Genomic DNA, 57,423 nt, shown 5'->3' with positions numbered 1-57,423 from the left:
TTTCTTAGCTTGATAGCGATGGGATAGAACCACATCGCCATTAAGCGGAAGTTTTATAATACTCCAGAACAAAATTTCGTGCTAACTTGTAACAAAAAAACATGTGAAATTGCCCATAGATAACTATCTTATAGTAATTACATAAACTAGTGTGTGATATAATAATATAAAGATATTACATTTAAAGGGGGATTCAAATTGGTTAAAAACTTACCTTTACTAATAGTGATTTTACTACTTGGTATAAGTTCTTCTACGTTAAGTACGAATGGATACTTTTCTCCAGTTATAGAAGGGTCTTTAATGATTATAAGTATTATTTTAAACATTGCTGCAGTGATAGGTTTATCACTACACGTTCTTGTATACCAACCTATGAAAAGATATGAAACAAATTTAAAAGAGACATTTAAATAAAATAATTATATTCGAGGTAACAACCCATCGTTATTGAGCTAAAAAATGTATCCATAAAAAGAAAAAATACGCTATTCTTTCTGTAGAATCATAGGAAAGGATGGCGTTTTTTAAATTTTATAGATACTTTGTGGTAGCCTCAAGTAGGAGGATTTAGCACAGGCAAACAATAATATCTTTTGTCTAGAAAGGAGAATGTTTTTTGAAATACACATTAAGAAAAAAATTAAGGGTGTTTTTTATAGGATTACTAGTACTAGTAATAATCGCTTCTATTTTTGTTTATTACAAGTTTTTAACACCTTCAGCAGATATTCAACAATACAAGGAGTATTATGCTCCAAAAACAACACAAAAAGTATTGAATCAAGGTGAGGTAAAGGTCACATTTTTAGGAACATCATCTTTACTATTTGATGATGGAAATACACAATTAATGATTGATGGTTTTATTTCTAGGCCATCCTTACCAAAAATGTTGTTCAGCAATATAAAAACAGATGAAGATACTGTGGATAAAGCTTTTAATCAAATAGGGGTTGATAATAATAAACTTAAGGGATTATTTATTGCACATACACATTATGATCATGCGTTTGATTTAGCTTATATAGCTAAACGAACTGGAACACATGTATATGGTTCAGAATCAGCAATTAACATAGGTATTGGTGGTGATATAAATAAGAACCAGATGTCTGTATATGAAGTAAATAAGGCTATGAAGTTTGGTGATTTTACTGTTACTGTCCTTCCATCGAAACATTCACCAACCTTTGATGAAGGAGAAAAAATAAAAAAGCCACTTAAACAACCTGCTAAAGCCCTAGATTATCATGAAGACTCTTCTTATGATTACTTGATTACACATAATAATAAAACTTTCCTTGTTAAACCAAGTGCTAACTATATAGAAGGAGTATTAGATGATATTCGAGCTGATGTCTTGTTTTTAGGAATAGGGGTATTAGGAAAGCAGGAAAGTACTTTCCAAAATACGTATTACAAGCAAACTGTACGAAAAGTACAACCGAAGCTTGTTATTCCAATACATTGGGACGATTTCAACAAACCATTGACAGATACTCTTGAAGCCATGCCTAAATATGCGGACAATACCAAAAATGGATTAGATTTTATAATTCAAAGGACAAAAGCAGATAAAATTGATTTTCAAATACTTCAAGGTTTTAGAAGTATTTACTTCTAAAAAAGGGATCCACCACACCTCTATCAAGTTAAGGAACATAAAAAACGATAATAATGAACTTCTGCGCTAAAAAAGACACAAAATTTTCGTTTAGGGGGTAATCTGTTCTGTTAGCTTGATGGATGTGTGGCGGTACCCTATCACTATCGATTTAAAAGAATGACTGCCACGTTTTATGCAAATATTAATTTGTTTTGATTGAAAATAGATTATAAAATTAATATTTAAATATAAAGAATTTGAATATTAATATGTTATCATTTAAATAATTCAAATATGTAGTACAAAGTCAATATTTGTAGCTGAGTTCGTTTATACATATGAAAGAATTAAATTATGAAAAGGCGGTATTTATTATGAAAGCAATTAAATTAGCAGGTTTAACAATTGCAGCAGGTTTATTATTGGCAGCGTGTGGTACTGAAGAAGCGAAAATAGAGCAAGATGTGAAGAAAGAGGAACAAAAAGAAAAAGTTAAAGCATTTCAGGCAGAAAAGCAGCAAGAAGATAGGAAAGTAACTGTGCAACAATCGACGGATACTTCAAAACAGCATGAAAATGTAGTAAAAGAAACAGTTAAAGAAGAACAAAAAGCAGAGTCAACGCCTGTTGAACAACCGAAAGTCAGCGGGTTAAATGAGGCACAAGCAAAAGAAAAAGTGGAACAATCGATGACAGCACAAGGCCAGGGAGCGCGTAATAAAGATGTGAAATTAAGCCAATTAGGCATCGAAACAGCAAAGGATGGAATAAAGGTGGCTGCACAGGCGCAAGACGTCCATATTGAAGCAAAAGACAATCTAACTCGAATTGTTGTTATAGTTCCAGCTGGAACAACGAAAGAACGAGCGCAACAAGTAGGCGACATAGCAGCGCGCCAGGTGGCAAGTTTTGGGGCAATGGGATTAAATGTAGATTTGAAAGTACCATCAAAAGATTATTTAGGGGAATATTGGGAAAATTTCTCTGGTGATATCGGTATCTATGACAGTAACAAAAAACAATTAGTACGTGGATATATTTCCAAGCTAAATCCAACAAAAATTAAATGGTAAGAAAAACAAGGTCCCTACACAATGTGTGGGGATTTTTCCATAAAAAAAACTTAAGGGGTCTTCCGACGATTCGAATTGTCGTATAGTAATGCATGGTAATTAATAAAATTAACTATACAAATAATATATTATACTTTCATGTATTCTAGCTGATATAATGTGTAAGGGAATTATTGGTTAATTAGTAATACATATATGTTATATTAGGGGGATACATAAGTAATGTTAGATGCTATTTTTGCAGTTGTAGAAATACTCTTAGGTTTTTTCGCATTTATAATAGCTTTGTTTGCTTATCTCTTTTCAACAGGAGAAGAAAAGCGACAAGCAAAAGAGGATTTAAAGGAGCTTTCTAAAACTGCTCTCATCCCATTTGTAGTGTTTGTAATCGTAATATTATTTTTTGTTATTAAGGTAATTGATCATGATAATAAAGTTGAACAAGAACAACAAAGGCTACATGAAGAGAACTATCAACGTTACCATAATAATGGTAATTCTAATCTTGATAAAAGCCTGGAACAAGATAATAAATAATATAGATAAGAACCTCGCCATTTCCATAAGATGGCGAGGTTCTTACGCATAAAGAAAAGACACCCTAAGGTGCCTTTTCTAATAGTTTTTTAGCAGAAGCAACTGCATCCGATAATGATTAATAGTATAAAGAGTACAACGAGTAAAGCAAAGCCTCCAGCAAAACCGCAGCCTTCGCCGCAACTACCACCATATCCCATAATAATAGTTCCTCCTTTAGATAAGAGGGTAAAACTAGGGGGTATTCCATGTGTTTTAATGGGTTCAATTTACCTTATGTTTTTATGTGTGAATTGAGCAGGTCCTTTTGAAAATAAGGGAAGATAAATTAATGTGTTTCCCTTGAACGTTGATAAATTACACATTTCCAGGAAAACAAACTACTTAATTATATAAATGATAGGATTTTTTAATGTAATGTATTAATCCTAGCAGAAGGGAGGATTAGCCATGCAATTAGTTTGTTTTAAAGTAGTAAATGGACAATACTTTTTAGTTGTAGAAGGTATCGAGATTCCTGCGCCAATTCCAGCGTTTGCTGCAGCTTTATTAATTGGTTTAGGAGTAATCCCACTTTGTTCTTAATTTAAAGAATTTCAAACAGCTCTATCTTTCAATCGATAACCCCTTAAGTATATGAATGCTTGAGGGGTTTTTATAATAAAGAAAGAAAAGACGCCATAAGGCGTCCCCGCAATTAGGTAGATAAGACTTTAGTTTTCCAATCTAAAGAAATTTTGTATCAGTTCTTTGAAAAAATATCATAATATCCAATTGAGTTATTATACATTATTACATTCTTCTCTCAAACCTTCTAGATTCTATTTGATAAAATAGAATCCTAATATTACTAAAAATCAAATAAATGTTTCTAAAAACCCTAAATATTTATAAGGGTAACAAAAGTGATACATTTAAGGTGCAAATTATAAAAAATATAAAAGGAGGGTGAATAAAGCGGTATTTAAAAAGGGCTATTATAAACGGTGAGCAGTTATACAGTATATGAAACTGAATCTTGTTAAAAAATGATACTCATTTGAGTGTACTTTCTGATTTGAACCAACTTAATTAAAATAATGAAGAATCATCATTTGTTTATTCTGATTTCTGGAAAAGTTTTAATAGTTTCATGCTGAACAAACATACTTTTTAGAAAGAGGAGAGATTATTGATGGATAATCAATTACTATATCAACAGCAAAAAAGAGAAAATGCACTTGTGATTGGAGCTGGTATTGCAGGATTGCTTACTGCACGCGTGCTTTCCAGTTATTTTGAGACAGTGATAGTTGTTGAAAAAGATGAGTTACCTCAAAAACCATCTGAACGTCCAGGTACACCCCAAGACTTTCATCCTCATCGTGTATTACCACGCGGAGAAATAATTATGAACCGTTTCTTTCCTGGATATGTTGATGATTTATTAAATCTAGGGGCCCATAATGTCAAGAATGATAAAATGATTCGATTTTCTCCGTATGGGGCACTGGAACTAGTTATAGAACGAAAAGGTGCAGCAAGCAGTCGAGCATTGTTAGAATGGACAATCCGCCAACGTGTGCAAGAAATTCCTAATGTACATTTTTATTCAAAGCAAGCGGTGACAGGCCTTTTAGCTTCGTCTGATCACAAGCGTGTTATTGGAATTAATATTCAAGAACGAGACGAATTAAAAACAAAGCGAACTGTGTTAACCGATTTGGTAGTTGACACATGTGGTCGTCAATCTAAACTCAATAAATGGCTTACATCTATGGGATATGATGTTCCAGAACCAGAACGTTTAAAGGTGAATTTTGGATATAGCACGAGATATTATAAAGTACCTTCACATATCAAAGAGAAATTGAGTGCAATTTCTGAAGGAGATCCTGCTAAAAACGTTGGTGCTGTAGGGCTATTATATATTGAAGATAACATAGCTCAAGCGCTACTATTTGTTGCTGGAGGTACGCACTATCCACCAACCAATTCAAAAGAATATGAAAAAGAACTGGATTCTTTAGTTACTCCTATGATGAGAGAGTTAATTAAAGAGTTAGAACCAATTAGTGTCCCAAGAGGATTTAGAGCGCAGGAGTCAACTCGTCAACATTTTGAACAAATGGAAAATTGGCCATCTGGATTATTAGTGTTAGGTGATGCTTTTTGTAACTTTGATCCCATTTATGGACAGGGGATGACCGTAGCTGCTATTGAAGCTGAAATGTTAGATACTTGTTTAAAAGAACATTCTACTCATAAACCTGGATTCGAACGCAAGGTGCTGCAACGTATGCAACAAGCTATTGAGCCGGCATGGTGGCTGAGTTCAATTGCGGATTTACGTTGGAAAGGTGTTGAACATGTAGGAGCTGTTCCACTAAAAGGTGTGAAATTTGCACAGAAATATTTTGATTTATATCTTAAACAAGCTGTAAAGCAAGCGAATGAGGGTAATTCATCCAAGCTCCAAAAATATATAATGATGAATGGGCTAGTTCATTCGCCTCATGAGATCATTAACTCAGATATGTTAAGGATGTTAATCAATGGAGATGAGTCTTCAGAAGAGAATGAACTTTTGAACGAACTTGGAGAAGTAAATAAGAAATCAATGCAAGAAAGAATACATGAACTCATCCCTTCCTTTACGTTAGCTTTTGAGAATAGCGTTCCAAATCTGTTCTCATCCATTTCAATTTCTAATGTCAAATGAGGAAAAGAAACATTGCTCTAATTAGGGCAATGTTTCTTTTATTAGATAAGCAGTATTTAATCAACTACTTTTTCAATTGTTGGCATTATAGCGATTGGTGGTAAAGAGTACGTCCAAGCAGCAGCGTATACGTTTAATTTTTCACCTAATTTGTAGTTTTCACCATTGGATACAGGTACTCTTAAAATTTTATTTTGGGAAACTAGCTCCCACCAATTATTCTGATAATAAAGTGCTTCTTCTTTCGTAAAAGTATCAGCAACAATTAAGTAATTATCGTCTGCTGAAATAATATAGCCCGTGAAAGGTATTTGTATTCGTACCTGTTCCTCCTTAATTGGAGAAGTGTTATTGGCTGTATCCGCAGAAGCAGGTGTTAAGCCAAAAGTAAATCCGCACCCTAATGTTAATGTTGTAACTACTGTTAATAATTTTTGTTTTTTTGAAAACATAATAGAAAGCCTCCTTAAATTTTATTACCACACCAACACCTTTCTATTCATTTAGATATAAAGCCTTTCTGCATTCAAATATTTAACAATTTTGTCATAAATAAAACAAAATTGTATGTGATATGTATTTTTTAGAGTGATTTATGATATAATTCACTAGGTAAAGTATTTTCGTGGTTCATCTCTATATAGTTTTTTACCCTACTTACTCTGTAAAATATTATTGGTGAAGAGAGAATGTTTTCTCTCTTCTTTTTTTATTTGACATTAATAATATCGTTAATAAAGTATGTTTAATATTTTTTAGGCTATTTTGTTGTTGGTAATTAGTTTTGGTACGTATAATAAAATATGGTTTGATTAAGAGATTTAGTCTTGACGTACAGAATTTGCAAAATGTTGGTGTTCCGTCTTTATTTACATCAAATGTTAAATGTATTCTAATTTTAAATGAATTCAACATAATATTTTGTATCTATAATCCCAAAGGAAACTTTACATGGAAATGAAATTTTTCCTGCAGAAGCAGCCTGCATACAAGAAATTACCCAAGATTCCAATTCTAAAGGCAAGCGGTATACTTGAATATTACCATCACTGTTTTTTACAGTTACAATCGGTGTATTTACTCTGGTTGTAGCAAAATCGTCCGTTGTTATCATTCTTACTGCATTATTAGTGTGAAAACCAGTGTTTATAACTTCATAAATCTGTCCATCTTTCTCTTTAATAACCATAGGTATATTTAAATAGGGATAGTTTTTAATATCATTATGAATAATTGCTCCTACTGCATTCTTTCTTATTTGAACCTCTTGCATTCTTTTATGCTCCTTTATAATGATTTAAACATGTTTACGTAAATTTATTTTATTTTACATCTATATCTAAAGCTATTTTGCTCATTAAAGGGTTAGGGTCAATTCCTATTGTGCATTCGATCTGTGTTTTTGCATATATTTCACGTTTAAATTTCAACGCAAATTCATAGGGATCGTTAGTAAATAAATGAATGCTATCCGTAATATCCATGAAGAACTCGTCGATGGAATATTGGTGAAAATCCTCAATAGGAACGTACTGCAAAGCTAACTTTGTTATGTAATTAGAGCATTTAATGTATGTTCCCATAATCGGATTTATAATAAGAATGTCTTTTCTTCAAGGAATCTCGTATAATCTGGCCATCTTCTTTACTCCCAATTCTTTTAATGGGGGAGTGGCAGCTAATACGAAAGAACCGTTTCTATTTACATCACCGACTACTGCCAATTGTGTATACATAGGATCTAACCCCATTTTGATGCAACTTATAGAAGCGTAAAAGCTACGTAAATCAACACATAAGATGATTCTATTCGGTAAGATAGAATAGTCATACACTGTTATTCCTTCCTAAACAAAAGAACGTTTGTTCTTATTATATACGAGCTTGTGTTCTTTTATAAAGAGGTTTTGTTTTAAAATAATTTTTTCAGATATTCTTCTTGTGGGAGCAGCAGTTCTAACAACAATCAGTAATAGGGGGCGTGACATATGTCCATCAAGCTAAAATTTTAACATACCCACAAAAAGAAAATTTTTATCTCTCTACACCAATTTATGACAAATCATTTTTTTCATTTTTAGGATAATGAATTTCTTAACTTGATGGCAATGACCTAACATTAAAGTGTATGGGTGATTTCTATTAATTAATATATCAAATTTAATAAATGTAAAATTAAAGCATAGGTGTATGATAAACGTATGTAATATCCTTCATTATGTCCATAAATGTGCCCTGGATTTATTAGTATTTTTTTGCTAAAACCATACTAAATAAAGGCCGCAATAAAAATAAAGGTAAAATGAACAGAATATTTAAAATTATATATATCAACTTATTTAAAGGTTAATCTAATGTAATACCATGATACCATGGTTTTACATTAGATATAGATAATTTTGGAAAAGGGGAAGATTCTATGAATGTTCAACTAGAAAATGAACAAATAACAAAATTATTAAACGACTGGTATCAATCCATGTTAAAACACCAATTAGTTAAAGCAAAACAATTAAAAGAGTATATAGAAAATGAAATTAACAATGTCAAGGAAAATCAAAACGTACTCTTATATTATTCTTTATTAGATTTTAGATACAAAGCATTAACAGATTGGATAAGTATTAACGAAAGCAGTTTTGATGAAATGGATAATTTCACAACTCCAGCAGATGACTTCCTAGCTTATTATTATCACTTCTTTAAAGCATTCCATTCTACTTTAACATCCAATTACACTGAAGCAAGTGAACACTATGAAAAAGCTAAAGAACTATTAATACACATTCCTGATCCAATAGAACATGCTGAATTTAATTATCGAATGGGGTATTTTTATTATCAAATCTATAAACAAGTAATAGCTCTTGATTATATAAAATTAGCTAAAGAAGAGTTTTTAAAACATGAAGGTTATGAAATAAATGTAGCACTATGTGACAATTTTATAGGTCTGTGTTGTATTGATTTAAAACATTTCGAATTAGCTGAGGAGTCATTTAATAAGGCACTAGACACATTCCAAAAAAATAACCATAAAAATTCTATCCTTATGGTAAGACATAATTTAGCTTGGTTATATTCAAAACAAAATTTATCTAAACTCGCGATTCGTCATGTATCTGAAGTAACAAAGAACAATCCAAACCATTTCAAAGCATTTTTCGTAGAAGCATATGAATACTATAAGATAAATGACCATAATTACAGCGATCAACTAATTCAAAAAGGATTAAAACTTAGTAACGATTTTAACAATCAAGAATTCCAACATCGTTTTAAAATTTTAAGAGCCCTCAACAACAATGTCCCTACATTAACTTTAGAAATATTTATTTCAGAAGGTATTACTTATTTCAAACAAGAAAAACTATGGGAATGCGTAAAAGAATATGCTGATATCTTAGCTCTAAAGTTTTATGAAGAAAATAACCATAACAAAGCAAGTCAATATTTTTATATGAGCAATACAGCTCAAAAAAATGAATTAGAAAAAGGAGCGTTAAAATAATGAAAAAAATCTATCTAACTATACTTGGAATATCTTTAATTAGTATCCTATCGTTAGGGTTAAACGACTCTTTTAAAAATCAAGCTGTAAATATAGGAGACGGTGGAGGTGCACCAGCAAGACCAGATTATTTATTACAAACACACGCTGACTTATAAGAAAAAAACACCTTCATTCTTGAAGGTGTTTTTTTATAATCTGATTTTTAAATAAATGAAAAACGGAATATATCAAAGTTCTCTAAGCTAACAGCATATTCCAATTATTAGAAAAATATTAAAAATTTTCATTTTTTGTTCTATTATGGAGGTGAGGAGAAATTATACTTATAAGGGAGCTGTATTAGTTTGAAAAAATTTTTAGGATTAGTTTTTGTCGTAGTTATATTAGCTTTTGGAGTTTTTCAACCATACTCACTAAATTTAGAAAAAGTTTTTGCACAAGATAATACTAGTAACAATATTAATAATAATACCAAAGAAAAAAAGATCGATTGTGTACCTTGTAAAAAACCAGAAAATCTTTCGAAAAATGAAACAAATAAATTTGCTGACGAACAAATTTTGGACAAAGTAAAAAAACAATTAACTGATCTTAAACAAAACAAATTAAGTATTTATTCCACAGCAGATTTTGAATGGAAAGAAGCTGTTAAAGTCGATTATAAAGAGAATAAAACATCGGCTATCATAATTCCTTCAAAAGAAAACCCTAAATCTAATGATACAAAACAATATCTAACTGTAGGATTTAACGAATCTGAAAGTAAGTTTGCAGACCCTACATTTTTAGAGTTGAAAACACCAAATAATGGTGATACGATTCTTTTAACAGTAAAAACATTAGATGGTGAAAATGTAGGGACTTTAGACCTAAATTCAAAAGATGGAAAACTTAATCAGATGAAATTATTCACTGATGGAAAAAGTGAATCAATCTTAAAAGAAAACAATGCAAAAGCAGGTTACTGGGAAGATGTTCAACGTTGTATTAAAAACAACTGGAAAACTATGCCTCAATGGGCTAAATGGGCTTGCGAAGGTGCATGTGGAGGATGTTTATTTGCTAGTCCATATGCATGTGGTGGTTGTCTTGGATGTCTAGCTGGTTACGCAATAGGTTGCGCTGCTAGTCAAATATAAAAAGAAGGGTGTGATTCCTCAAATGGAAATGTCTAAAGGAATACTGTTTTATAGACTAACATTGATTATTGCTTGTTTCGCAGTAGTTGCCTTCACATATCCATCTGAATTCTCTAAATTCGCATTGATCGCAGGTATTGTTGGTATTTTTATTACACTAGATAAAATAATAGCAAAAGATAACAAAAAAAGAGTTTATCTCCTCGTATCATTACTCTTTTTAATCGGATTTGCTATAACCTTCTACTACACATTCTTATAAAAATACTTTACAATAGGCGATACTTCAAAAAAAAGAATCCTGATTTTTAAAGGATTCTTTTTTTTGCTCTCCTTCTCTTTTCCCCCCTTAACAAACCAGATTAGCTAGCCAAAACAGGATATGCGAAGGGTAGGGGGCAAAGCTGGGGTGTGGAAAGCCTTTTGACTATGTGTAATTATTTCACTGCCTCTTTAAATTCTTTTCCAGCTTTAAAAGCAGGTGCTTTTGAAGCCGCGATTTGCATTTCTTCACCTGTTTGTGGGTTACGTCCTGTACGTGCAGATCTTTCACGTACTTCAAATGTACCAAAACCAAGAATCTGTACTTTCTCTCCAGTTGCTAACGCATTTGTTATTGTATCTAATAATGCTTGTGTTGCTGCTGCAGCATCTTTTTGTGTAAGTTCAGCTTTTTCTGCTACTACTTTTGTTAATTCAGTTTTATTCATTTTCTGCACCTCTTAATATGTAATTAGGTGACTATTATAACGTGTGTGTATTCATGACGCAATTATACTGTACTTAGAAAAGGCCATAGCAAGAGCAAGAGGACAATGTCTGTGTAAAAGGCATAAGGAGGATATTAATTATCGCTTTAAACTCTGTTCATATTTCTTTACATCTTCCAGAGTTTTAAATGTTAACACATCAAAAACTCCTTTTTCATTCCCACATACAACAACAAAACCATCTGTTGCTTCCAAAACTCTACCGACGCCACCATCTGTAAGTGTAATACTGGTGATATGTTTTACGTTCAGTTTATCTTCTTTTTGAATGTAAGTAGTTATGGGGGTTCCTACAGGAAATGCGTCTGTGATTTCTTTTGTTGTATATGCGCCATCATCTACTGATTGAGTTTTAGTTGTAATAGAATCAGTTTGAGTGGCACATCCTGTTGAACATATTAAAAGAATGCCAGTAATCATACTTACACATGCTGTTTTTACCATTCACAAAATCCTCCTATAACTGTTCGTATTGTCAACCCATTTAGGGTAACAAATTATATATACGAAGTTTGTTGGATTATATGAGTCGTAATTCAAAAAAGATACAGGTATTTTGGCAGAATGTGTTTCAAACAAAAAAAAGACACCCTAAGGTGCCTTTCTGCGACTTGAACCAACGTAATATGGTATTGGATGCCAATCCAATTATTATTTTACCACATTAAGTAATTTTGGTTGTTGAGAAATATAATTCAAATCTATATGTTGTTTATTTTTGCTTCGTTAGCTTTTTTGTAATGGATTCTTCAACCTGTTCAGATTTACTTTTAATTTCATCGGTAATTGCTATCTTGCTACCCTGGTGCACACAATAAAGGTATTTGTTGCACCAGAACCAAAAAAGTAATTAAATGTAAAAAAGTTAAAAATCGAAACGTATGTTATTATTATATTGAGAATTATAAATTAAAGGTGGCATCTGTAAGGGAATAGTTATAAATGAAAAAAATAAAGGGGAAGTTATCTTTTAGCATTGATATTATAGGTTGTATCCTTTGCATTATAATGTTTATTATAAGTCTTGTTAATTTTAGAACATGGGTACACCCATTTTTATTCCTTATCTTCGGACTAATTTTCTTCATTAATATAGTAAATACCCGTAAGAGAAAAGGGTGTAATTCAAATTAAAATAAAAATGTATCCGTATAACCAAAAAACGCTATTCTTTTTGTAGAAATATACAGAGAGGATGGCATTTTTTATAAATTTTTTGTTTCAAGATGAATTCCAATGATTTGCTAAGGGATTATATCAATATTTTCCTCCTTCACTTTTAGAATAGCTGGCTAGAGAGGGAGATTTTGTTTAAAGAAAGGGAGATTTTGCGATGTTACCTGATTATATAAAGATAGCTCATGAGATAGCCAAAAAAGCCCATGCTGGACAAGTAGATAAAGCAGGTATGGATTATATCAAACACCCTGAGGCGGTTGCTAGCTTTGTAAATACGAACGAAGAGAAGGCCACTGCTTATTTGCATGATGTTCTGGAAGATACAGAGATAACTGCTAATGATCTGTTAAGTGCTGGTATACCTCATAACGTAGTTGAGGCAGTGCAGGTACTGACAAAAGAGAAATACACACCTTATTTTGAGTATTTGTGCAGAGTGAAAGAAAATTCTCTTGCCCGTACAGTTAAACTTGCAGACTTAAAACATAATTCTGATCGCTCAAGACTTGCTAGGATAACAGATAAAGACCTAAAACGATTGGAGAAGTATCGCAAAGCGATTCAGTATTTAGGGGAATAAAAGAAACAGCAACTTTTAAGTGACAATTTCTTATAATACTAGTTGTTTAAAGAAACTCCTTCTTGCAATGTTTTAAGGCATGTAAGAACAATTCTCTGGTTGTTATAAAATAAAAAAATAAGAGACGATATTCTAAAGGAGTCTAGAATATCGTCTCTTATTATAAGCCTTAAAACGTTAATTCAGGAATATGTAAATGGTTTTTTAATAAGTTCCAAGTCTCATCTAGAATGGGTTTTGGTGGTATGTAAATAATTGTTCCATCCCGACCTCTTGTTAAAATAACTCTATATGCATTGAGTTTAATTTGGAATGGATCTTCAACACCCCATTGATAGTGTTGCCCCTTCCAATTCCCATTTTGTAGATATAGATCATCATCCCAATGAACAAGCGTCATATCTAGTTCAAGACCCTGTGTTTGGAATTCAGTTGAGCTGTAGTTGAGCGCTCTACAATAGTATTGGGATTCGGCATAGTTAAAGTATTGAGCGATCTTACTAGGGCGTTCATATCGTTCATCTCTTGGTAGAACAGGGACTTCTTTTTGATGATCAGCGCCACCAGCACAGACAACGCCAACTGTTTTTGTATCATCCTGATAAAGCTGATGTAAAGTGTGTTTGGCTTTGGCTAAATCACGCGTAATAAAAAGTTGATAATGTTCTTTTGGTAGCTTATGAATAAGCTGTTTTGTTTGTTCAAAATTAGCATCTAATAAGGTATTAATAATTTTATAGTATTTTAAAGCTGCATGAGCACGGAAAGATGAGTTTAAATGTAGCTGAGAATGAGTTCTATAATGTGCTGCATTTGTAAATAAAGAATTAGGATGTTTAGAGTGAACAGTCACGTTTTTTCCAGCGATCGCAGTATTCCATAGAGCGAGACCGCCTTCTTCACCAGAATAGATCTCTTGTCCGTCACCAATTAAACCAATTGTTACACTCCACGGCTTATTATTTGTTGTGACATTCATTATAATATCCGGTTCGCTTAAGTTTTGAGGTTCTCGATTTCTTCGAGTGAGTGATTGGTCGACTTTTTTTGCATCCCATGCTCGTTGGGCCTCATCAAAAATGATTATTTGTTCTTTTGGAATCATTCTCTTTTCAAGGAAATCCATTTTATATCCATATAGACCTTGTACGAAGGTTCTATTTTTCAGCGTGTCTTGTAATACGTCTACTAATGGTCCATTACCAGATAAATAAACTGTATTTTTCATCTCGTGTGCAATAGTTAAACCTAAATATGTTTTACCTGCTCCCGGCTCACCAGATACTAAAATGAGATGATGGGTATTTGTACGTTGAGCTTCTTCAATAATTGAGCGTACAGTTTGTTGTACTTCTGGAAAGTTACTGCTTGATACAGCTTTAATGTCTGGTAGCGGTTCATTATTTAAAATGGATCGAGCGGCTTCTAGCATAGAAGGTGAGGGTTCATAGACACCATCGATTATTTCCTCTAGCGTCAAAGTTGGTACTTTTGTTTTATTGATGATTCGTTTAAGAATGCTTTCCAATCCATCAACAGTGGAGAGGGTTACTTGATATTCTTTTTGGAAAACCCAGCGTTCACCTTCATAGTTTGTAAGCAGCAAAACACCTATGACTTGCATGTTAGATTGTTGAATAGCTGAGTGATAATGTTCAAGATCACGCATATAAAGAGATGTTTGGATATATTCAGAAGGTGAAACGCTATTATAACTTTTACATTCGAGGACTATCAGATAACCATTGATCAGTAAAAGTACATCTGGGCGACGACCGCCTCCGCGTAAAATCTCATATTCAAAAATAAGTGATGCATCTAAATTAGAAAATCGATTAAATAAATCTTGTAGTTTATTATAACTATCAATCCATGCTCTCTTTTGAGAATCTATTTTTGGATCATTTGTATTGGTTTTATAAACATGATCTAACAATTGTTTAATAAAAAACTGTACATCTAATTGCTTAAATTGTTCAATAGTTCCAGCCCAGCCATAGTTCAAGATAAAGGCCCCCCTGAAGTGTAGTAGGATATATGTATATTTCTATTATACGAAATGAAATAACTAGTTTGGAATAAGAAAAGAGTTCAGTTGTATTTTTTCTGGGGAATTTTGTGGTAATAAAAGATTTTCTTTATATGTTGAGGGCTATTGATAACAAAAGAATTGATTTAGATGAAGATATTTTATGTTTAAATATAGTTTCTTAGCTAGCGCACGAAATCATATTATTAACAAATTATCACTTTTAAATAAAGTCACTATGTTTTGAAAAAGATGCAATAAAATATAAAAAGGAAATGGACCATTTGTTAAAATAGATCAATTTCCTTTTTACGATTTAAATATGTTTAAATTTTATTATGAAGGAACCTAAATCATAGCCTGTTTTTATAATAGCTATAGCTGAAATGATAGCTAATGGGTATTTAATAAACGGTTCGTTGAGGAATTTCTTTATGTTTTTCATGTTGTAGACCTCCATTGTATTAAGTGTATTATTATATATAGTATCACAAATGTAATGGTTAACAGTCGCTATATTTATCTTTATTAGTGAAGAAGGATACTTAAATTTACGGAGAACTAAACAAAATAAAAGTTAACAAAACGATCAAATTTTTTATAAAAATCGCATACTAGTTTACAAAGAAAGAATCCATTTTGAATAAGCTTATGTCAGATTCTTCTTATTTGTCATATAATATGTGTGGGTGTTACTATTCCTATATAATAAAGTTGTATTTTTTTTGAATAGACATATCGTTTATAAAAATTTTGCTGTTTTCAGTCCTTTTTATTTTGAAGTTAATGTGATATATTCATAACATAAAGAGCGAAATATATCACATGGAGGTTTTTATGAAAAATAAATTGTCTTATTTAGGATTTCTTGGTTTTTTGGGTTTTTTAGGTCCATTTACACTTTTAGGCAATATTTCATGGGCATATTATTTTTTCGGTTTCTTTTTCTTTTTCGCATATGCAAAAGTAGTACCAGATGAGCTTTTTATGCTACATGTGCGCATCGCTGCTACAAGGGCTTTTTTCGTAGCGATAGTATTAGGTAGTCTACTGCTATTAAGTGTTTTTATTTTTGAAAGTTTACATATAATTCGGTTCTTCGTTATAATTTCAGTGTTCTTTCCTTTAGGAACATTTCTAATCAATTTAGAAATATTTGAGCGTAGAGAAAAGAAAGGGATGCAAGATGCCACTTAAGACTCGAATGAAAGAATATAGAGTAAAGCTAAATATGTCGCAAGAAGATTTAGCCAAGGAGGTTGGTGTTAGAAGGGAAACAATTGGCAATCTCGAAAATGGAAAATATAACCCTTCCTTCAAACTTACTTATGATATTGCGAAGGTTTTAAAAGCACCTCTTGAAGTTTTGTTTTGGTTTGAAGAATAGTTCATGTATGAGTAAATGATTATGATAGATATGTTCATGAGTTTTGAACAATCTTTTTTATAAAAACTAAATGCAGATTTCTAACAAAAGACTCCATTTTGATTAAACCTTTTTCAAAGTGGAGTCTTTTTGTTTACCATTAATTATGGGTTTGTGGTTTTTTGTTTAAATTTCATTACAAATCAACATCAATTTGCGAATACCTGGTTTGTAGATAAAAGAGAGCCGCAAACATCTGTATGCAATATATAAAAGGTGCCAATTCTATTGTTAATAATGGAGATTGATAGCTCCTCTACGTTCACTTTTATAGAAGAGGGGAGATGAAATAAGCTAAGATACAGCTGTTTTAGTAGATTTGCTTTCTTTTTCAATTAATTTGAACGCAGGTGATAATTTGTTAAATACACTATGTTGTTCATTTCCTTCTTGGTTCATACCTGCTTGATAAGATGAAAATCCTTTATATGTTTTTCTTTTCCATTGCCATAAGCCATTACTTTGATCGAATTCACCATAGTAATGATTGTAATCAAGCTTGTTTCCTGTGTTTTTATTAAAATTATTGCTAATAAAAATACGGCTATTACTTGCATAGATTTGGTTATTGGTAATTACATTGTTCCGGGTATCGTAATTTAATTCGATTTGGCCACTCTCTTGATCTTTTGTATCATTTTTATAAATTACATTGTTCGTAATTGTGTTATTTTCAGCATATCCTTGCTGACTGTCATACCCACCAATTGCAATGCCGCTCATGATATTATTGGATATCGTATTGTTTCTAACCGTAATTTGGCTTGCACTTTTTCCTGCATGTTCGCTAGCTACTTCAATACCAAGGTCGTTTTCATAGCTTTGATTTTGATCAATGATAATTTCTTTCCCGCCATCTACGTAAATACCATCAGCTGAATATTCATTATAACTAGTATTATTGATGGATGAATTGTGATGGACAATGTTATTACGAACAACTCCATTCCGTGCTTGATCTAAAGCAGCTACTGGAGATACGCCTTCATGTCCAATAAGAACAATTCCAATGTTGTTGTTATCATGCACTTTGTTATTGGTAACTTCAAAGGAATCTACATTCCCATTCATAGCAATTGCTTCACTCAGTCCTAACTTCAAATTTGCTACTTCATTATGATCGATGACAATATGATTTAAATTATTTTGAGCACTAGATGAAGTACCGTATACAGCAATACCGTGTGCATTTCCATCCTTAACATTTGCTTCAATGTGGTGAATATAATTATTTCTAATATCAATGTAACTTCCTGTTCCAGTGATATAAATACCAATAGGGGTTTCGTTAACTTTCGTTGACTTTAAGTTACGAAATTCTAATCCTTTTACTTGAATATAGTTTTTGTCTTCTATTGTAAATAACCCATCATCTTCTAACTTGACCTTAGAACCATCGAGAATGACTTTTTCATCCTGGTAATTTTGAAAAGTAATGGGTGCGCCTGAGGCACCAGAATGAGCGACACGAACCTTTTGGTTATAAACTCCGCCTCTTATGTAGATTGTACTTCCTTCTTTGGCGACGTTAGCAGCTTTTTGAATGGTAGCGAAAGGTTGATCTAATGTACCAGGATTGAGGTCATTTCCTGTTGGAGATACATAGTAATTTGTAACAGAAATTACATTGTCATTGGATTGTGCAAAGGTAGAGACAGGGAGTGTGAAAATTAACATACTGAAAGAAAGTATAAAGATAAAAAGCAATTTTTTTAATGAGGGAAATATTGTTTGATATTTCATCATGATCCTCCTTCTTTTTTTAGCATTCCTTCTCAACTATATAGTTAAAACTGACGATTTATATCTTGTATCAATAAAAATATCTAATTAAAATATTGGAGGGGATGTTACAAACAAATGGAATTCATAATTAGAATATTTACTGTAACATATTGAATATGAATTTAATAATTTAAAAATATTCTATATAACAAGTAGGCAGAATAGTGGATGTAAAAGTTTATTTTTCTGATTTTTTTGAATTAGAGCCAAAAGTACTTGAGGAGTATGATGCATCCGATATATCACTTATAAATGACCTTCCTGTATTTATTGTCCCTTTTTTTCTATTATTCTCTCAAATATAAAATGGCTAATGGATGTTGATTATTATCTTTAATAAAACCATCTTCCTATGCCTGAGGAGCGACTAGAGTTATATCTTGAAGATGTTTCATGTCTAAATTGTATTTTATAGTTAAATTTTGAATATATCCAACCCGATTATTCATGATCTTGTAGAAATAATAGGTGACATTCATTTCTATATATTTCCTTATTGATATCACAATAGATTTTTTGTCACAAGTTACAGTTTCTATATTTTCAACAAGGATATTATTTTTATTTAGTCTGAACTTTCTATTTTGTTAAACTGGAAAAATTATTATTATAAGGTGTATAATGTAAGGGAATCAAAATGTTTAGTGAGGTGATTTTATTGAGTAGTCGTTTAGAAACCATCCTTATTCTTATTGGGTTCGTGGCCATCATTAGTTCAGTTACTATCTTCAAAGATTTTAATTACAAACATTATTTTCAATTTGCAGGTGTGATTTTAATGGGGATAGGTTTTATGTATGGTAGGGATAACGACAAAGTTAAAAAGAAGGACTAGAGTCTTTAATACAATAATGGTCAAAGATTACTTATTATTGTAAGAGTTGCAACAGTTTATATTATGATTAGGTAGTTTATAAGTCTATTTGTAAATCATTTAGTATTTTTCTATGTATCTATTATTAGTTCTTACAGGTAGGAAGCAATTTGTATATCCTTTTGTGAAGGATATACCTTTTAAATTTAGCAATTATGGAGCTCTTAACACTTTATTTTTATAATACTTGAGATAATAAGTCCTTGTTTCTATATTTAGGTTTGTTAGGAAATGTTATACATATATTAATAATTGGTTTTGGTAATATATGCGAAAGAAAAACACATAAATGTTCAAATACTTCTTTGGATCACATACCCTATTGAAATTCGCTTATCCGCTACTTCTATTACTGTAATTGCAGATTTTTTTGTACGGAGATTACCAAATTTCTTTCTTAAAAACTTTTTGGATTGAATTTACTTTTTTATGATTGCTTCACTTCTAAAAAGAAAGGACGGAAATATTGAGAAGGTTATCTTCTTAGACAACTTTTACTTATTTGGTTACAAGATTAGGACTAAGTCCGTAACATCTTGTAACCAAATTTTTATTGTATTTTTTTGTAGTCTTTCCCTTCTCTATTGTCAAAAAACTTAAAACTACTTTTTTTCAGCGCAAGAGTCTTCCCATTGTATATAAAGTACTCTCAGTATTCAATAATAGGTTGAATAGGGAATAGACTTAATTCTAAATATTTCTTTGCTTACTCATTTTACATTTTTAAGCGAATTGACTGCGTTTATTTCTCCATACCCAAATTCGTTATCAAATCCATTAACTCCACGATCTATGGCTCCCTTTTTTAAAAGATTCTTTATGAGAGAAGAAGGAGGGCTTTTTTTGTACTTCTCTTCATATTCAGCAATTAATAATGCTGCTAATGCAGAAACTTTAGGAGCTGCTAAACTTGAACCAACCTCTAATTCATATCCTTTAGGTAGCCCTAAGTTTATACTGAGAGGTGTTTGAGGAAGATTAGTTGGATAAGTTACAAGTATCCAGGAAGTTATATCATATTCTTTTAATTCATTAAAAGATGGACCATAATCTCCTCCTGGAGCAGCAAAGGTAATCTCTCCATAATTGGAGTATGATGCTAAGGTGTTCTCTTTACTTGTCGATGAGACTGTTATGACTTCATTGCTACCGCCGGGGAGATGTAATTGGTAATCCCCAGGATATCCTCTTCTTTCAGCAATTTCCTTTGGATTTTTTAAATTAAGGGCATCATTACCCGCTGAAGCTACGACAATACTGCCTCTATGCTTTGCGTAGTGAAGAGCATTTTGATATGCCCTTATTAAAACTTTGTCTTGTTTGCTAGTTTTAGACAAGTATGCACTAAGACTTAAGTTTATTACATCCATGTCATCCTTTGCTGCTTGGATAATAGCTTGTATAATCCAACTAGATTCTGCCTTCTCGTTTTGGAAAACTTTGTATGGAATAATTCCTAATTCAGGACCAATTCCAACTAAGTTTCCGTTTGCAGCAATTGTTCCAGCCACCATGGTACCGTGACCAAGGTAATCCTGAGTATCATTAATACCGGGAACAAACGACCTCCCCTTGCCAATAATATTTTCTTTTAAATCAGGATGATTGAAGTCAATACCACTGTCTATAATCGCGACTTTAATGTTGTGATTCCCCTTTTGTAAGTTATAACTCTCACCGTTGTTTGTTACTGCATTAATGTCCCACTGAAAGCTATGAAATTTATTTCTTTCACTTTGTAGCATGCCAAACTTAGAAAGTGTACCAGTTGATGGGGGGATAGAATATAGTATATTGTTTCTTTGTTGTTCTTTTATTTGATTATTGTTTTTTACATCAATGTTTCTTTCATAGCCTACATCTTGTATAAGATTTTCATATGAATGTTTTAAATCCTGTAATAGCTTCTTAGAAGACAAACTATTCGTTAAAGTTACCTTTAGCAAATTAGCTTCCTCAATTTTTTCTATACTAATAATACAGTCTTTATAATGTGTGTTGATTAATTGCTCTAGTTCAACCACACTTGCTTGATCCTTAACTACAATTAAAATGGAATTTTGTACAATATTATCTATCTGTTTTTCGGAGGCAACAGACTTATTAATAAATAAATTACCTTGAAAAAGTGTAAAAAAGACAAGGAAAGTTAGGGTAATGGTGCAAAGAATTCGTCCTATTTTTTTAATCGGCATAGTGAATAACTCCTTTTTTATCATTAATCTAATAGGGCAGTTTCTAAGATGGAATAAGGGATTTGTAGACATGTAGGCAAGATGGGAATATAGGTAGCTATCACCTCCAAATAAACTTTTAAAAAGAAGTCTTTTTGTATTGGCTTGGTATGTACGATATAAATATCAAAATTCCTATCTGTTCATACTTAAGCAAGGGGGATACATGAGAAATATTAACATAAATATGTTAAAATATATATAACTATGTAAAAAATGTATATTAAAATCTGTGTTTGTAGGTTATAAAGTCTCTTATTCTATCTTTAGGGAAGAACATGTTGTCAATGAATCATATGTTTTATTTTATAGGGGGAATGATGAATGTTTTGGCGCAAAAATGATGTGAAAAAAGAAAATAACTGGTTACATGATAAGGTGAAACATATTGATTTAGGTGGATTAGAAGATTATTCAGAACTTGATTTTCTAAAGCCTTTGTTACATAACAAAAAAATAGTTCTTTTAGGCGAGAATGGTCATGGTGTTAGAGAACATACAGAGATTAAGATAAAACTTATAAAATATCTATACCACGAGTTAAATTTTCGAGTTCTGGCATTTGAGAGTAGTCTAGGAGACTGTAGCTTTACTTCTAAGCATCAAATGGATGTAAATGCGGTTCAGCTTATGAAACAATCCCTTTTTAAAGTTTGGCACACTGAAGAAATGGCAGAATTTTTCACATGGATAAAAGGTACGCATTCATACAATTCTCCTCTTATTTTTACAGGTATTGATATTCAGCCTTCTTTCCAAGAAAGTATAATGAGTAAGGAACTTATTTCCATATTTTCTTGTGTTGGGGAAAACTATGGAAAACAAGTAGAGGAGTTAGAAAAAGAAATGCTGTATCAGTATATACATTCTCGTAGTAGTACATTGAACAAAAAAGAGCGGAAAGCAAAGTATAAAGAACTGCAAAAAAGTTACAAACAACTTTTACTCCTACTAAAACAAAATCATACTCATTTGCAAAAGAGTTTTAATCAAAAAACACTATTACTTATCGAAAGAGTCCTGAAAAATCGAGAGAGGCTCATAGAAATGATGGCTTCTAATTTTATGAAAGCTTTAAAGATTCGTAACAAAATAATGGCTGATAACATTGTTTGGTTGAGTGAAGAGATGTTTAAAGAGGAAAAAATTATAATCTGGGCCCATAATAACCATATTGCTAAGAGGATGCAAGGATTGATTGGATTTAAATCGACATTTTCATATGTACCGTCATATTTAAAACAAAGCTCTTATTCAATTGGAATGTTCATGTACAGCGGATGTGCTGCAGAAAATACTCGTAATGTATATGAAGTACTTAGGCCTGAGCAAGACAGTATAGAATTTAGGATGCAGAAAACAGGACACAATATTAGTTTTTTAGATATTTCCGGGCAAAAGAAAGTACCGGAAAACGCATGGCTCTTTAACTATACGTATACAATGAATGAAGGTAAAGATCTAAGTCTAATTAGACCTAGTGTCTGCTATGATGGCCTTATCACCTGCTCTAAAGCGAATGCTCCCAAGTATTTAGATATCTAAAAGGCATAAATAAAACAATTTTATACAAAATTTTCTTTTTATCTGAAAATTTTGTATAAAATTTGTTGAAAAAAACTGAATAATGTAATAAAATAAAAATCGTTGAAAGATTAATCTTTCCAATTATAGTATTTTAATGAATAATTAGAAATTTTTAACTTTCAACAATTGTTTTATATACATATTGAAAGGGGGGAACAAACATGGCTACAGCAACAACAAACATGTTTGATTTAGAAGTTAAGGTGAATCATGGTAGCGTAAATCATGCGGAACCCGATACAAGACGTACAATTTTAACATGTATCACATGCAAATCTACTTGCACTTGTGTTTGTACATCTTATTGCACAATTTCTTGTTTCTAATAAGTTTATCAATCTCAGAAGGGGGTGCTCTCGTTGGCAGATATGTTTGATTTAGAAGTTAAAGTAAGTCAAGTTAGCCAGAATGGAAGTGTAGAGCCTGACACAAGGAGGACTATCATTTCTTGTGTTACTTGCAAGTCTACTTGTACTTGTGCTTGTACTTTTAATTGTACAATGTTGATTTGTTAGTGAAAGATAGTTGTATAGTGACATCTTAATTACTCTAGTTCTCTGTAAAATGTAATAGTTACAGAGAACTAGAGTTACTAATTTTAAGAATCAAAGGGGAATCTTTAAATGCAAACGACAAAAGAAAGAGTAGTTGATCAAACTCGGTATAGTTCTGACGTGTCACCTTATCAAGCTCTTGATTTTTTTATGTTACGAACCCCAGTTTTTCCATTGGAAAATTATATGGCGTTTTCCTCAATTGGTACTAAGAAGGGGAGTAATAAACAAGAGATTTTTAAGGAGTTTAAAGAATATATAACGGCTGCCATAGATAATCCTATTTTCAGAGAAGCTATAGCAGTTGCGAGCCTGCCTTTATATCAATCACTGGACAAATTGCAAAAAGGAAGCTCTAAAAAATCTGAACAAATTCTTTTTAGCTTGCTTAGCTATTATATTCGTATGTCTGTACGTCCCACACCTTTTGGTCTGTTTTCTGGTGTTACAATGGGAACATTTAAAGAGAATACAGAAGTTATCCTAAATAAACATTTTGAAAAAAGAAGTAGACCAGATATGCAATGGTTATGCAACGTTGTCAAGCTTTTTGAACAAGATTATACTTTGCTATCAAACCTTCTTGTCCAAAAAAATCATTTGCTCTATAGACACGGGGATGTGTTAATTCTCCCTTATCTATCTAGTCACGGAGTTAAAGAGGATTCTACTATAGACAATGCTAGCTTTAAAATTACTCCAGTTATTGAGGATGTATTAAATTTTGCAAGTTCTCCAATTACATTTAAAGATTTAATCAGTAAAATTCATAATAAATATCAGGACGTGCCACAAGAAAAAATCGCTCTATACTTAAATAGTATGGTTGAGAAGGAATTTCTTATCACGGAATTAAGACCACCATTTCTAGGAACTTCTCCTTTTGAATATGTTCTACAAAAAGTAGAATCCTTACATCCAAATCCGATGCAAAGCCAACTCTATCAACAAGTAAATTCCATTTATCAAACTATTAAAGAATATAATTGTTCAGAGTTGGGACAGGGAGAAGATCAATACATAAGTCTAACAGAAGAAATGATGAATGTGGTTAAAACAAAGTATGCACTGCAAGTTGACCTTAAGATAAACACTGAAAAAGCTCAATTAAATAAGTCTGTTAAGCAGGATATTGAACGGGCTGCAGAAATTTTAGTTAAGATTTCTTCAAGAACAAGAGGTTCAGAGCATATTCAAATGTACTACGATGAATTTGTAGAGATGTATGGTTACTACAGTGAGGTTCCGGTTTTAGAATTACTTGATAATGGGTTGGGAATTGGTGCACCTCCAACATACGCTAACCCTCCAAGTCTAAAAACATTTAATTCAAATAATAAGAATACTAAGAAGGATTTTATATTTTTGTCTTGGGTTACAGATTGCTTAGCATCAGGTAAGAATACCCTACAACTTACAGATCAAATGATCAAAGAATTAGAGGGTGAAACAAAAGATTTAATAGATGCTCCAGATTCTTTTGATATTTATTTTACAATTGCTTCTAAATCTCAGAAAGCCATTGATTGTAAGGAATATACATTAGTCATTGGACCAAATGGAGGATCCTTTGGGGCAGGTAAAACTTTTGGAAGATTTGTCAATATGCTAGGTAATGAAAATGTAGAAAAACTAAAAGATATACATATTTTAGAACAAGAATTAAACCCTGATGCTATATTCGCTGAAGTTTCCTATTTATCGAGCCCCAGTAGAGTTGCAAATGTAATGTTGGCTCCTTCAATTCGAGAATATGAAATACCAATTGGTACAAATTCCTCGAAAGATGTTTCTCATACTTTAGATATGTCAGATCTTGTCGTGGGAGCCTCCTCTAACCGATTATATTTAAAATCAAAGTCTCTTGGTAAAGAAGTAATTCCAGTGACAGGTCACATGGTCAATCATATGAATGGGGTGCCAAATATTTATCGTTTTCTAATGGATATTGGGTTTGAACGACAGCGTATATGGGAGCCATTTAATTGGGGAGAAGCAGATCAACTGCCATTCTTACCCCGTGTCCAATATGAAAATATCGTCCTATATCCTGCTACTTGGCGGTTTAACAAGCTTGTTAGTCCATTTTCCAAGGTGTGTAATGAAAAGGATTGGGGAAATGCTTTGAAAGAATGGAAAGAAACATATAACGTACCACGTTATATTAATCTTACTGATTTTGATAATAGAATACTTTTGGATTTAGATAATAAGATTCATCAAGAATTTATATTCCGAAAATTCTCGAAGTTAAGGGAAGGTAATTTCCTAATATTTACCGAGTTAGGTTTTTCTTTGGATGAAAATTGGGTAACCTCCAAGAATAACGAGAATGAAATGTTTCTAATGGAAGGAATTTTCCCAATAGTAAAGAGTTCTAGTTATCAAGAAAAAGAAGTAAAAAGAACATTAGTATTACCTAATACAAGGAAGAACTATATTCCTAAAATAGATCGTTTTAAAAATATAGGTAGTGACTGGTTGTACTTAAAACTATATGGACCTTCTGATAGAATTGATGAACTTATATATAACGAAATAAGAAGTTTTTGTAGTTCGATACAAGCAGAAGGAATAGTTAAGCGTAGTTTCTTTATGAGATATGCCGATCCACAGTCTCATATTCGACTGCGTTTTCAAGGAGATCCTCAGGTTCTTTTGAATAGTCTACTCCCCCTTATCCATAACTGGGTAAATGCATTGATGAAAAAGGGATTGGTAGATGAAATGAAGCTAGATCCTTATAATCCAGAAATTGAGAGGTATGGTGGATCAGACTTTATAGGGATTGCTGAGGAGTTATTCTCTGTTGACAGTAGAGTAGCCGCAGAGCTTCTTTTATGGAAAGAATTTGAGGGTGTAAATTTTAATAAGAATTTATTGGCTGTAATGAGTATAGTACACATTCTTGAAGCCAGTGGATTATCTATGGAAAGACAACTAGCTTGGTTAAATATGATTGTTCCTAATCAGAAACATCCTAAGGAGTTTAGGGAAAATAAACAACTTTTTGTACAACTTTGCGACACTGGAAATGAATGGAGTAATTTAAAAGAACATGAAAATTTAGTTAAGCTTCACAATATTTTTTCTCTACGTGAGGCCACTATAAGTAATTATTTTAAAACCGTGTATAGCACCAATATAGACGATTTAACAAATCATCCTGATGATATATTGGCTAGTGTAATTCACTTACATCTTAATAGACTTGGCATTCATTCAACGGATGAAGAACATATCATGAAACTTACTAAACATACTGTTCAAAGCTTATTCTTTACAAAAAAATAATCTAAATATAGTTCGAAAATATTAGGATACAAGATTGCATATTAGCTATCTAAAAATAGCCGGCATTATATTCTGGTTTCTTAAAAATAAAGATAAGTACTAGATAATTGTGCCTATGAAATTTTTAGATGCGCTAAATTAGCGATCTTTGTAAATAGTATGTATCTTCTTATTTTTAAATGTAACTAGAATGCTTATAGAATGTATGTTAAATGAGAGGAAGAATGAAAAATGGATGTGTCATTAGAAAAAAAAGAACTACTCAGTCATTTAGAGGAGACGGTAAAAGTATTAGCAGATAGGCTAAGAGATCCTAAGCAAGTTGAATCAACTGTTATAAATAAAATATCAACGCATGACATAGAGGAGATCGCATATTATTATGGTTGGTCCGGAAGTGATCTTGGAAACGGTTTTTCTGGAATCTGTTGTTTAATTGCGGAATTAGACAAAATGTATCCAAACGAAGAGTGGGACATAATTGGACACACATATCTTCTAGAAATTAAAAGTCACATAGAATCTAAAGGGATACACTCATTATCTCTTTGGGGTGGTTTGACAGGTATCTGTTTTGCTACATTAGCTCTTTCAAAAAATGGTACAAGATACCAAAACTTTTTGGAGCAATTACATCATTATTTATTACAAAACCTTCCTGGTGAAATTAATCGTTGTATGGAGCAGCTATCAAAAGGGGTTGAGATGACAGATTATGATGTGATTGGTGGACTAGCCGGTATAGGACGTTACTTAGTGTACCATAAACATCAATCTGATATGAGAGCGTTACTTGATTGCATCCTACAATATCTAGTTATTCTTACAGAAGATAAAGAAGTGAACGGAGTAAAAGTACCTGGCTGGTACATCTCAAGTGAAAACCAGTTCTTAGAATCGGAGAAAATTCAATATCCTAATGGAAACTTTAATCTAGGATTTGCACATGGTATAACGGGTTGTCTGTCACTTCTTTCCATTGCTAAGCTGCAAGGTTGTGAAGTTGAAAAGCAAGACAAGGCCATAAGTACAATTGCTAATTGGTTAGTAAAATGGTCACAAGAAGATGATTTTGGACCATTATGGCCAAAGAGGATCAGCTGGCAAGAGCATGCTCTTAATAAATCTCAAAATAAAGCATCTATATATGAGGCTTGGTGTTATGGAGAAGTTGGAATAGCAAGATCTCTTTGGTTAGCTGGCATGGCTTTAGAGAACGAAGAATGGAAAAATCTATCCTTAAAAACTTTTACGGGAATGTATCATCGTTCAAAAAGGCAGTATACTCTTATCTCACCAACTTATTGTCATGGAATTGCTGGAACCCTTCACTCAGTACAACTTATGCTTCAGGAATGCCCAACAGCAGACATCTTAGCATACAGAGAATTTCTATTAAATCTGCTATTACAGCATATCGACATAGATACTCCTTTTGGAGCTAAAGATATTGAAATAGTAAAAGGAGAACAATATTCATTTGATAAACCTGGACTTTTAAGTGGATCTGCGGGTATTGCAATGGTTCTGCTCCAAGCGATAAGTAAAAGTGAATTAGAGTGGGATAGTGTATTTCTAGTAAAATAGGAGTTGGAAAACGTGGAACAAGGAATTAGCTTCAATAAAATACGTCAATCTATAAGTCATGCCCTAAAGATTACTCGTATACTTTGGCAAATTAACAAAGTGATGTTTATAGCAATTATCGTCTTAACAGTTCTACAGGGACTAAGTCCTGTAGTGATGCTCTATATTACACAAGAGCTTATAAACAGTGTAGTTATATCTTGGGAAAGCGGTTTTAAATATGTAATTCAAATGTTTATTATTTTTTCCTTGTTTTCAGTAGTAAATGAGTTAGTAAATACCATTCACACTTATTTAACTGGTCTATATGAAACGAAAATATCGAACGAAGTAACCTTGTCTATAGTGAATAAAGCTAAGACTTTAGAACTGGAGGACTTTGAAAATGCAGAGTTACAGGATCAGTTAAAAAGAGCACAGGAAGAGGCAGCATATCGTCCATATGCTACCTTTCAAATCATATTAGGGATGGGAACGAACCTTATTACACTTTGTGCAGCTGCAGCTTACCTCATCACTTGGAAATGGTGGGTAGCGCTATTGTTAATGGTTATTCCATTCACCTCTTTTATTTCTTTTATCAAATTGAGTCAAGCAGAATTTGAAATCAATTGGAATAGAGCTTCAAAGTTTCGTCTAGCATGGTATTATAAATATTTGCAGACAAATGATAAGACTTTTAAAGAAGTAAAGCTATACAATATAGGTGGATACCTATTCCAAAAACTTAAGAAAATTCTTGATTCATTTTATGCCGAAGACCGTTTTATTGCAAAAAGAAAACTAAAATTAACTCTTCTTTTTGAAATAATCAATCTAACAGTAATTCTTTCTCTTACATTTCTTATTTTAAAAGGGGCTTATTCAAAAGAATTTCTAATCGGAAATATAATTGGTTACATACAAGCTATCAGGCAAACGCACTCTACCTCAAAATCAACAATCTTAGGTATTATAAGCTTTGTCCAGAATGCAATGTATTTAGAAGTCCTATTTGATTTTTTAAATTGGAACAATAAGAAAAAGAATTCAACTATGTTACTTACAAATAAAGTTGAAGATAATCTTGAAGAAATAAAATCTGTAGAGTTTAAAAATGTATCGTTCACTTATCCTGGAATGGATACGCCTAGCTTAAAGAATGTCTCCTTTAAAATTGAACAAGGGGATACGCTTGCTGTTGTAGGAAAAAATGGATCAGGGAAAAGTACAATCGTCAAACTTTTAACGAAGATGTATCATGAATATGAAGGAGACATCCTTATTAATAATATTCCAATCCAGAATATTAAAGAGGAGATATTATATAAGGAAATTAGTACAGTGTTTCAAGACTTTGAAAAATATGAAATGCCAGTAAGAAACAATATAGGATTTGGTAATATCAGTAATATGCAAGATGATCAACAACTTTCCATAGCTGCAGAGAAAGCAGGAATAAAAGATGTTATTGAATCTATGCCACAAAAGCTAGATAATCAGCTAGGGCGTTGGTTTGCTGAAGGTTACCAATTATCTGGAGGGCAATGGCAGCGTATTGCAATTGCGCGTGCTTTTATGAGAAATGCTACTCTATGTATATTGGATGAACCGAGTGCAGCATTGGATCCTATTTCAGAAAAAGAAGTATTTGAAACATTTAAGCATTTGATGGAGCAAAAAATTGGGATTTTCATTTCACATCGGTATTCCTCAGTGCGCTTTGCAGATAAAATATTGGTGTTAGAAAATGGTTATGCTGTAGAGTTTGGTAATCATGAACAGTTACTTAATGAAAAAGGAGTGTATGCTGAATTATATGATACACAAGTTGCAGCAATTTTAAATAGGTAGGTTACTACATAAAGAAAATGTGAATTTTATGTACGTAGCAACTTTTAAAAAGAAAAAAGTCGATTTAATTGAACTGCACCTTTAATTGTTTAACTCTGATTAACAATTAAAGGTGTAGTTTTTATGGTTATAAGTTTAAAATAAGTCTAACCATTTGTAATAAAGTTGCACTGTCTATAAGAAAATTATATCGTTTTGTTTTTTGATTAAAGGATTCTAAATGAGTGAGTTTCTTCTATTATCAATGTAACTTCCTGTTCCGGTGATATAAATACCAATAGGGGTTTCAATAATTTTGGTAGATTTTAAATTGTAAAATTCTAATCTTTTTACTTAGATTTAACTTTTGTCTTCTATTTTGTTTTTAGAACCAGCGAGAATGACATTTTCGTCAGGGTAATTTTGAAAAGTAATTGGTGCCCCTGAGGCACCAGAATGATTTACATGTTAGCAGCTTTTTGAAAGGTAGCGAAAGGTTGATCTAATGTGCCGGGATTGAGGTCATTTCCTGTTGGAGATACATAGTAATTTGTAACAGAAATTACATTGTTATTGGATTGTGCAAAGGTAGAGACAGGGAGTGTGAAAATTAACATACTGAAAGAAAGGATAAAGATAAAAAGTAATTTTTTTAATGAGGGAAATATTGTTTGATATTTCATCATGATCCTCCTTCTTTTTTTAGCATTCCTTCTCAACTATATAGTTAAAACTGACGATTTATATCTTGTATCAATAAAAAAACAGGAATGTATTGCGGGTTAAGGGATATCAACTCCTATGGTCTACGTCTTCTATCTGAAACTAAATTTTTAATAATTTATGGTTTTTCGTATAAAATCAAATCATATATACGTGTACTTAAAGAAATATGGATATTAAAATCGGTAGACGAGGGAATGAGAGATACTGATACTAATTTTAAGGAAAGTTATTCAAAATATGTTTTCTATTCAATTAAAGCTTCCCTGTGTATCATGTTAACTGTTGTACTAATTTGATTGGTAAGATTAACAGATAATTTTTTAAAGTGGGGGTAGTTCAATAAATCTGAAATTAACATTGTTTAATATGAGTGTTCGAAAAATTTTATCAAGTTTTAATATTCGAAAAATCATTTATATAAACAAGTATGTTATGGTAATCTTTAATAAAAGGGGGTAGCGTATATGAATGTTGAAATTATTTCTAAAGAAGAAATCACAAAATTATTAAACGACTGGTATCAAGCTATAATTTCACAACGTGTATTACAGTCTAATAAAATAAAAGAAGAGATTGCAGATAAAATCAATAATATTAAGGAAGACCAAACAATATTAGTCTACTATGCTTTAATGAATGCGCGGTATAATCTGCTAATTCGTGATATGGATAGTTCAAAAGATATTTTGGATAAAATTGAGCCATTACAAGAGCCTACAGAAACATTTTTAGAGTACTATCATCATTTATTTAAAGCAATTTATGCTACTAATACAGCAAACCATAGTGAAGCAAGAATGCAATTTGAAGAAGCTGAAAAGTATTTAGAGTACATGCATGATGAAATCGAAAAAGCTGAATTTAATTATTGGCTTGCAGTTCATTACTATCACATATTGAAACCAATCCTAGCAGTTCAATTTGCTACGAAGGCAAATGAAGTATTTTCAATTAGTCCAGGGTATGAATTAAAAACTGCTGCTTGTTTGAATACTTTAGGGATGGCACACACTCGCTTAAGTGATTTCGAAAGTGCAGAAGAATATTTACTTTCAGCATTGGGTACTTTCCAAAAATCTCATGACGAAAGTCTTACTAAACGTGTAAAGCACAATTTAGGACTTTTATATGCAAGTCAAAACATGTCAGAGTTAGCAATTAAGCATTTAGAGGAATCACTAGAAAACAACGCTAAAACGATGTTTCTTTTAGCAAGAGAACATTTTAAGTTAGGTCATAATCATAATGCTAATGAATATATTGAGAATGGCTATAAGATTAGTGACTTATGTTATCGTCATCATTTTCAAATTTTAAAAGCAGTACATAACTATGCACCACAAGAAGAATTAGAAAAGGTGGTCATGGAAGGTATTTCGTATTTTGAAAAAGAAGAATTATATGATTGGGTAAAAGAATATGCTTATCTTTTAGGTAATATATTCTATGGTTCAGAAAATCACGAAAAAGCCAGCAAGTATTTACACATCGCTTTAGATGCAGACAAAAAGAGTATAGAAAGAAGGGCGCTAAAATGAAAAAAGCAATCTTATTAATGATGATGTTATCCGCTGTTTTTACTTTTGGTCTTACTAATGTAAAAGACGTATCACAAAATGAAACTATTGAAGTGTTTATGGATCATGGAGAGCATATTTAATTATCTAAAAAAAGAGGGAGCTGCGAGCACCCTCTTTTTTAATTATGAACATATTAATTTAGAAATAACATAAGTAGCAGTAGGAATGGAAAATATAAGGGATAATGTTCCATAGTACCAAATATAGTCTGATTTACATTCTTCTTTACACCCAATGCTTTTAAGGGGGGAGTTGCGGATAGAACAATTGAACCGCTTCTATTTACATCACCGACTACTGCTAACTTTGTATGCATAGGGTCTAATCCCATTTTGATGCAACTTACTGAAGCGTAAAAACTTCATAGAACTACACATAAGATGATTTTATTCGTTAGGATTGAATAGTCATACACTGTGATTGCCCCTCTTCATAGAAGAGCGATGGAAAGAACACCTTAATAAATAGCCTTTAAAAAAAGGTCCTCTTAACGAGGGCCTTTTTATTTTCGTGTGTTTTTAGAATTATTCTGTTATTAAAAGATATTGTAATAATATAGGTAAATATATAGTAATATATAACCAAAGTAGAGTATATGTGGTAAAATTTTATTAGAGTCTTGATTTTTTATTTATTACAATAGAGGTGCACCTATGAAACTCATTACATATAATCATCATTTGGGAAAACAAGCTATTAAAGATGAAATAGTACAATCTCTAATAGATTCATTGGAGGCTGTTGAATTTAAATTAAAAAAAGGCTGCGCACGTAACTTGCGTCAAACAATTGAGCGGTTAATGCAACTACAAGGCTGGTCGGGCAAAATAAAAATTGATAAATCAAGGGGCATTACCATTACATCTATGAAAGAAAATATTGGTTTATGTCTTCAAACCGGTAATGTAGGAAGATTTTATGCTGATATGCTTAAACTTCAAACGATGTATTTAAATGGAAAAGTAGATGCGGGTATTTATATTCTTCCAACAAAGCAAGCCGCTCTTATTATGGGCGATAATATAGCAAATTATGATCGTTTTGTTGAAGAATTAGATTTATATAAAAAAATCATTACTATACCGATTCATGTAATAGGAATCGATATCTAAAGGAGAGATGGAGAATGGAACTAGGTTGGGCATACCCAAAGAGGAGAGAACTAATTGATCGATTAGTTAGTAATGTATCTGCTAATCAACATAAGCACCCAATTAATTTTCAAAATGAAAGAACATTTTTTCCGATTTTTAAAGTTGAAATTGGGATGCCAAAATATCGTTTATCAAACGGACGTACACAAGATGCCCAAGAGCAATATTATACGAAACAAAATTTATCAGAAGATTATTTTGAAAGAGACCTAGAACTAGAAGAAGTTCACGAAGCACAGCATGGTATTCTAAAACAACAGTTAAAGTCCAGCGGAATTGATTTGCTTGATTATTTCACTAAGAACAAGCAGGAAGAACCCTTGATTTTAGACAATAATGGTTTTGTGGTGAATGGTAACCGTCGTTTATGTACTATGAGAGAATTACGCCAAAAAGACATAGCAGCTGGAAAGCAATCACCTAGATTTTCTCATATTGAAGTAATTATACTCCCACCTTGTTCTGAAGAAGATATCCTTGCTCTTGAAGGGAAATTGCAAATTACTCAAGACATTAAAGCGGATTATGTTTGGACAGCAGAAGGATGCATGTACCGATCACTTAGGGATAAAAAGGGATTTACTACAGAAAAAATTGCTAGTTTATATGAGGGAAAGAAAAAAGAGGATGTAGAAGAGCTTATTTTATTATTGACCTACGTGGATCAATATCTGGCGTCTCGTAATACTCCAAAACAATATCATGATATTCAGGAAGATCAATTGGCATTTGAAGCAATTGTAAAAGGAAGAAAAAAATTAAATGATGAAGATAAGAAAGATATCTTCCAAACCATAGCCTTTTCAGTTATTGAGAAACCATTAACTGGCATGGGAAGGTTGTATAGTTTCTTACCAAAAATTGTAGATAATATCGATGCTATTATTGAACGAGCTCAGCAAGAGTTTCCTCCAGAGGAGCAAATGTCGATTGATGATGAAGATTTTGATGGTGGCTTGCTCGGTGGAAGTGATTTCGAAGTAAATCTAATCAATTTAGCTCAAACACTAGATAAAGAAGAAAACAGAGAAAATGTGGTGCATATCACAAAAGATGTTATTGATGCAGAAGACGATCGACAACAAAGATTTACTGTAATTCAAAAAATTCAGCGTGCCAATAGTTTTTTGCAAGATGCAGTAAACATGTTTGATGATGATACAGAAGTTGAAGGTATACAATCTCAATTAGAAGCCATCGAAACTCATATTGAAGAATTAAAGGGGAAACTGCTAAATGTTGCACATTGAGTACTTAGCAGATAAACATGCTGCTCATATTATAACAGAAGATCAGAAGCATATCGGTTGGCATGAAATATGTAGAACTTGTAAAGAAACAGGTCAAGAGGTATCTTTAAATACAACAAATACACTGACAATGCCCTGGTGGGCTTTTTTATCAATTCGTCCTTTAATTAATAGAATTATAAAAAAACATCGGTTAAAGCTTACTGCTGATGAAGAAGCAACAAGGTTATTAAGATTATCTCTTTCAAGGGAAAATACATATAATCTTGCAAAAGAAGGCTATGAAGAATACACTGAGGATGATGTAAGCCGCTTACTAGCTGAAAAAAATTTTCAGCGTCAGCTCACGCCTCAACAACTTCGTAATGTAGCAAGGCTAGCGTCACTTCCATCAGGTGCAACTTTTTCTGTCCCTGGTGCTGGCAAAACAACTGAAGCACTTGCTTTATTTTGCTTAAAGAAAGCAAAAAACACAAGATTACTTATTGTATCGCCTAAGAATGCTTTTGCAGCTTGGGAAGAAACTTTAAGTGTCTGCATGCCGGAAAGTCCACCAGTTGTTAGATTACGTGGTAGCTCGAAAATTAGTCAGTTGTTACGATGTAACCCAGAAATTATGGTGATTAACTATCAGCAGCTGCCCAATGTATTAACAGAAATAGCGTCGTATTTGAGTACAGTTCCGTTTTTTATGTTCTTAGATGAAAGCCATCGGATTAAACGTGGAAACAGTGGAGTATATGGGCGAGCTGTCCTAAGTTTATCACATCTACCAGAACAGAAATTAATTATGTCAGGAACACCACTTCCTAATTCTACAGAGGATCTTGTTTCACAATTTAATTTTTTATATCCAGAAGTTAGAGTGGATAAAAACTCTGTTGTGGATTACATTCGTCCGGTGTATGTACGGACAACAAAAAACGAGCTCGGATTGCCAACACCTATTTATCATGTGGTTTCTGTGCAAATGAGCCCAGCACAACGTAGGCTTTATAACTTAATGAGAGATGAAGAATTAAGACAAATTGAGCTCTCTCAAGCGCGTGATCGGAATAAATTACGGTCTATGGGTAAATGTGTTATGAAGTTACTGCAAGTAACTTCAAACCCATCATTATTAGCGAAAACTGATTTTAAACATCACGAGTTACTAAAGGATGTGTTGATGGAAGGAGACAGTCCAAAAATTAATTATGTTTGTGCTCGTGCAAGACAATTAGCTAGTCAAGGGAAAAAAGTTATTATCTGGTCAACTTTTGTAGAGAGTATTGAACAAATATCGAATCGCTTAAGTGATTTAGGCGCCGATTATATTCATGGTCAAGTTGACTCTGGAAATGAAGAAGATAGTGAGACAAGGGAAGCGAAAATTAAACGTTTTCATGACGATCCTAATTGCTTTGTGTTAGTAGCAAATCCTGCAGCAGCTGGGGAAGGGATTAGTTTGCATACGGTTTGTCACGAAGCTATTTATTTAGATCGTAGCTACAATGCAGCGCACTTTTTACAATCAGTGGATCGTATTCACCGTTTAGGCTTGTCTCAAGATATTGATACAAATGTTGAATTGGTAGTTACACCCGATAGCATTGATCAATCAGTAGAACGAAGGCTAACCTCTAAAATTACTAGAATGTCACAAGTATTGAACGATCCATCAATTATGATTGAACCTGAATACGCTGATGAAGAAATTGCAAGTGAGTTAAGCGAGCAAGATATTCTTGATTTTATTAATCATTTACGAGGCGAATAGATTATGGAGTTTTCAGTAGGTATTCTCTATTCTACTCAAACGTTTTTGGAATTTATCAATAAAACAACAATAAAAGCCACTGAGTTTTCATCATTGTTTAAAAGGTTTGAAACAACTTCTTCACAATTGGTACTAGAAGTGGCGGATGGTTGTAACTGGATTACTTTAGATTTGGAAGGTAATATAAGGTTATCTGAACAAGGAAAAGAGATACTGACACAAAACAATATGAGGGACGCGTTACGAGTTCAGTTGAAATATTTGATTGAAGAGTTTAAGCCGTCGTGGTCTTATCTCATCCACAAGGGCAGAAAAGAAGCTATCCAATATTTTCCTGAAAACGTAAAACAATGTTTTAAAGAAGCAGAACTGATCAATTCTATTGATCCAGATGTAATTAAATGGTGGGATATTCTTGCATCAATTGCAAGAGGAAAGCAACAGGACACTCAGCTTGAGGTAGGTAGGATAGGCGAAAAATTATCTTTAGAATATGAGAGAAATAGGATTGGAAAAAACCCGGTATGGCAGTCTGTTGAATCTAATTTATCTGGGTTTGATATTCTCTCTTGCGTTAGTTCAATAGATATGACGCCCCTTAAAATAGAGGTAAAAACAACTACTATTTCTTCCGAGTTATTTACTTTTTACGTAACAAGAAATGAGTGGAATGTAGCAGAATTATCACAACATTATTATTTCCATTTGTGGATATTAGGGAACGAACCAGAATTATTTATTATTGATAAAGTGGATTTAGTAGATCATATCCCACTTAATCAGGGGTGTGGGTATTGGGAGAATATTAAGGTGATTTTGGATATAAAGACATTGCAAATTATAAATAAAAAGGAATGATTAATAACAATCATTCCTTTTTATTATACTTCTCAGGTAGTATTTCTTCATAATCAGATAGTTTAATGCCTATATTACTAAAAATAGGGGGGGATTGCTTGTAATTAAGCTTAGAGTTTGTTTTTCTGTTCTGGATTAGATCAATTATTTCATTGATACTTATTTTCTTATTTAAGTTATTGACAATACCATTACTGTATAAATACAAATTATTTTGATAGGACTTAAATAAATCAATAGCATCTTCAACTGTAATTAAATGAACTTGTGTCTTCAATCCGTATTTCGAGAATGGTGCTTTTATATTAAGATCTTTTAACATAAGGTGAATTTCTTTTGTATTATTAAAATTATTATTTAATACAAAATAATAACTAGCCTTACCTATTTTGTATTTTTCTTCTTCTCCATTTTCCATATTTTCTTCAATTGCAAAAGCAGCGACAAATGGGGGAACTACATTTTCTTTATTTGGATCAGATAATTTAATTATTTTTTTGATCATTGATTTTGGGAATTTTAAAATCCGTAATTTATAAATTGCATTAGTTAAAAGTATTTTTAAATTTTTCTGCTGCTCATAATATTTATTGATTTCCTTTATTTGTTCTGTAATAAGTGGTTGTGTTACATGTTCAAATATTTGTTTATATTCTGGATTGGTATCAAATCCTAAATATCTTCTATTCAATAGCTCGGCTGTAGCAAGTAAAACACCTGTACCTGCGTATGGATCAAAGATCATATCACCTTCATCTGATGAAAGTTTAATTATTCTTGCCATCATTTCAGGAGGGAAAGGACATGCGTGTTTAAATTCTTTCTCACCAAAATCTTTCTTAGTTCCCCAACTACCTTGTGTAGGAATAATGAATTCCCAAATATTATCTGGAACTTTTCCTTCAGGACTATATCTTTCGGGATAATCAACCCACCATTCCTTTAATTCATCTACTGTTTTAATGCGTTCAATATAGTATTTATAGCTTTTCGATTTCGTAAACATGTGTATATATTCAAAAGTATTCCTCATCTGGCCTTTTCGAGACCATGGAAGGGTTTTTCCTTTGTCCCATATAATTACATCTTGATGGATCCAACCAACATTTTCTAGTCTTTTTGCTATGTCATCTGGTAATCGTATAAGTTGCCCATTGCGTTTTAAAGTATCACTATTTACATAGAGGGTTGCTGTATTTTTGGAAAGTTTATATAGTGTATCAAATGTACTTTCAATATCATCTAAGTACTCTTCATAAGTTTGTTTAAATCCTGTTTGTTGAACATCTCCGTATTGTTTCATATCCCAATATGGAGGAGATGTAACAATTAAGTCGATAAATGGTTCTATATTCTCTGGTAAAAAAGAAAGAATATCCGTTGAATTACCTGTAATGTACTGATTAAATTGGTTTATATTTATAAATTCTTTGTTGATATTTGCCATCTTGTAAATCCTTCCCCTAACTTATTATATAAAATATTATATCAACTTTATGCAGAAAGATCTATAGTTGTTAATTACTTTCTTTATACATTAAGAAAGTAATTATTAATATGAAATATAATAGTTCGATGAATTATTATATCTAAAAAATATTTAAGTTTCAAATATTTTAAAGCTAGATATGGAATTTATTGTTTTTGTAATATATATTAATGTGGATTTTTATAAAATTAATATGATCTGAAAACTAAAAGTGCCCCATCTTGTTTTGTTTATAACAAGGCTATAATTGATTTAGCTACATAACATTGGTTCTGGAAATTTCATAGTATTATGGAGTGATGATATCTTTATTAAATTTAAGCTCATATAGAAGGGGAATTTAAACATAATGTGTGTAGCATTATTTTAAATTAACTGAGGAAGAACTTTAATTACGGGATATATGCTGCAATAACCGAAAAGCTGGATGGAAAAATAATAAATATATTATATAAAATTTAAGCACAATATAAGATTTTGTTGGATGTTTAAATTAATAAACTGAGGACATGTCAATTTAACATAAATTAGATAGGGTAAGAGGAAATATTGAAGTGTTATTTACAGCTTCTTTTTATAGTTAGTAGAGAAAAATGTTTATTGTGTTTTGTAACTAGCAAATTGTAAAATTTTTAACAAAAGTTGACTTGTAAATTGATACTTAATAGCATCGATGGGGTTTTCTGCAAAACTTTAAGAGGAATGTATAGTTACATTTTCATCTTTATATTGAATGTGAAGAGAAAAAAGCAAGAAATAACCAATGATTTTTAGTATTGGCTATTTCTTGATAGATACAAGAATAAATTTGTAAATTAAAATTACATTTCTAAGAAAAACCATGAAACTGTGAATAATAAAAGATAACCAAAGTGCAAAAAATACAAAGGCTATAAGTTTCTTGACGAATATATTTAATTCTTTTAAGTAATTTAAACCAAAAAGACCGTCTAATATAACATTATAAAAAACACCAAAAATAAGAATACCAGTTTGAATAAAGACACAGTATGCAAATGATGATATTAATTGTTTTAAAACGGAGTCTTTTTCGTTTTCTTGAACTTTAGAAAAGGTATTCTTATCTTTGTTAAAAGATGTAATTAAGGATAAACAAGTCATGTTGAAACCAGTTTGAATAGCCACCATAGGAGCTATTTGGGAATTAATTTCCTTAATTTTTAAAAGTATTGCTGTAACAATAATATTCGATTGGATTAATACAAAAATTGCTAATAAAGAAAAGATTATTGGTAGTATAAATTCTGAAAAAATTCTTTTCTTATTAAAACCCTCAGAATATGATTGGAATATTAGGTATGAATCATGAGGTTTTGTGTTGGCCGGTTTGATCTTGATTCCTTTGTAAGATTTCTTTTTCCATGGCCGCTTCAACATCTTTATCTTCACCTACCATTGTCAGATTCGGTGTTGCAATCTTATTTTTAATGGGGTTTTTCTTAAGGATAATTGTAGACATTCCATTAAAAACTTCCTCCATTGAAGGCTCACCATTAGAATTGACTTTTACATTAATATAAAAGTCTCTAGTTATAGTGTCTGGAGTTATTTTCTTTGATCTCCCATTCGTTAATACCCCTTCAATCGCATAAGAATCGTATTTTTGTTGTTCTATGATTGATGTAAAGTACTTTTCAAAAATTCTAACTGTGGATCTTCCAGTTTTATTTTTTATTTTTATTTCTAAATCATAACCTTTTATTCCGTTTTCTTCTAATTCCGAATCCAGAACTTCACTTACATCTCTTTTTTCTGTAGTACTATCTAAAGTTAATATTGCAGTTTTTACTTTTGTAAATTCTTTTAATTTGTCAAAAAAGTCCACAGGAGGTAAAGTTGTTAGTCTATAGCAAGATCTTTTGTGAATCATGAGTTTATTATCTTTATTTTTATCATTAAATTTATCAATATAAGGATAAATTAATTTTTTGTGTGAATGTAGAAAAGTAGATAATAATTTTCTAGAGAAAACTTTATTAAAATCATCTTGTACCAAGAGTAAACCAGTTCTTCGATCAATCATAAAATATACGTTATTTTCTACACCATGTGTTTTTTCAATTGTTCCAATTTCTTCTTGAGTTTCAATATCAATATGATTTCTTTTAATTCCGTGTTTTGCAGTAATGAAGTAGCCTTCAACTATATTAGGATCATTAGATTGTCTAAAATCTCCTAAGTTAATTGAAACTGTTTCGTCTTTATACTTTCTTTGGGATTTATTTAATCTAAGTATAGCATTAAATAATATGTCAATAAGTTCATAATCATATACATGCTCATATTGAATGTCTCCACCGAATTTCGGTGTACTAAATTCATAAGCTTTTATTACTGTATTTTTTACTTTCATTAATTCCAACTCCTTTTCCGCTCTATATATTAGTATGAAAATAAAATTATCATACTAATATAATATAGCAATTTATTGTGAGAGTAAATGAATGTTAAATTCTGCACTTTATATTTATGTATGTTTATACATATGGATATTTATAGGGGGATAACTTCAATTATCTTTCATCTTATCATTACATCATTTTTATTAAAGAATCCATCCGTACTGGTTAATATAATAAATATCATTGTGTTAGATATTTCAGACCTTTATATTTTTAATATGTATGTCTAATGGCAAATTATATAGATTTATATCAATTTATATAATGTTAAAGAAGTATTAGATGTAGTGTAGTACTGTATATAGAAAAGTGAATGGAATGTTACAAGAATTTAGTAAGTGATAATAAATTTATAATTGATATTTGGATGAAAGGGATAGTTTATAAAAATACTATCCCTTTTGAGCACAATCATAATAAAATGTATGATTTAAAAATAATGGAACTTTGTAGAAGGTAGGAATATCAATGCATAAATACTTGATAGTTATATAATACTGTTTTTCGGTATTAAATGTCTGATTTATCAGTATTCGTATTGGACGTAACATATTTCTTATTAGTGATTCTATTAAAATCTATCATATATTTATTGGAATCTAGCTGATTAGGATTGAATTTTACTATAAATTCTTCTGCCGAAGAGAGTCTATAAATACAGTCTTCATTAAAATCGTAATACCTATCTATATAATTACCATAAGCGTTGATAGTTGGTATAAAGGCGTAATTCCACTCTTCTTCTTCGAAGTTAGGGAAAAGTTGAATTATTCCAAGGCTGTCATTAGGAATTTTATTATCTTCAATTAAATTGAAAGTGTGTGTGAATGCTAATGGTAATTTACTTAATAAAATTGGAGTCATTTCATAGTGATTTATCACAGCAAAAATACATGTATTATTATAGTATTCTTTTATTACTATCGCCTGTTTTTTATCTTTATAATTACTTACTATTTTAGTATATAGTTTAGATAATTTATTTGATAAATTATCTCGTACTTTTTCACCTAATTGGTTAAAGTATTCTTTATTTATTAGCCCTTCTACAAATCCATCCGTTATTTTAGTTACCATTTTTGTTGCAAAAAGAATTCCAAAAAGTTCAATACTTGTTATTAAATCTAAAGCACCTTTTCTATTACCATATGTTTCTATTTTTATGGTATCACCATTGGTTTTCATAATACTTTCTAAAGTTTTAAGTGTTTCAAAGTCAACTTCATTATCATAATAAATTTTCATTCGTTAACCCCCAAATATAAGAATATAATTTTATATGGTTATAATTTTATTATATAAATAATTAAATTACAAATATAAGGAATTAGATAGACTGAAAATTCCCTGAATTTAATTGGCGATAAAGAGAATCAGATTAGTTACTTCAAGAAAATCAAATGAAATATAGATGTGTATATTAAAAGAGACGAAATATTATTAGTATAATTTATATAATATAATTCATTAGAAATAGTTATTTAAAGTACTAAACTTTTCAATGTTTTCTACTAGTGTAGCATAATAAATTTGGATTATTAGTTATTATAAAGCTAAAATATAAGGTAAAGCGTAGGACTTTAAGGGGGGGTTACAATGAATAAAAACATCAAAAAATAAGAATAAAGGGAAAGTAATAGTATATTACAGACATTAGATTATCGGCGTAATCAGAATTCTATAATTAAGGATATCTCTTTTGGCTATATTGAAGAAGATACTTAGACTTATTTTTGGATATTTCTGTAGAGGGGAAATAGAGACACCTCCTTTTTTTTATTACAATTAGTGATATATAGTTGAATAAATTGTAAGGAGGAGAACATAAATGATATTGGATATTGGAATTACAGAAGTAGAAAAATCCAATGAATTTTTAAGAAGTCTATGGGCAGAGGTGGCTAAAGAATTTGGGAAATGTGCTTGGTATTATACCCTATATAAAATCAAACAGGCAAAAACAATAACATTTGGTTTTATGGACATTGGAGAGTCTGTTTTAATAGCTGGAGTTACTTATAAAAACAAAGGTTCAATTATAAAATTGTTTTTTGAATACAGTTAAGATATCTACGGTTACGGATACATAGAGGGACAAAAAGATAAGTTGAAAAAGGAATCTCAATTAGGGAAAAGGCTAGAAAAGGTTGTGAAAAAGGCACGAAAAAGTATGGGGAAATATAAAAATTACAGTGCTTCTCCAATCATTAAATCTTTACTTCCATTGTCTAATTATGAGGGACATAATTTTAAAGTGGAATATATTGGTGATAATAAAACAAGAATCTATTTTCCAATGGCTGCTTATGATAAAAATCAAGTTAAAGGTAAAATTATTCAGAAGACAGACCAAATTATAGACTTTTTATCGGTAGAAACTAATGCACCTTTTTGGAGTGCCTCAACTACTTATAAAGAAGATAAGGAGAAAACAGAATTAATTGAAGAATTATATCAAGAACCCGATTTTATTGATGGTTTATCTGTTAAGAATGGTTATTTAACGATTTCTGAAGAGGCAAAAGAGTTTTTTAGAATATTTAATCAAAAGTAATGGAGAGACAAGGGAATTACAAATATTTCTAAATACCTGTTATCATTTCCACACTGCAAGAAAGTATGATGCGCAAATTCATGACCATCAGGGATATATTAGACATCCATTTGAAGATGGTTCTGGTGTAAAGATGGAGGTTTACACAAAAAAACAAGATTTAAGGACAGCGCTTGATATAGGTAGTTTACAGACTGAGATAGCAACAATACTTTACATGTCAGCGTTGGAAGTTGTTACACTGATCGGTTTTCATAGTGAGAAGTGTGGGGTGTGCAATCAGGAGAAGTATGGTATTGCTAGCAGAGTAAGGAAGTTAGTAAAAGAGAAATTAAATTCAAATATAGCTAGTCAACTTAATAATTATTACGATAAGAGATTAAAGTACTTACATAGAGGTTACATGCTGACAGACGATGCGCCGACAAATAGTCTAATTCCTTTACTTGATATTGATGGTGAAAATGGATGTGATTTTCCTGTACAAGTATCATTAATTAATCTTAGGGAATACACAAGTTATATTTTAAGGGCATTTTATAAGGAGTATTTTCTTAACAAAGAAAATGTAAAAAAACAAATTTTTTTGAATAATATATAGATGGAGATTACTCTTGGAAAGAAGTATGGATTAGTTCATCCACACACCCTTTCAGTTCTCTTCCTTATTAAATGTCATAGAAAAAACGCCTCCTATTTTGTTTTTGAAAACGAGATGAGAGACGTATATCTACCTGTTGCAGTCGACCGCCATCGTGTTTGGAAGGCAACCGCCACCCTGCGTCAAGTCAACGGAAAATAAAAAAGCGCTCTCTCCGTTGATAGAACGCCATTTTACCGTACTGTATACCCCCGGAGAGGCTCGAACTCACGACCTCCATTCTGTCAAGGTGGAGGTTTTTTAAATAATCTAGTCTTTTCTTTGTATTATAAACTCCCAAAACTTTTTTAATTCCTCACGCTTTTGAGGAGTCGCATTTTTTATATCTTCAAACCATTGATAAAGCTCAGGATCTTGTACGTCTGTAATTTGTCTTATTTCAGTTGTACCAAGGAGGTAATCAATAGATACTTCAAAAAAGGTGGCTAATTTTATCAATGTATTATAATCAGGTTCTCGATTTCCTTGTTCATACATTGCATATGTAGTTCGAGCAATCCCTAGTTGTTTTGCCATGTCTTCTTGACGCAGTTTGCGTTCTTTTCGAAGAGTGTGTAGTCTAGTCCCAAACATATACTACCTCCTTTTAGGTGTTTTCTAAATCAATTATAACGTCACAATATGTAACATTTAATAAAGTACACGAAATGTGTAAAAAATATTGATTTTAAACTTGTTATTATGTAATATAATCATTAGTTACACATTTTGTGACAATGAAAGAGGGGGAATAATGAGGTTTTGGTTATTGGAAAAACGTAAAAATAAAGAGAAAACACAAGATTATATTGCATATAAGGCAAGAATATCTAGAAGTATGTATGCAATGATTGAAAGTGGTGAAAGAAATCCAAGTGTTCCTGTCGCAAAGAATATAGCTAAGGTACTAAATTTTGATTGGACTCTTTTTTTTGAAGATTAATGTCACGATTCGTGTAATTAGAGGCGTGATAAGTTATGTTTCTATATTGTTGTCCTACAACGAAATAAATTATTAATTATTTTTAAGAAAATATTAGATAAGGGAAGTGTTTAAATATGAACATGAAAACATTTGAAATGCGTGAAAAACGATTAGCAGAACTATTAGGTGCAAAAGTACTATGGGAATTTATAAGTGCTGTGACAGAGGAAATTGAAAAACAAGAATTAGAGTCTACACCAGGTTTGTTAGAAGATCTATTCATACATGTAAAAGAAACGATTCAAATTCAAAATATGAATCAACGCACAACAAAAGCCCCTGTAAAAACAGAGGCTGATGGTATAAATAAAGATACATTATTTATGGAAACATATGTAGAATTAATTAATCATAAGTTTATTATTTCTGAATTAGTTGTAGAGCTTTCATCTGTTCTAAAAGAATTAAATTGTTTTGCTCAATCATCTTTGCCACAGCTTCAAAATAAGCTTGACTCTCATGAATCTCAACCTGCTTCTATTTAAGGGATTTTATTTATGCTCAAATATGTTATTTCCGGATTGTCGGATTAATTTATTATCTATGCACAACGTATTGTAGAATATGTTTTATTTTAAATTATATATGTGTGATATAATTTATAAATCATTTTTGGGGAGGAATTATTTATGAAGTGCAATAAATATAATTGGGTACATTTAAAGAGGGAAAGCGTATCAATGACCCTATAAACTACGTCTACCCTTATTATTGGAGGGTAAGGTGTGAATTCATCTCATTCACATTCAATATTACGCCATAATCAAATTTTATTATGGCTTTGTGTTCTTTCTTTTTTCAGTGTTTTAAACGAAATGGTTTTGAATGTTTCATTACCTGATATCGCTAGTGATTTTAATAAGGAGCCAGCAAGTATAAACTGGATAAACACAGCGTTCATATTAACTTTTTCTATAGGAACAGCTGTATATGGAAAACTATCAGATCAGTTAGGCATCAAAAAGCTACTCTTATTTGGAATTATAGTGAATTGCTTCGGATCAGTTATCGGGTTTGTTGGACATTCGTTCTTTTCTGTACTTATTATGGTTCGGTTTATTCAGGGAGCTGGCGCAGCTGCATTTCCAGCACTTGTAATGGTTGTTGTTGCGCGCTATATTCCAAAAAAAAATAGCGGTAAAGCATTTGGGCTTATTGGGTCCATTGTAGCAATGGGAGAAGGTGTCGGACCATCTGTTGGTGGAGTAATTGCCGAATATGCTCATTGGTCTTATATACTACTTTTGCCTGTTGTAACGATTATCACTGTTCCCTTCCTTGCAAAACTATTGAAACAGGAAGATGTAATAAAAGGAAGTATTGATGTTAAAGGAATAATATATATGTCCGTAGGTATTGTATTTTTTATAATGTTTACGACATCTTATAGCGTTTCCTTTCTAGTCGTGAGCATTATATGTTTCTTGATATTTGTTAAACATATTAGGAAAGTGTCTAATCCTTTTGTTAATCCTTCACTAGGAAAAAATATATCATTTATGATTGGAATCATTTGTGGAGGACTTATATTAGGAACTGTAGCAGGATTTCTTTCTATGGTTCCTTATATGATGAGAGATGTCTACCAATTAAGTACTGCCACAATTGGAAGTGGGATTATTTTTCCTGGAGCAATGAGTGTTATTGTTTTCGGCTATATTGGGGGAGTGCTTGTTGATAAGAAGGGTTCTTTATTTGTATTAACAACTGGAGTTGCATTTCTTTCTATAAGCTTTTTAGTAGCAGCCCTTTTTATAGAAACAACGCCTTGGCTCATAACAATTATAGTAATTTTTGTTTTTGGCGGGCTTTCGTTTACGAAAACAGTTATCTCTACCATCGTTTCAAGTAGTTTGGAACAAAAGGAAACAGGTGCTGGAATGAGTTTGCTTAATTTTACAAGCTTTCTATCAGAAGGAATGGGTATTGCGATTGTAGGTGGATTATTATCGATACATTTGCTAAATCGAAAATTATTACCTATAAATGCTGATCTGTCTACTCATTTGTATAGTAATTTGCTATTAATTTTTGCAGGAATCACAATTACTAGCTGGTTAGTTACAATGAAAATGTATAAACGTTCAAGAAGAAATATATAAAGAGCCAAAGAATTCATTTTTAAACGAATTTATTGTTATATTTTTTGGTAGTGAATATCCTACATCAAAAATTAAACGATTTTAAGTATAACCTCGTCCTAATTATAGAACGGGGCTATACTTGTTTAAACTTTTAAACGTAAATAACTCCATTGTAGCTTTAGAGGGAGAGAAATACTTCAAGGGAAAAGCAACTGATGGAAAAGGTGGAAAAGAAGTAGATCGGCTCATTAAACATATTGTGGGTTCGGGGCATATTTCAACACTAGAGCATCTAACATATACCTTTGCAGTAGAAGGAGTTAGCAGAGCATTACTCTCTCAGTTAACGCGTCACCATGTAGGATTCAGTTATTCAGTCCAGTCTCAAAGATATGTACGCATGGGAAGTGACGATAAGATAGGTGGGTTTGATTATGTAGTGCCTGAAACGGTTAAAGCTAAAGGAGAACAAGTAGTTAAAGCTTACAACGAAATGATGTACAAACTACAAAGTGATTATGATCTGCTTAGAACATTAGGAATTCCTGCTGAGGATGCCCGTAGCGTACTTCCAAACGAGTTATAACTAACCTAGTCTAAACAGTCAATTTACAGGGACTTTTAGATTTCTATAATAAGCGTCGAAAAGGGAAAGGTGCTCAAGCTGAAATCGCAGAGTTGGCAGAACAATTAAGGCAAGAAGTTGTAAAAGTTGAAAAGTGGGTAGACGAGTTCTTCGGAAGTGGAAAGTAACAGAAGCCTAGCAAGATTACAAATAAAAGAGCAGCTAGCAAAGGCTAACTGCTCGCGTAAGAAAATCGGAGAAAAGATCACCGTGTCATTTGTAGTATTGGTGGAATATTGAGTTTTATTCATAAAGAACTACGATTAACTTAATGCATAGCCCACAATCAAAGTTAGTGTTAAAAACACTGATAATAACAATGTTATTAAGACTGTTGCTATGCTTCTAAGCATCGCAACCCAATTATTCATCTTAGAAAATCCATTAATGCCAGCAATAAAAGTTCCTATTGTTAAAACTAGTAAAATAAATAAAGGATGAATGTGTAGTGAAACCGTAAAAAATTTGAATATTCCAGATGGGATTTCAAAATATAAACGAAATAAACCAATACAAATTAAGGAACAAATAAAGGACCATAGATTGATGTTATGTTTCATAGCCTTCTCCTATGTTATCAAAATCTTTTTCTATAATTTTAATGGAAAATACAAGGAAAAGATAGCGGTTATAAATTGGAATAAAGTTCTTAACAAAATAATCCTTTTAAAGAAATGGAGATTTATAAATGGGAAAAGTCAAAGAGATAAAGGAATGAGACGTGAAAGAGAATTTGCTAGTTTGATAGGTGATGCTCGTGTACCGCTCTCTGGTGCGATGGACGGGTATTCAAACGATGTAAAGGGTTTTAAGGTCTTGAATGGGAAGTGAAAGCGAGGAAAGAAGGATTCAAGACGTTATATAACTGGTTGGAGGATGAATGTGGACAGCCAGATGCATTAGCGATTAAGGCTGATAGAAAACCGTGGTTGGTAGTAATGCCGTTGGATACATTTTTGAAAATGGTGAAGGAGTGAGAGTATGTTGGATATTGCCCTACCTGTTCTTAACAAAGAGCAGACGAAAAAGAATGTGCTTCAAGCTTTGAAAAAGTATCACCTATTTTTATTAAGTATAGATGAAAGGGATATAGAGCGTGTACAAGATGGTAAGGTAATCCGCATGAGTAAAACAGCTTTAGAATGAATCAACTATATTCAAGAAATAAGAAAAGGCGTAGAGAAATTGAATGCATGGGATAAGCAGCTTATTGAATTATAGCTTATCTAGGGAAAGAGAAGCCTAGCTGGGTAAAGATGTGTAGGATAGTGAATATGTCTCAGCCAGATTATTATAGGGAGAGAAATAAGGCTTTGTGTGAGCTTGCTTATAAGTTGGGAATAGAGGTAGAAGGATGAGAACCGCTTGTTGTAGCGGTTTTTATTTATTATTTATATAATGTAAATTCTTTCTTAATTTAGTTCCGCATATTAATAAAGAAATAGAATTTTACGAGGGGGAATGAGAAGCAAATGTGGACATTTTTTATTATTTTGGGATTAGGTGTAGCATGTATCATATTATTCTTAATGATGAGCAATCATGATATGAATAAATTAGATGTATTTAAGAAAGAAAATCCTGAGATGTATGAAAAATATAAGGGTGCTTTCGATTCTCAACCAGGAGATTTTTCAATGGTAAAATTGTCTGTTGAATCAGTTGAATCCCGACTATTACCTGAGGAAACAATTTGTTATTCATTCGCCCAACCAAGGTATCAAAATAAGGACATGAACGTTTACGTTTTGACAGACAAACGATACATATATTACGGTATTAGATTAACTAAAAAGGCTTTTAAATCCATCCCTTATAATAAAATAGAGAGTGTTGATGTTAAAGAAAAGGCATTAGTTACAGAATTAGAAGTGAAATCTAAAGAAGAGAAAATTGATGTGTTTTTTGGATCCTATCATAAGAAATATTTTGATGAGTTCTATATATTTTTAACAGAGAAACAGTTAAATCCTAATCTAGGAAGTTAATTGTTAATAATATGTTACTGATTGTAAATAAAGCAAGAAAAAGAATACACAATTTGTGGTCTATTTTGTTAGGAGTTAGTAGTGAATTATACCTTCTTATTCATTGTTTGTTATATTTTCTGTAAGTTTCTTTGTGCTTTACGGAATGGTTAATTCCTCTCCCTCTAGTTTAAAGGAATCGAAAAAATTTTAATTAGTACAATGTTCAAAAAACAATCAGAATATTATATTTAATATAAAAAATTTCAAAGGAGAATTTTCAAAAAATGAATGGATTCCTAAGACACCCATATGAATTTGGTGGAGAAACTGATTGGACGAAAATTTGGGGACCTGTACGAAATGTTTACATGGGACGAAAGTTAGGGATTAACAATATTGATACAACAATCTTTGCTACTCATCCAATTAATGGCGATATTTATAAGTATAACTCCCCGAACAATTGGACAAAAATTGGTGGTCCCGGGAGTATGTTTTCTGCTGGCGAAGATACCCTTTACGGGGTATCACCTGACAAAAGTGGTGTATACCAATGGATGGGGACTTCAGCTAATCCAAATCAATGGATACAGATTGGTGGTCTAGCAGATAAAATTTTTGCGAATGGTAATACAGTTTACGCTACCAATCCAACGACTGGTGACATTTATCGATATAACGGAGTCCCTTTGAGCTGGACAAAAATTGGCGGTCCTGGTAGTACATTTGCAACTACAGCTAATCCAAATCTAATAATTGGCTTATCACCTGATAAAAGTGGTGTACACCAATGGACAGGGACTTTAGATCATCCAAATCAATGGAAATCGATTGGTGGTCCAGCAGGGAGTATCTATGCTGGTGACACCTTTTATGCCACAAATCCGACTAATGGCGATATTTATCGATATAACGGAGTCCCTTTGAGCTGGACAAAAATTGGTGGTCCTGGGAGTATGTTTGCTACTAGTGATTCCACTTTGGGGGTAATATATGGTTTATCACCTGATAAAAGTGGTGTATACCAATGGACAGGAACTTCAGTTAATCCGAATCAATGGATACAGATTGGTGGTCCAGCAGGGAGTATCTATGCTGGTGGAACTAACTTATGTGCTACAGACCTTCGCACAGGAGATCTATATTGTAAATTTTCTTTTCTTCGACCACATCTACATTAACATGTGGTTCAACCGAGATACGCGTATAAAGTATCTGTATCAACAAAAGAGCAAATCTCCAAGAGATTTGCTCTTTTGTTAGTAGTTTAAACATTCTTCAATTAATTGAGTTGGTCTAACTTTTAATGCTCTAGCTAAGGGAAATAGAGTATTTATTATAGGCTTCTTTCTCCTCTTTCTAATAAGACTTATATATGTCCTATCTAATCTAGATTGAAATGCTAATTTTTCTTGACTTAATTGTAAATTAGTTCGGCGCCTACGCAATACAATTCCAAATGCTTGCTCAACTTTCAAGTGATCACTCTCCAATTAGTACTAAACTAATTTTGAATAAGTTTCCCATTCTTTCTTTAATAGGTACCTTTTCATAAAAAACTCCACATATATTATGTAAGGAGATTATCCCATGGTTTCTTTACAAATAGTAGGTGGGGAATATTTGATCCCTACATATAAAGTTCAAATAATAAAACGAAAAGATGTTTTGTATACGACGGAAGTCTATAGGTGGATGGAGGATTGTGGATATGAGTTTTGGAGTTCTATTAATCAAGGGTTTTCTTTGATAGATAGTGAAGGTCATGCACAGAAGATAGCTCTTGAACAGCTGAAGGGGTATTCGAGAGAAAATCTTAATATAACTGTTTTGAATAATTAAATGCATAAATATATATGTGTTGTATAAGTGTTAATGATATGTTGGAGTGGGGAAAAGGGTGGAAAGAATTTGAGGTTATTCGTGGAAAAGAGGAGTCTGTGACTCAAATTGCCACTGTTAAAGAAGAGGATAAAAAAGTGGCTTGTATGATTAAGTTAGTTAACCGTTACATTCAGGAAGGAACGAATTTAATAGATACATTAGGAACTATATTTGATTATGATCACTTTTGTAGACAGTATAGCAATGAGAATGAAAAGAAATGGGGAGCTTATGAATTAGTTAAGCAATTAAAGGTTGAGGTATGTCCATACTGTAATAGGCAATTTATCACTGTATCTGAGCCAAATGAAGAAGAAAAAGGTAGAACAAGACCACAATTAGATCATTTTTATAGTCAGTCTAGATTTCCTTTTTTAGCAGTTTCTTTTTTTAATCTTATACCTTGTTGTCATGTTTGTAATTCTAATTTAAAAGGAAATCAAGAATTTTCAATAGACACTCATATACATCCATATGAAAAGGGGTTTGGAGATTTGGTTCAATTTACTCTCCAATTTAAAGGAGGAAATGGGCAATTAGATTATTTAAAAGCCTGGTACTCAAATCCTGATATATTTTCTATTGGGTTTAAAGTGAACGAAATTGAAAAACAAAAGTATGATGATAAGGAAATTGAGTTGTTACTTAAAAGAATAGGCAATAATAAAAAAACATTTAAATTAAATTCATTATATAACTCTCACACAGATTATGTAGGAGAGATACTTTTGAAATCTTTAAAATACAATGACGCTAAAATTGATTCATTATGTCATGAATTCCCTAATCTGTTTCCTTCAAAACATGATGTAGTAAGAGTAGTATATTCTAATTATGTTGATACTGCACAATTAGATAAAAGAGTTTTATCCAAATTAACAAGAGACATTACTCAAGAATTCGGAATAAAATATACCTAATAAGTTAGTAATACCGCTCCTTAATCCATAAGAAGCGGTATTAGGCTTTTATAGATATGTTTTCTTTAATAATAGTTTTAATTCTTCGATACTTAACCATGGTTTACGTCTATGTAACATTCTATGACAATTAGAGCAAACCATTATAATATCCTCAAGTCTAGTCTTTTCTCCTTTTTTTAGTTGAGATACAGGTATTATATGGTGTCCTTCAATATAATCTTTTCCTAATTCACCATATGTTTTATAGAAGTCAAAGCCACAAATTTCACAGAAGAGTTTCCCTCCATTTTGCTGTTTAAAGTGCTCTTTTGCCAATGGAATGACTTGGTTATTACGTTCATAGGACAGGTGAGTTCTAAGTATTTGTTTACCTTCAGAAAAACCCTCCTCAAGATCGATTAAATCCCAATCATTATTGTTATCGAAGTCCCTTAATCCCCAACATCCATTTCCTTTACCATTTACAGCGTAAAATAAGTCCTGTTCCCCTTTATAAATATCGCATTCACTAGAATGATAATAGATGGTCTTTCTAATTTGTGCACTTATTGATTTTTCATGCTGATATTTACTTAGGTCTATTTTATTACGTTCCATAACTTTGGTTTTAATTTGACTTAGTGTTCCATCTCCACCTAACTCTGTTAATATTTCTATGATTTCATTCAACCAAGGGTTGTTATTTGTCATGGGTATTCCTCCGGGTAATGCATATTTGATTAGAATTTTAATTGGTAAAAACATCAAAAAAACAATTAGAAAATTCATTTAATCTATTTACTTAGGTAAATAGTAGTGGTCTAATAAATATAGAAAGAACGAAAGGGGGGAAACAAATTGGCAAAGTTAGCACTGATACTAGGAATGATACTTACAGCACTAACAATCATTGAAAAAGTCCTAGTCATCCACGAAAAAGTAAAAAAGCTCAAAACCAACGAAAACGCCCAGCCAGACGTAAACGCAAATGATTTTGAGCGGAAGAGAGAAGCGCACCTTCTCTCTTCTATACACATTATAACAACTTGCCAATTTGTAAACAATATGAAGAAACCAAGTAATTCATCGAACTTCTTAATTATTTTTGTTACACTGTTTTACTTTGCATATTTTCGAGATTCAGTTGAAGCGAGTATTTTTAAAACTGTTTTGGATATCGTGTTAATCATTCTTTTAGTTCTTTATATAATAAATACGTCATTACGACTTTATGGGATTTTTAAAGAAAAAAGAGGTGAATAAAGTGTACAAGTTTGAGGATAAAAAGAAACTACTTTCTTTTTTACATGATGAGGTATTAACGACACCAGAGGTAATGGATGTTTTAGGCATTAGTAAAGCGAGAATTAGTAAAATGATTAAAGATGGTAAACTTGTGCCATTTAAGAAAATGGAACGAGTAAGTTTGTTTCTACGTGAAGACATTGAAGAGAAGAAGAAGGAATTAGAAGTCTTGCGTAATAAATATAGACCATATGAAGAGGCAAAGTCATTTTTGTACAAAGATTAATTATGATAAACATTAATATTAAATGTCTTAACTTTATATTAAGTTTTATTGATTTTATTTCAACCTCCTTTTATTCTTGTATAGAGGAGGTTGATTTGTATGAGAAAATTGCGTAAAGACATTAAAGTAATCGCCCAATTAGTTATATTTTTGGCGGTTTTTACATTAATCACTGTAGTATTTAATGCTATAGGAAATATGGAAATGTTAGTAGGGATGATTCAGGAGACTTCTAAGTTAGGGATAACCATAATAATAGGTTTAATTGCGATTGCAATTGCTTGTATATCTTTTCAAAGTCTAGAAGCTAGAAAAGAGAACAAAAACTTTTATATGAATTATTTGACGTTAATGCTTATTGCACTACTCTTTTTACTAACTATTTTTTGGTTCCCGTATTTACCGATAGATTCTAACGAGTATATGTATTATTTCATTTTCATAGTTTATTTTCTTCTTGGGACAGTTTTGTTAGGTCTTTCTTTAATTGGGACTCATAAAATTATTAAAAAGGCATTTGAATAAAGTTAGTTGAAGAAATAATCCTAATATAAAGGGTTATTTCTTTTATTATAGGGATAGAAAAAAGAGATGAAGATACATCATCTCTTTTATACGTTCTTGTTTTCAGTAACACCTAAATGTTTTTTTAATGCATCTTGTAATACTTGTGAGTAGTTTACATTATTAGCTTTTCCCATTTTATCAAGCCAATGGGGAATAGTTAATGTTTTCTTTACTGCTTTATTTTCAATTTCACTACGGAATGGTGGCATCCATACTTCCATTAATCCGATTACTTGATTCTCTTTAGTTTGAATAGAAGCTGGATTAGAAGCTGATGGAATACTTCCTTTTTGCTCTTCTATTTCGTATAGATGAGTTGCTAACGTCTTTTTAGCCATTTCAAAGGCATCTTCATAGTTAGTACCATTAGCATGACAATCTGCTAAGTCGGGAAATGTAACAGTAACCTGTTCATTAGAAAAATCAAAAATAGATGGGTAGATGTAGCGATCTTGGTAAGTGCTCATTTTTTTTCCTCCTGCTAAATATGGTGTAATGGATTTACTTTTTAAATTTCTTGATAATCGAAATGGTAAAGACCAGAATCCATAAAATAATCACTATTAAGTAGATAGTGTCTAACATTTGTAAATTAGGAAAGTCTGTAACAATAAAGAAACGAATTGTTAAAAACAAACAAATAGTATTTAAAATCAATGAAGTTTTTGACATATAGATATGGGAGATGATAATATTTTTTTGGGAAACCCAACCAGTTGGTTGAGTTTCCCATTGGGTGACTTGCGTTTTCTTCGCTTAGGTTTTCTGCTTGGTCGGCTGGAACCTTTGCGTTGAGGACGCTTATTTTTTTCTTCTTTGCTTTCTTTCAGAAGTATGTAGATCGCTAAGATGAATGAAGAAATCCCGCTTACTTTGTCTAAAATATCTAGAATGTCCATCTCCCTTATTCCCTCCTTTCTTCACACGTGTTATAACACGTGTGAAAGTGATTTGGTTGAATAATTTATATTTTTATAAAATAATATAAGGATATATAATGTTGAAAGGGAAGTTATTGAGAGTATTTTCATTCAATATAAGTTTGTTCAATAGAGGTAAAAGCTTCATTTTTGTCGTACAAAAGCCAACTAATAGTAGATGGTGATTAATTACAATTATGTTATATAAAACTTCATTTACCGTATTGGGTAATAAATTATATAAATCTTTGTAGGCACTACGGTCATTCTTGTAGCGTCTTGTTTGTTGTTAAAGGAAGATAACAAAACAAAAGAATACAATGAACGAAAAATTATGAAACCTTTCAAAATTTTTCGTTTTTATTTTGTATAATGAATCTAATTAGAAAAGGGGAGATGTTGGTGTGAGGAATTTGAGTCGTTTTACTAATCCGTATTTCGAAACGAGAGGGGAAAAAGAAAACGGAGTATACGAAGTAGTTAGGCATAAAGGGAATGAGCAAGTTCCGTTCAAAGAAAAATTCAATTCATTAAAAGAAGCTAGGAAGTTCATTTATCAATATGCTCATAAGAATCCGGAGTGGTTAAATATAAATGGTGATATAAGTGAATTTAACTTTAAAGAGGATAGAAAACAAAATTCTTGGCATGGAAACGTTATTGAAAAGGTATATAAAGTGCTATATAAGGACTTAAATGAATGGAATGAGTGATTATCAAAGTAGCGAATCCGCTACTTTTTATTTTATAAAGGAATTAACGGAGGGAGGGGCTAGACAAATTACTTTCTATTAACATAGAAGGTGGTGGGTGAATGGCAAGGGTGAGTAATGAACTTGAAGGGTGGAAGGATATAGAGGATTACGAAGGTAAATATCAATTCAGTAGTTTAGGCAGAGTTAAAAGTTTAGATAGGATTGTTAGACATAGTGGGAATCATGAAAGGATACAGCAAGGGAAGATATTAAAATTAACACTTAACTCTGTGAGTGGGTACTTGCAGGTGGCGGGTTCTGTTGATGTAGGATTAGGATTTATGATTGATGCAAAAGTAAATGTTAATGGTCACCGCAATATACAGTTCACAATAGCAAAGGCAAAACATACTATGTAACAGCAAATGAAGCCTATGTGTATGTGAAGTAAAAACAAGAGCCGTCAAATGACGGATTTTTTTATTTTATAGCAATTAATTAACTTATACCTGTTAATCACAAACAACAGGTATGGTATAATTA

At 31.8% G+C, this 57,423-nt stretch carries 60 protein-coding genes and 7 pseudogenes; 45 read left to right on the top strand and 22 right to left on the bottom strand.

What is annotated here, in order from left to right:
- The first annotated feature begins 198 nt into the window (after positions 1-198).
- The 4 genes from AB6801_RS26890 to AB6801_RS26875 all read left to right on the top strand — a co-directional run bounded on the left by AB6801_RS26890 (position 199) and on the right by AB6801_RS26875 (position 3,219).
- Positions 199-417: a hypothetical protein gene (locus AB6801_RS26890; RefSeq protein ID WP_000240396.1), complete on the top strand. Its 219-nt coding sequence runs from the start codon at positions 199-201 to the stop codon at positions 415-417.
- Positions 418-619: 202 nt separating this feature from the next.
- Positions 620-1,627: an MBL fold metallo-hydrolase gene (locus AB6801_RS26885; protein WP_098377910.1), complete on the top strand. Its 1,008-nt coding sequence runs from the start codon at positions 620-622 to the stop codon at positions 1,625-1,627.
- A 320-nt stretch (positions 1,628-1,947) separates the two neighbouring features.
- The gene (locus AB6801_RS26880) at positions 1,948-2,682 is read left to right on the top strand and encodes a hypothetical protein (protein ID WP_003304189.1); all 735 of its coding nucleotides are present in this window, start codon (positions 1,948-1,950) and stop codon (positions 2,680-2,682) included.
- Between the two features lie 222 nt (positions 2,683-2,904).
- Entirely contained in the window at positions 2,905-3,219 is a 315-nt protein-coding gene (locus AB6801_RS26875; RefSeq protein ID WP_000882894.1) for a hypothetical protein, read from the top strand.
- Between the two features lie 89 nt (positions 3,220-3,308).
- Here AB6801_RS26875 and AB6801_RS26870 read toward each other — a convergent pair whose 3' ends face one another.
- Positions 3,309-3,419, bottom strand: a complete 111-nt coding sequence (locus tag AB6801_RS26870; RefSeq protein WP_000540371.1) for a YjcZ family sporulation protein — start codon at positions 3,417-3,419, stop codon at positions 3,309-3,311.
- A gap of 250 nt (positions 3,420-3,669) precedes the next feature.
- On the opposite strand from AB6801_RS26870, the gene AB6801_RS26865 reads away from it, so the two are divergent.
- Both AB6801_RS26865 and AB6801_RS26860 read left to right on the top strand, forming a co-directional pair.
- On the top strand, positions 3,670-3,804 hold the full coding sequence (locus AB6801_RS26865; protein WP_001177696.1) for a hypothetical protein: 135 nt from the start codon (positions 3,670-3,672) through the stop codon (positions 3,802-3,804).
- Between the two features lie 589 nt (positions 3,805-4,393).
- On the top strand, positions 4,394-5,920 hold the full coding sequence (locus AB6801_RS26860) for an FAD dependent oxidoreductase (protein WP_098377911.1): 1,527 nt from the start codon (positions 4,394-4,396) through the stop codon (positions 5,918-5,920).
- 56 nt (positions 5,921-5,976) lie between these two features.
- Here AB6801_RS26860 and AB6801_RS26855 read toward each other — a convergent pair whose 3' ends face one another.
- The 3 genes and pseudogenes from AB6801_RS26855 to AB6801_RS26845 form a co-directional block, all read right to left on the bottom strand.
- Positions 5,977-6,372 carry a DUF3221 domain-containing protein gene (locus AB6801_RS26855; protein ID WP_000491766.1) on the bottom strand — a complete coding sequence of 132 codons (396 nt, stop codon included), beginning with the start codon at positions 6,370-6,372 and terminating at the stop codon, positions 5,977-5,979.
- 446 nt (positions 6,373-6,818) lie between these two features.
- The gene (locus AB6801_RS26850; RefSeq protein WP_001158653.1) at positions 6,819-7,193 is read right to left on the bottom strand and encodes a hypothetical protein; all 375 of its coding nucleotides are present in this window, start codon (positions 7,191-7,193) and stop codon (positions 6,819-6,821) included.
- Positions 7,194-7,245: 52 nt separating this feature from the next.
- Positions 7,246-7,755: pseudogene (locus AB6801_RS26845) on the bottom strand (Y-family DNA polymerase); the annotation flags it as partial.
- Between the two features lie 584 nt (positions 7,756-8,339).
- Here AB6801_RS26845 and AB6801_RS26840 point away from each other — a divergent pair.
- From AB6801_RS26840 to AB6801_RS26825, 4 genes are all read left to right on the top strand, one after another.
- Complete coding sequence (locus AB6801_RS26840; RefSeq protein ID WP_001102648.1) at positions 8,340-9,431, top strand: response regulator aspartate phosphatase; 1,092 nt, start codon at positions 8,340-8,342, stop codon at positions 9,429-9,431.
- Positions 9,431-9,589: a Phr family secreted Rap phosphatase inhibitor gene (locus tag AB6801_RS26835; RefSeq protein WP_000725639.1), complete on the top strand. Its 159-nt coding sequence runs from the start codon at positions 9,431-9,433 to the stop codon at positions 9,587-9,589. Before AB6801_RS26840 ends, AB6801_RS26835 begins: the two co-directional genes overlap by 1 nt.
- 189 nt (positions 9,590-9,778) lie before the next feature.
- Entirely contained in the window at positions 9,779-10,573 is a 795-nt protein-coding gene (locus AB6801_RS26830; RefSeq protein ID WP_000713970.1) for a hypothetical protein, read from the top strand.
- Between the two features lie 22 nt (positions 10,574-10,595).
- A complete protein-coding gene (locus AB6801_RS26825; protein ID WP_002001785.1) occupies positions 10,596-10,835 on the top strand; it encodes a hypothetical protein in 240 nt (79 codons plus the stop codon).
- A gap of 175 nt (positions 10,836-11,010) precedes the next feature.
- Here the strand turns inward: AB6801_RS26825 and AB6801_RS26820 are convergent, their stop codons facing one another.
- Both AB6801_RS26820 and AB6801_RS26815 read right to left on the bottom strand, forming a co-directional pair.
- Positions 11,011-11,283, bottom strand: coding sequence for an HU family DNA-binding protein (locus tag AB6801_RS26820; RefSeq protein WP_001043942.1), 273 nt, complete (start codon positions 11,281-11,283; stop codon positions 11,011-11,013).
- A 138-nt stretch (positions 11,284-11,421) separates the two neighbouring features.
- The gene (locus AB6801_RS26815; RefSeq protein ID WP_016090535.1) at positions 11,422-11,787 is read right to left on the bottom strand and encodes a hypothetical protein; all 366 of its coding nucleotides are present in this window, start codon (positions 11,785-11,787) and stop codon (positions 11,422-11,424) included.
- Between the two features lie 889 nt (positions 11,788-12,676).
- Here AB6801_RS26815 and AB6801_RS26810 point away from each other — a divergent pair.
- Complete coding sequence (locus tag AB6801_RS26810; RefSeq protein ID WP_000936395.1) at positions 12,677-13,102, top strand: HD domain-containing protein; 426 nt, start codon at positions 12,677-12,679, stop codon at positions 13,100-13,102.
- A gap of 169 nt (positions 13,103-13,271) precedes the next feature.
- On the opposite strand, the gene AB6801_RS26805 is transcribed toward AB6801_RS26810, so the two are convergent.
- Positions 13,272-15,107: a DNA/RNA helicase domain-containing protein gene (locus AB6801_RS26805; RefSeq protein WP_097850532.1), complete on the bottom strand. Its 1,836-nt coding sequence runs from the start codon at positions 15,105-15,107 to the stop codon at positions 13,272-13,274.
- 340 nt (positions 15,108-15,447) lie between these two features.
- The gene (locus AB6801_RS26800; RefSeq protein ID WP_000789620.1) at positions 15,448-15,576 is read right to left on the bottom strand and encodes a hypothetical protein; all 129 of its coding nucleotides are present in this window, start codon (positions 15,574-15,576) and stop codon (positions 15,448-15,450) included.
- 392 nt (positions 15,577-15,968) lie between these two features.
- On the opposite strand from AB6801_RS26800, the gene AB6801_RS26795 reads away from it, so the two are divergent.
- Positions 15,969-16,328: a DUF3796 domain-containing protein gene (locus AB6801_RS26795; RefSeq protein WP_043938501.1), complete on the top strand. Its 360-nt coding sequence runs from the start codon at positions 15,969-15,971 to the stop codon at positions 16,326-16,328.
- Positions 16,318-16,518 (top strand): helix-turn-helix transcriptional regulator, encoded by a 201-nt coding sequence (locus AB6801_RS26790; protein ID WP_001128812.1) that lies wholly within the window; start codon positions 16,318-16,320, stop codon positions 16,516-16,518. Before AB6801_RS26795 ends, AB6801_RS26790 begins: the two co-directional genes overlap by 11 nt.
- Positions 16,519-16,851: 333 nt before the next feature.
- Here AB6801_RS26790 and AB6801_RS26785 read toward each other — a convergent pair whose 3' ends face one another.
- Positions 16,852-18,300 (bottom strand): right-handed parallel beta-helix repeat-containing protein, encoded by a 1,449-nt coding sequence (locus tag AB6801_RS26785; protein WP_370941235.1) that lies wholly within the window; start codon positions 18,298-18,300, stop codon positions 16,852-16,854.
- A gap of 1,626 nt (positions 18,301-19,926) precedes the next feature.
- Complete coding sequence (locus AB6801_RS26780; RefSeq protein WP_180232638.1) at positions 19,927-21,411, bottom strand: S8 family peptidase; 1,485 nt, start codon at positions 21,409-21,411, stop codon at positions 19,927-19,929.
- A 363-nt stretch (positions 21,412-21,774) separates the two neighbouring features.
- Between AB6801_RS26780 and AB6801_RS26775 the strand changes: the two genes are divergently transcribed.
- The 6 genes from AB6801_RS26775 (at position 21,775) to AB6801_RS26750 (ending at position 30,305) form a co-directional block, all read left to right on the top strand.
- Positions 21,775-22,995, top strand: a complete 1,221-nt coding sequence (locus tag AB6801_RS26775; RefSeq protein WP_098785871.1) for an erythromycin esterase family protein — start codon at positions 21,775-21,777, stop codon at positions 22,993-22,995.
- A 203-nt stretch (positions 22,996-23,198) separates the two neighbouring features.
- A complete protein-coding gene (locus AB6801_RS26770) occupies positions 23,199-23,363 on the top strand; it encodes an FDLD family class I lanthipeptide (protein ID WP_370941234.1) in 165 nt (54 codons plus the stop codon).
- A gap of 42 nt (positions 23,364-23,405) precedes the next feature.
- Positions 23,406-23,552 carry an FDLD family class I lanthipeptide gene (locus tag AB6801_RS26765; protein WP_370941237.1) on the top strand — a complete coding sequence of 49 codons (147 nt, stop codon included), beginning with the start codon at positions 23,406-23,408 and terminating at the stop codon, positions 23,550-23,552.
- A 108-nt stretch (positions 23,553-23,660) separates the two neighbouring features.
- Entirely contained in the window at positions 23,661-26,885 is a 3,225-nt protein-coding gene (locus tag AB6801_RS26760; RefSeq protein WP_370941233.1) for a lantibiotic dehydratase, read from the top strand.
- A 231-nt stretch (positions 26,886-27,116) separates the two neighbouring features.
- The gene (locus AB6801_RS26755; RefSeq protein WP_370941232.1) at positions 27,117-28,472 is read left to right on the top strand and encodes a lanthionine synthetase C family protein; all 1,356 of its coding nucleotides are present in this window, start codon (positions 27,117-27,119) and stop codon (positions 28,470-28,472) included.
- Positions 28,473-28,484: 12 nt separating this feature from the next.
- Positions 28,485-30,305, top strand: coding sequence for an ABC transporter ATP-binding protein (locus AB6801_RS26750; protein WP_277471847.1), 1,821 nt, complete (start codon positions 28,485-28,487; stop codon positions 30,303-30,305).
- A 228-nt stretch (positions 30,306-30,533) separates the two neighbouring features.
- On the opposite strand, the pseudogene AB6801_RS26745 reads toward AB6801_RS26750, so the two are convergent.
- Positions 30,534-30,967: pseudogene (locus AB6801_RS26745) on the bottom strand (DUF5123 domain-containing protein); the annotation flags it as partial.
- A gap of 507 nt (positions 30,968-31,474) precedes the next feature.
- On the opposite strand from AB6801_RS26745, the gene AB6801_RS26740 reads away from it, so the two are divergent.
- Entirely contained in the window at positions 31,475-32,548 is a 1,074-nt protein-coding gene (locus AB6801_RS26740; RefSeq protein WP_370941231.1) for a response regulator aspartate phosphatase, read from the top strand.
- Positions 32,545-32,670 carry a hypothetical protein gene (locus AB6801_RS26735; protein WP_000709205.1) on the top strand — a complete coding sequence of 42 codons (126 nt, stop codon included), beginning with the start codon at positions 32,545-32,547 and terminating at the stop codon, positions 32,668-32,670. Before AB6801_RS26740 ends, AB6801_RS26735 begins: the two co-directional genes overlap by 4 nt.
- 140 nt (positions 32,671-32,810) lie before the next feature.
- On the opposite strand, the pseudogene AB6801_RS26730 reads toward AB6801_RS26735, so the two are convergent.
- A pseudogene (locus AB6801_RS26730) lies at positions 32,811-33,005 on the bottom strand (Y-family DNA polymerase); the annotation flags it as partial.
- Between the two features lie 238 nt (positions 33,006-33,243).
- Here AB6801_RS26730 and AB6801_RS26725 point away from each other — a divergent pair.
- From AB6801_RS26725 to AB6801_RS26710, 4 genes are read left to right on the top strand one after another with little or no spacing between them, the layout of a single operon-like run.
- Positions 33,244-33,702 (top strand): BglII/BstYI family type II restriction endonuclease, encoded by a 459-nt coding sequence (locus tag AB6801_RS26725; protein ID WP_098294878.1) that lies wholly within the window; start codon positions 33,244-33,246, stop codon positions 33,700-33,702.
- A 14-nt stretch (positions 33,703-33,716) separates the two neighbouring features.
- A complete protein-coding gene (locus AB6801_RS26720; RefSeq protein WP_098294879.1) occupies positions 33,717-34,994 on the top strand; it encodes a hypothetical protein in 1,278 nt (425 codons plus the stop codon).
- Positions 34,981-36,753, top strand: a complete 1,773-nt coding sequence (locus AB6801_RS26715; RefSeq protein WP_370941230.1) for a DEAD/DEAH box helicase — start codon at positions 34,981-34,983, stop codon at positions 36,751-36,753. The genes AB6801_RS26720 and AB6801_RS26715 overlap by 14 nt, the downstream gene beginning before the upstream one ends.
- Before the next feature lie 3 nt (positions 36,754-36,756).
- A complete protein-coding gene (locus AB6801_RS26710) occupies positions 36,757-37,611 on the top strand; it encodes a protein NO VEIN domain-containing protein (protein WP_098628504.1) in 855 nt (284 codons plus the stop codon).
- A 10-nt stretch (positions 37,612-37,621) separates the two neighbouring features.
- Here the strand turns inward: AB6801_RS26710 and AB6801_RS26705 are convergent, their stop codons facing one another.
- From AB6801_RS26705 to AB6801_RS26690, 4 genes are all read right to left on the bottom strand, one after another.
- Positions 37,622-39,058, bottom strand: coding sequence for a DNA-methyltransferase (locus AB6801_RS26705; RefSeq protein ID WP_098628503.1), 1,437 nt, complete (start codon positions 39,056-39,058; stop codon positions 37,622-37,624).
- An 822-nt stretch (positions 39,059-39,880) separates the two neighbouring features.
- Positions 39,881-40,498 carry a hypothetical protein gene (locus AB6801_RS26700; protein ID WP_098628502.1) on the bottom strand — a complete coding sequence of 206 codons (618 nt, stop codon included), beginning with the start codon at positions 40,496-40,498 and terminating at the stop codon, positions 39,881-39,883.
- Positions 40,425-41,474: a hypothetical protein gene (locus AB6801_RS26695; protein ID WP_199679033.1), complete on the bottom strand. Its 1,050-nt coding sequence runs from the start codon at positions 41,472-41,474 to the stop codon at positions 40,425-40,427. Before AB6801_RS26695 ends, AB6801_RS26700 begins: the two co-directional genes overlap by 74 nt.
- A 559-nt stretch (positions 41,475-42,033) precedes the next feature.
- Positions 42,034-42,768 (bottom strand): hypothetical protein, encoded by a 735-nt coding sequence (locus tag AB6801_RS26690; protein WP_370941229.1) that lies wholly within the window; start codon positions 42,766-42,768, stop codon positions 42,034-42,036.
- Between the two features lie 583 nt (positions 42,769-43,351).
- Here AB6801_RS26690 and AB6801_RS26685 point away from each other — a divergent pair.
- From AB6801_RS26685 to AB6801_RS26675, 3 genes are all read left to right on the top strand, one after another.
- A complete protein-coding gene (locus AB6801_RS26685) occupies positions 43,352-43,588 on the top strand; it encodes a hypothetical protein (protein WP_098628499.1) in 237 nt (78 codons plus the stop codon).
- 42 nt (positions 43,589-43,630) lie between these two features.
- Entirely contained in the window at positions 43,631-44,077 is a 447-nt protein-coding gene (locus AB6801_RS26680; RefSeq protein ID WP_098628498.1) for a hypothetical protein, read from the top strand.
- A gap of 133 nt (positions 44,078-44,210) precedes the next feature.
- A complete protein-coding gene (locus AB6801_RS26675) occupies positions 44,211-44,678 on the top strand; it encodes a hypothetical protein (protein ID WP_370941228.1) in 468 nt (155 codons plus the stop codon).
- Positions 44,679-44,987: 309 nt separating this feature from the next.
- Here the strand turns inward: AB6801_RS26675 and AB6801_RS26670 are convergent, their stop codons facing one another.
- Positions 44,988-45,311, bottom strand: a complete 324-nt coding sequence (locus tag AB6801_RS26670) for a helix-turn-helix domain-containing protein (RefSeq protein WP_000468117.1) — start codon at positions 45,309-45,311, stop codon at positions 44,988-44,990.
- A 160-nt stretch (positions 45,312-45,471) separates the two neighbouring features.
- On the opposite strand from AB6801_RS26670, the gene AB6801_RS26665 reads away from it, so the two are divergent.
- The 5 genes and pseudogenes from AB6801_RS26665 to thyX all read left to right on the top strand — a co-directional run.
- Positions 45,472-45,660, top strand: a complete 189-nt coding sequence (locus AB6801_RS26665; protein WP_088021183.1) for a helix-turn-helix transcriptional regulator — start codon at positions 45,472-45,474, stop codon at positions 45,658-45,660.
- A gap of 116 nt (positions 45,661-45,776) precedes the next feature.
- Positions 45,777-46,187, top strand: coding sequence for a hypothetical protein (locus AB6801_RS26660; protein WP_370941227.1), 411 nt, complete (start codon positions 45,777-45,779; stop codon positions 46,185-46,187).
- A 144-nt stretch (positions 46,188-46,331) separates the two neighbouring features.
- The gene (locus tag AB6801_RS26655) at positions 46,332-46,394 is read left to right on the top strand and encodes a tetracycline resistance efflux system leader peptide (protein WP_106081929.1); all 63 of its coding nucleotides are present in this window, start codon (positions 46,332-46,334) and stop codon (positions 46,392-46,394) included.
- Between the two features lie 33 nt (positions 46,395-46,427).
- Complete coding sequence (tet, locus tag AB6801_RS26650) at positions 46,428-47,804, top strand: Tet(L)/Tet(K)/Tet(45) family tetracycline efflux MFS transporter (protein ID WP_370941226.1); 1,377 nt, start codon at positions 46,428-46,430, stop codon at positions 47,802-47,804.
- A 136-nt stretch (positions 47,805-47,940) separates the two neighbouring features.
- Positions 47,941-48,539 (top strand): annotated as a pseudogene (thyX, locus tag AB6801_RS26645) (FAD-dependent thymidylate synthase); the annotation flags it as partial.
- Positions 48,540-48,674: 135 nt separating this feature from the next.
- On the opposite strand, the gene AB6801_RS26640 reads toward thyX, so the two are convergent.
- Positions 48,675-48,971, bottom strand: coding sequence for a hypothetical protein (locus AB6801_RS26640; RefSeq protein WP_370941225.1), 297 nt, complete (start codon positions 48,969-48,971; stop codon positions 48,675-48,677).
- 267 nt (positions 48,972-49,238) lie between these two features.
- Here AB6801_RS26640 and AB6801_RS26635 point away from each other — a divergent pair, with 267 nt between their 5' ends.
- From AB6801_RS26635 to AB6801_RS26620, 4 genes and pseudogenes are all read left to right on the top strand, one after another.
- The gene (locus tag AB6801_RS26635) at positions 49,239-49,388 is read left to right on the top strand and encodes a hypothetical protein (RefSeq protein WP_370941224.1); all 150 of its coding nucleotides are present in this window, start codon (positions 49,239-49,241) and stop codon (positions 49,386-49,388) included.
- 4 nt (positions 49,389-49,392) lie between these two features.
- Positions 49,393-49,769: pseudogene (locus AB6801_RS26630) on the top strand (ArpU family phage packaging/lysis transcriptional regulator).
- Between the two features lie 114 nt (positions 49,770-49,883).
- Positions 49,884-50,399 (top strand): PH domain-containing protein, encoded by a 516-nt coding sequence (locus tag AB6801_RS26625; protein ID WP_000269814.1) that lies wholly within the window; start codon positions 49,884-49,886, stop codon positions 50,397-50,399.
- A gap of 266 nt (positions 50,400-50,665) precedes the next feature.
- A complete protein-coding gene (locus tag AB6801_RS26620; RefSeq protein ID WP_370941223.1) occupies positions 50,666-51,562 on the top strand; it encodes a tectonin domain-containing protein in 897 nt (298 codons plus the stop codon).
- A 78-nt stretch (positions 51,563-51,640) separates the two neighbouring features.
- Here AB6801_RS26620 and AB6801_RS26615 read toward each other — a convergent pair whose 3' ends face one another.
- Complete coding sequence (locus AB6801_RS26615; RefSeq protein WP_370941236.1) at positions 51,641-51,829, bottom strand: helix-turn-helix domain-containing protein; 189 nt, start codon at positions 51,827-51,829, stop codon at positions 51,641-51,643.
- Between the two features lie 142 nt (positions 51,830-51,971).
- Here AB6801_RS26615 and AB6801_RS26610 point away from each other — a divergent pair, with 142 nt between their 5' ends.
- Both AB6801_RS26610 and AB6801_RS26605 read left to right on the top strand, forming a co-directional pair.
- Positions 51,972-52,223 (top strand): hypothetical protein, encoded by a 252-nt coding sequence (locus AB6801_RS26610; protein WP_370941222.1) that lies wholly within the window; start codon positions 51,972-51,974, stop codon positions 52,221-52,223.
- A 38-nt stretch (positions 52,224-52,261) separates the two neighbouring features.
- Entirely contained in the window at positions 52,262-53,185 is a 924-nt protein-coding gene (locus AB6801_RS26605) for an HNH endonuclease family protein (RefSeq protein ID WP_370941221.1), read from the top strand.
- 48 nt (positions 53,186-53,233) lie between these two features.
- On the opposite strand, the gene AB6801_RS26600 is transcribed toward AB6801_RS26605, so the two are convergent.
- The gene (locus AB6801_RS26600; RefSeq protein ID WP_098539373.1) at positions 53,234-53,878 is read right to left on the bottom strand and encodes an HNH endonuclease; all 645 of its coding nucleotides are present in this window, start codon (positions 53,876-53,878) and stop codon (positions 53,234-53,236) included.
- Between the two features lie 147 nt (positions 53,879-54,025).
- On the opposite strand from AB6801_RS26600, the gene AB6801_RS26595 reads away from it, so the two are divergent.
- The 3 genes from AB6801_RS26595 (at position 54,026) to AB6801_RS26585 (ending at position 55,223) form a co-directional block, all read left to right on the top strand.
- Complete coding sequence (locus tag AB6801_RS26595) at positions 54,026-54,430, top strand: hypothetical protein (protein WP_255288658.1); 405 nt, start codon at positions 54,026-54,028, stop codon at positions 54,428-54,430.
- Positions 54,399-54,698 (top strand): helix-turn-helix transcriptional regulator, encoded by a 300-nt coding sequence (locus tag AB6801_RS26590; RefSeq protein ID WP_098434370.1) that lies wholly within the window; start codon positions 54,399-54,401, stop codon positions 54,696-54,698. The genes AB6801_RS26595 and AB6801_RS26590 overlap by 32 nt, the downstream gene beginning before the upstream one ends.
- A 99-nt stretch (positions 54,699-54,797) precedes the next feature.
- Positions 54,798-55,223, top strand: coding sequence for a hypothetical protein (locus tag AB6801_RS26585; protein ID WP_098434369.1), 426 nt, complete (start codon positions 54,798-54,800; stop codon positions 55,221-55,223).
- 86 nt (positions 55,224-55,309) lie between these two features.
- Here the strand turns inward: AB6801_RS26585 and AB6801_RS26580 are convergent, their stop codons facing one another.
- Both AB6801_RS26580 and AB6801_RS26575 read right to left on the bottom strand, forming a co-directional pair.
- Positions 55,310-55,732: a type II toxin-antitoxin system HicB family antitoxin gene (locus AB6801_RS26580; protein ID WP_098318403.1), complete on the bottom strand. Its 423-nt coding sequence runs from the start codon at positions 55,730-55,732 to the stop codon at positions 55,310-55,312.
- A 186-nt stretch (positions 55,733-55,918) separates the two neighbouring features.
- Entirely contained in the window at positions 55,919-56,164 is a 246-nt protein-coding gene (locus tag AB6801_RS26575; protein ID WP_141540506.1) for a hypothetical protein, read from the bottom strand.
- A gap of 425 nt (positions 56,165-56,589) precedes the next feature.
- Here AB6801_RS26575 and AB6801_RS26570 point away from each other — a divergent pair, with 425 nt between their 5' ends.
- The 3 genes and pseudogenes from AB6801_RS26570 to AB6801_RS26560 all read left to right on the top strand — a co-directional run.
- Complete coding sequence (locus tag AB6801_RS26570) at positions 56,590-56,898, top strand: hypothetical protein (protein WP_001245240.1); 309 nt, start codon at positions 56,590-56,592, stop codon at positions 56,896-56,898.
- A gap of 101 nt (positions 56,899-56,999) precedes the next feature.
- Positions 57,000-57,134: pseudogene (locus AB6801_RS26565) on the top strand (NUMOD4 domain-containing protein); the annotation flags it as partial.
- A 51-nt stretch (positions 57,135-57,185) separates the two neighbouring features.
- Positions 57,186-57,331 (top strand): annotated as a pseudogene (locus AB6801_RS26560) (N-acetylmuramoyl-L-alanine amidase); the annotation flags it as partial.
- Between the last annotated feature and the right edge of the window lie 92 nt (positions 57,332-57,423).

The organism is Bacillus sp. RCC_6_1 (genome assembly GCF_041360755.1).
Classification (GTDB): domain Bacteria; phylum Bacillota; class Bacilli; order Bacillales; family Bacillaceae_G; genus Bacillus_A; species Bacillus_A cereus.
This window is presented reverse-complemented; position numbering and strand designations above follow the sequence as displayed.

Excerpts from the sequence above, each read along its gene's own strand:
- AB6801_RS26880 (WP_003304189.1), top strand. The coding sequence starts at position 1,948 with ATGAAAGAATTAAATTATGAAAAGGCGGTATTTATTATGAAAGCAATT.
- AB6801_RS26875 (WP_000882894.1), top strand. The coding sequence starts at position 2,905 with ATGTTAGATGCTATTTTTGCAGTTGTAGAAATACTCTTAGGTTTTTTC.
- AB6801_RS26870 (WP_000540371.1), bottom strand. The coding sequence starts at position 3,419 with ATGGGATATGGTGGTAGTTGCGGCGAAGGCTGCGGTTTTGCTGGAGGC.
- AB6801_RS26865 (WP_001177696.1), top strand. The coding sequence starts at position 3,670 with ATGCAATTAGTTTGTTTTAAAGTAGTAAATGGACAATACTTTTTAGTT.
- AB6801_RS26860 (WP_098377911.1), top strand. The coding sequence starts at position 4,394 with ATGGATAATCAATTACTATATCAACAGCAAAAAAGAGAAAATGCACTT.
- AB6801_RS26855 (WP_000491766.1), bottom strand. The coding sequence starts at position 6,372 with ATGTTTTCAAAAAAACAAAAATTATTAACAGTAGTTACAACATTAACA.
- AB6801_RS26850 (WP_001158653.1), bottom strand. The coding sequence starts at position 7,193 with ATGCAAGAGGTTCAAATAAGAAAGAATGCAGTAGGAGCAATTATTCAT.
- AB6801_RS26840 (WP_001102648.1), top strand. The coding sequence starts at position 8,340 with ATGAATGTTCAACTAGAAAATGAACAAATAACAAAATTATTAAACGAC.
- AB6801_RS26835 (WP_000725639.1), top strand. The coding sequence starts at position 9,431 with ATGAAAAAAATCTATCTAACTATACTTGGAATATCTTTAATTAGTATC.
- AB6801_RS26825 (WP_002001785.1), top strand. The coding sequence starts at position 10,596 with ATGGAAATGTCTAAAGGAATACTGTTTTATAGACTAACATTGATTATT.
- AB6801_RS26820 (WP_001043942.1), bottom strand. The coding sequence starts at position 11,283 with ATGAATAAAACTGAATTAACAAAAGTAGTAGCAGAAAAAGCTGAACTT.
- AB6801_RS26815 (WP_016090535.1), bottom strand. The coding sequence starts at position 11,787 with ATGGTAAAAACAGCATGTGTAAGTATGATTACTGGCATTCTTTTAATA.
- AB6801_RS26810 (WP_000936395.1), top strand. The coding sequence starts at position 12,677 with ATGTTACCTGATTATATAAAGATAGCTCATGAGATAGCCAAAAAAGCC.
- AB6801_RS26800 (WP_000789620.1), bottom strand. The coding sequence starts at position 15,576 with ATGAAAAACATAAAGAAATTCCTCAACGAACCGTTTATTAAATACCCA.
- AB6801_RS26795 (WP_043938501.1), top strand. The coding sequence starts at position 15,969 with ATGAAAAATAAATTGTCTTATTTAGGATTTCTTGGTTTTTTGGGTTTT.
- AB6801_RS26790 (WP_001128812.1), top strand. The coding sequence starts at position 16,318 with ATGCCACTTAAGACTCGAATGAAAGAATATAGAGTAAAGCTAAATATG.
- AB6801_RS26785 (WP_370941235.1), bottom strand. The coding sequence starts at position 18,300 with ATGAAATATCAAACAATATTTCCCTCATTAAAAAAATTGCTTTTTATC.
- AB6801_RS26780 (WP_180232638.1), bottom strand. The coding sequence starts at position 21,411 with ATGCCGATTAAAAAAATAGGACGAATTCTTTGCACCATTACCCTAACT.
- AB6801_RS26775 (WP_098785871.1), top strand. The coding sequence starts at position 21,775 with ATGTTTTGGCGCAAAAATGATGTGAAAAAAGAAAATAACTGGTTACAT.
- AB6801_RS26770 (WP_370941234.1), top strand. The coding sequence starts at position 23,199 with ATGGCTACAGCAACAACAAACATGTTTGATTTAGAAGTTAAGGTGAAT.
- AB6801_RS26765 (WP_370941237.1), top strand. The coding sequence starts at position 23,406 with ATGTTTGATTTAGAAGTTAAAGTAAGTCAAGTTAGCCAGAATGGAAGT.
- AB6801_RS26760 (WP_370941233.1), top strand. The coding sequence starts at position 23,661 with ATGCAAACGACAAAAGAAAGAGTAGTTGATCAAACTCGGTATAGTTCT.
- AB6801_RS26755 (WP_370941232.1), top strand. The coding sequence starts at position 27,117 with ATGGATGTGTCATTAGAAAAAAAAGAACTACTCAGTCATTTAGAGGAG.
- AB6801_RS26740 (WP_370941231.1), top strand. The coding sequence starts at position 31,475 with ATGAATGTTGAAATTATTTCTAAAGAAGAAATCACAAAATTATTAAAC.
- AB6801_RS26735 (WP_000709205.1), top strand. The coding sequence starts at position 32,545 with ATGAAAAAAGCAATCTTATTAATGATGATGTTATCCGCTGTTTTTACT.
- AB6801_RS26725 (WP_098294878.1), top strand. The coding sequence starts at position 33,244 with ATGAAACTCATTACATATAATCATCATTTGGGAAAACAAGCTATTAAA.
- AB6801_RS26720 (WP_098294879.1), top strand. The coding sequence starts at position 33,717 with ATGGAACTAGGTTGGGCATACCCAAAGAGGAGAGAACTAATTGATCGA.
- AB6801_RS26715 (WP_370941230.1), top strand. The coding sequence starts at position 34,981 with ATGTTGCACATTGAGTACTTAGCAGATAAACATGCTGCTCATATTATA.
- AB6801_RS26710 (WP_098628504.1), top strand. The coding sequence starts at position 36,757 with ATGGAGTTTTCAGTAGGTATTCTCTATTCTACTCAAACGTTTTTGGAA.
- AB6801_RS26705 (WP_098628503.1), bottom strand. The coding sequence starts at position 39,058 with ATGGCAAATATCAACAAAGAATTTATAAATATAAACCAATTTAATCAG.
- AB6801_RS26700 (WP_098628502.1), bottom strand. The coding sequence starts at position 40,498 with ATGTTGAAGCGGCCATGGAAAAAGAAATCTTACAAAGGAATCAAGATC.
- AB6801_RS26695 (WP_199679033.1), bottom strand. The coding sequence starts at position 41,474 with ATGAAAGTAAAAAATACAGTAATAAAAGCTTATGAATTTAGTACACCG.
- AB6801_RS26690 (WP_370941229.1), bottom strand. The coding sequence starts at position 42,768 with ATGAAAATTTATTATGATAATGAAGTTGACTTTGAAACACTTAAAACT.
- AB6801_RS26685 (WP_098628499.1), top strand. The coding sequence starts at position 43,352 with ATGATATTGGATATTGGAATTACAGAAGTAGAAAAATCCAATGAATTT.
- AB6801_RS26675 (WP_370941228.1), top strand. The coding sequence starts at position 44,211 with ATGGAGGTTTACACAAAAAAACAAGATTTAAGGACAGCGCTTGATATA.
- AB6801_RS26670 (WP_000468117.1), bottom strand. The coding sequence starts at position 45,311 with ATGTTTGGGACTAGACTACACACTCTTCGAAAAGAACGCAAACTGCGT.
- AB6801_RS26665 (WP_088021183.1), top strand. The coding sequence starts at position 45,472 with ATGAGGTTTTGGTTATTGGAAAAACGTAAAAATAAAGAGAAAACACAA.
- AB6801_RS26660 (WP_370941227.1), top strand. The coding sequence starts at position 45,777 with ATGAACATGAAAACATTTGAAATGCGTGAAAAACGATTAGCAGAACTA.
- AB6801_RS26640 (WP_370941225.1), bottom strand. The coding sequence starts at position 48,971 with ATGAAACATAACATCAATCTATGGTCCTTTATTTGTTCCTTAATTTGT.
- AB6801_RS26625 (WP_000269814.1), top strand. The coding sequence starts at position 49,884 with ATGTGGACATTTTTTATTATTTTGGGATTAGGTGTAGCATGTATCATA.
- AB6801_RS26620 (WP_370941223.1), top strand. The coding sequence starts at position 50,666 with ATGAATGGATTCCTAAGACACCCATATGAATTTGGTGGAGAAACTGAT.
- AB6801_RS26610 (WP_370941222.1), top strand. The coding sequence starts at position 51,972 with ATGGTTTCTTTACAAATAGTAGGTGGGGAATATTTGATCCCTACATAT.
- AB6801_RS26605 (WP_370941221.1), top strand. The coding sequence starts at position 52,262 with ATGTTGGAGTGGGGAAAAGGGTGGAAAGAATTTGAGGTTATTCGTGGA.
- AB6801_RS26600 (WP_098539373.1), bottom strand. The coding sequence starts at position 53,878 with ATGACAAATAACAACCCTTGGTTGAATGAAATCATAGAAATATTAACA.
- AB6801_RS26590 (WP_098434370.1), top strand. The coding sequence starts at position 54,399 with ATGGGATTTTTAAAGAAAAAAGAGGTGAATAAAGTGTACAAGTTTGAG.
- AB6801_RS26585 (WP_098434369.1), top strand. The coding sequence starts at position 54,798 with ATGAGAAAATTGCGTAAAGACATTAAAGTAATCGCCCAATTAGTTATA.
- AB6801_RS26580 (WP_098318403.1), bottom strand. The coding sequence starts at position 55,732 with ATGAGCACTTACCAAGATCGCTACATCTACCCATCTATTTTTGATTTT.
- AB6801_RS26575 (WP_141540506.1), bottom strand. The coding sequence starts at position 56,164 with ATGGACATTCTAGATATTTTAGACAAAGTAAGCGGGATTTCTTCATTC.